Source organism: Acidobacteriota bacterium (genome assembly GCA_016196035.1).
GTDB lineage: Bacteria > Acidobacteriota > Blastocatellia > RBC074 > RBC074 > JACPYM01.
Window position 1 is genome coordinate 1 of sequence record JACPYM010000107.1, and the last position, 57,671, is coordinate 57,671.

Genomic DNA, 57,671 nt, shown 5'->3' on the forward strand with positions numbered 1-57,671 from the left:
GTGAACAGCAGCGGGAACACACTGACCAAGACCGAGTTCGATCCGTTGGGCGCGGCGGCGGAAGTGCAGGATTTGACGAATGACAACATCAATGACGCCGAACTGGTCTTCAATAAATTCGGCGCGAGCAATCAGGCCCTTGGCTCAGGCTGTTATCTGGACGGCTTTGAAACAACCTGTGATTCGGTGATGAGCCTAATTACGGCGGACGCGGTCGAACCACAAGCGGTGGCTGATGCCCGCGCCTTGGCGAAGCGGCGTCCGCAAGACCTCAAGCGGCTGCTGGCCAATCGGCAACCGGATCAACCGCTGTTCATACCGCTTGGGTCGGCAGGCTATCTGACAATCCGCGATGTCTATGGTGAAGGGATTCTGAATATTACCGGCGGCGAGTCGCGTGGAAGCGGGAATTGGGGGCCGGTGGTGGAGTGGGTGCCTGGTACCTTTGGGTTTGGGTTGCAAGGCGGTGGGCAAAAAGGTGGCGGGCAGCAAGGCGGCACACCACCTGCCTCCCTAAGGCGTCCCGATCCATGCATTACGGCAACCGCGATACTTCAAGATGAAGACATGCAAGCTGCCATGGTAAAGGCTTGGGAGAATACTAAGAAAGAAAATGCAGAATTTGGGGGGTGGCTGGTTTGGGATAGCAACAAAAAGCAAGCATACGCTTATCTTTCGCCATACAAAGGGATAACGTTGAAAGGTAACAACACAACATATGCACCTAACACCAAATATTGGGAGGAAGGGTATAACTGGAAATTATACGCGAGTAACATGCCCCATCTATCTCGAATTATCGATTTTCACACCCACCCTACGGGTGCTGAGGCTTCTGACCTCGATACCTTTTCTTTGAGAGCTAGCGGGCGGCAATTGGGAATTGTAGTCCAGGGTGTTAATAAATGGGGTCTTTACACCGGAAAGTCTGGAGAGGCCCCGAGTGACAAATTACTGAACACTTGCCTACCGCTCAGGTAACAAGCAGCGACGACTCTCACTTGCACCGCGCGCTGATCTAGTGGCGAGGGCTTCAGGCTATCACTTTGACCAGGGGAGCACCGTCTCTCCACCGAAATTATCTTGCTTGGGGTTTGGTGCCTTCACATACAATGACAGGGCGTTTGGTTAACCAAATAACACCAGGCTTTTCAGGGAATACTTATGACTGCAAAGGGTTCAATTCAAAATGGCTTCGTGGTGACATTCGTATTGTGTCTGGAGGTTACTGCGTTTTCGCTAGTTTTCCAATCTTGCTCACTTAACAAAAAGAGTCCTAACAAAAACACCTGGCCAATGGCTTCGGTCGCTCAAGCAGTAACTACAGGGCAAGAAAATTGGAACATTGGAAACATCTTCTTGCCATCAGTTAATAAGCATCTTAAGAAATTAGGGATTGAGACACTTAAAGATGTGAAAATGATTGAAGAATCAAAAGAAATTCGCTTTTGGGTTGGCTTTTCTTATAACGGTTTTACCGGGCTGATACTTAAAGGCCAAGCAAACGAATGGTCTGCAACGTACATTCCCGCTAGTAATTCGGCAACCTCTTCTCCTGCTCCTCGCCGATTGCCCTCACCACGAAATGGCTGGGATAAGTTGTTAAGCGAAATAGAGGCATTGGGTGCTTACACACTTCCAGGTGAACCTGACCCGCTTCCCGAGAGATTGGGAATTAAGGATGGCCTCGCTGCAGTAGTTGAGATAAAAACGCCAGCTTTGTATAGGGCGTATTTGTACGCGGGACTTCACTATTATGAAGAGCAAGACGTTAAGAAAATGGAGAAGATAATAAACTTGTTGTCAGAAGAGTTCAAAGTGAACTTGTATTAACAGTCTCATTCTGTTGATCGCGAGACGATTTGCGCCGCAATCTGACGTAACGCCTCACAGTGGTAGAAGAATAGCTTCGAACTCAAGCAACGGGAAGAAATAGCACTGAACTCCAGCGGTCAGGCGCTCGGTTCGGGCTGCTATCTGGACGGCTTTGAAACAACCTGTGATCTGGTGCTGGGGCTGCTGCACGCTGACGCAGCCGAACCGCAAGCGGTCGCCGACTTACGCCGCGCCCTGGCGAAGAAACGCCCGCAGGATGGCAAACCGAACCGGCCCAATCAACAACCGGATCAGCCCATCTTCCTGCCGCTGGGATTGCTGGGCTATGCGCAAGTAACGCTGGTCTATGGCAAAGGGGTGCTACAGCTGGCGGGTGGCGAGTCGCGTGGAAGCGGGAATTGGGGGCCGGTGGTGGAGTGGGTGCCTGGTGCATTTGGGTTTGGGTTGCAAGGTGGCGGGCGGCAAGAAGTGCCAACAATTCGCGGGACAACTGATAAAGGGAAAATAAAGGATTTCAACAATGCCATCGCCGAAGCAACATCTCGCCTAAACAGCGATGATTGCGCAAAATTATTTGGCGGAAAAGATGCTGCATTAGGGGCACTTTATGGCGCTAGATATAGCTATCAAGACCTTAGCCAAGCAACACAAGATCCAAACACTGGTGCTGTCAGCGCAGTAGGTGCTGCGACCTATCGGAATACGAACCCACCGGCTGTTTACATTAATAACTACGGTCCATTTCGTAACACTTCCGTACTTGTACGTGGATCAAGCGGTGTAAAGAGTCACACATTTGACTTTGGAACAGGTTTGCGCGGCGCGCAATTCGGAGCATTGCTCTTGCTGCATGAGCTAGGACACTTGGTTGGGATATTCGGCTCCGATGCTGGGGACTCGAAGTTAAACCGTGGTTACACACAACAAGTGCAGGATGCATGTTTTCCAAAGAAGCAATAGGAGGCGCGATGGTTTTATCACTTAATGCAATAACGATGCTGTTATCTGTGTTGGTCACATTCATTTCACTGACACCGCCCTATACCTATAATGAGATGTGGAAAACATCTGGTGATGAACAAAATGAGCATCCGCAGGCATTATTAGAGCTCACAACAGACATCGTCAATCAACGTTACTGTAAGAACAGGGAAGGTGGATATAACACCCTGAAAATGAGCCTACGGCTACGCTACAAAAATATTAGCCAGCAACCTGTTATTCTCTACAAAGGGAATAGCGAAGTGTATCGAGAGGTGGTTAGCCTCAGCGCCCAAGGCACGATGAAGCGGCCTTACATATTAGACTTATCCCTTATGGCAGGTACGGAGAAAACTCCTGAGATTGCCGATGGCACCGTTCCTGACAAACACTTTGTTATTTTGCCGCCTGGGGCTACTTTTGAGACAAGAGCTAGCACAGGTGGGGTTCTTTTCTTGAAAAAGCAGGATGGCGAAAATTCTGATGATGCGCTAGGCACAGGTGAATACATGCTACAGATTAGCGTCTCTACATTTCCATACACCCAAACTGTTGCTGAAAACTTGCGTAATCGTTGGAAGGAAAGCGGCATTTTGTGGTCAGGTAGCCTTACCTCTACACCGATGCCTTTCAAGGTTGAGAGAAGTCGTAAGCTTGCGGACTGCAAACTCTAAGTTTCAGGAGACTACCTGAATACGCAGCTTTGTAGGTAAGCACTGAAGTCAACAACAGCGGCAATACGCTAACCAAGACCGAGTTCGATCCGTTGGGCGCGGCGGTGGTAGCACCGACGCAAACGACGCGTTGGCAAAACGGTCGTTGGGAGTTTTTCAGGGCCTACGCTGATGGCTCTGGCTGGCTAGCTGGTGGAGCGAATCCACCAAATTGGGGGACTGGCGGAGCGTACACCAGTAATCATCCAGAGATGCGGATGGGAGGGCTGCCAAGTTTCACTGGGGCAAACTACGAACTTGCCTCTTTGGGGATGTCCAGTTGGCTGCGAGGGCAAGGAACGGGGCGACCAATTGGCGGGCAGCAAGGTGGTGAACAGCAGAAGCAGCCGTGTGATGCGCAGGCTCCAACCGATCCCAATATATACGCTGGTGTTGTTACGGCTATGCATGAGCACACAGCATTCCAATATGCGAATGGAGATCACAGAGAATTTACCAACGCAGCAAGAGTAAACTTAGGAACGGAAGGGGACCCAGCACGCGCTGCTTCAGCAGCCTATCGCACGGGAGATGTAATCAATTTCCAGACACTAATGATGGAGGCAGCAGCTTTTGCCACTGCAATCCATAACTCCTTTGCGGCAATGCAAAGCAATGAACGACAACACAGCCGTGAGTGGCCGACCTGGGAAGCCTATCTGAGAAATTCTGGCCGATTTGGTGGTGACCGTGACTGGGAGCGCGGGCGTAGAAACTTGGGCACCGCTCTTACATCATCGGCGGATAGCGTTGATTGCGCCTACTTAAAAGGGGTGACAGCTATCTTTTCAAGCGTGTATAGCGATGGGCAGCAATCGCTATTTTATCGCAGCAACACAGTCAGCGGCTGGCTAGGTGTCTTCCAACCGCCATTTAGTCGAGGCGGAAACTTCTTTTTGCGCGCGCCTTCCGGCACGCGTATTGGGGATCATGATTTCATCCCTTAACAATCCCAACCACCAAGGTGTCTGGTTATGAAAATAATTGAGTTCTCGCTGTCTAGCTTAGTGATTCTAGCTTTGACAGTTTCATGTAAAATTGTCTCTCTGACAAACTCAAAGGCATCAGACAAGATCAATGGCCACATTCAGGGCAGAGCTGGCAACAAATCCCTTGTTACTGAATTTCAGCAGATAGGCAGGGTGCCTGAAGGGCTGGAGCCAATCAGTAAAGTGAAACTATCTTTTGTGGAGGGGATGCATGGTTGGCTGGCAGATAATCGTAAATTATGGCTCACGCAAAACGGCGGGGTGAGTTGGACACTAATTTTCACCTCTGCCGCAAAGGATTCTTTGCTTGGATGTCAGTTGGTTAATCCTGATGAGGGCTGGCTGCATACGACAACTGGCTTTTATAAAACAGAGAACGCTGGTAATAACTGGGCGAAAGTTATTTTGCCGGACACAGACGCCACTGACAGTTTTTTCGATCTGAAGTTCTTTCCTGACGGAAAGCACGGCTTTATATCGGGGCACACAGTTGACAAAGAATTCCTTGATGAACCCTTAACAAACAACCTATCTTCACCTGACGGAAAACATGGCGTCAAACCTCTATTTTATGCTACTGAGAATGCTGGAAAATCTTGGCGCAGAATGGGGGTGGAAGATGCTGATTACGATTCGATAACAGAAATTTTTATTTTGGATAACTCCCGAGCCTGGGCCATAGCGATTAGAGGGCTCCTGTCTTATGACCTGTCTCTTTGGAAGTATGTAGAGTTTGACCTGCCAACTTGCGAACAGACAATTGACCCACTGACACTCCCTTATGGGAATCTAGCTGATCAATTAGGGCCAACGAGTCTTAGCTTCGCAGGAAAAACGCACGGTTGGATAGCTTTTAAGAACGGGCAACTTGCCAAAAGTGAAGACAGTGGCAAAAGTTGGTGCGTTATACCTCATTCAGTGACTGGCTGGCCGAAATTTTATCAAGCCACCTCAGGTCAAAGAGTTCATTTTGTGGATTCGCAAAGCGGCTGGTGGTGGGTTGAATACGCGCTCTATCACACCAAAGACGGCGGCAAAATCTGGTCATTGGTTAATGACAGTGTTGATGCCATATCCTTTGTTGGCGCTGATCAAATGCTCATACTTTCCGAGGGGCAACTATTTAAAGGCAACGCACGAAGACATTGAGTCACACTGCTGAACATTCCACGATATTTCAGTTCACAAACTAACACCCCACACATGAGTCCTAGAAAAGGGGAGAAACTGGGCCACAGAGCGAAAAGTCTTTCACGCTTCGTGTCTACTTTTCCATCTCTCCATTGCATTGCCCGCTTCTTGCCTTTTCAAACCTTGGCTTTTACACTCCCGCTTCGTTTCACACTCCTATTTCAACCGCAATCAAGAGGCACACATGAAGATTCACGAGTACCAAGGCAAAGCCTTGCTGAGCCGTTTCGATGTCAAAGTTCCGCGCAGCGCGGTCGCTAAAACGGTGGAAGAGGCCGAGGCCGCCGCGCAACAACTCGGTCTGCCGGTCGTCGTCAAAGCCCAGATTCACGCGGGCGGACGCGGCAAGGGCGGCGGCGTCAAGCTGGCGCGCACGATGGAAGACGTCAAAACCATCGCCGGGCAAATCCTGGGGATGAATCTGGTCACGCATCAGACCGGCCCCGAAGGCCGCATCGTGCATACGTTGTTGATTGAGGAAGGGCTGCGGATCAAGCAGGAATTTTATCTGGGCATGTTGCTGGATCGCGCGACGTCGAAGCTGGTGTTCATGGCTTCGTCGGCGGGCGGGATGGACATCGAAGAGGTCGCGGCGCACACGCCTGAAAAAATCCTGAAGGAATACATTGATCCGGCGGTCGGGATGCAGGCCTTTCAGGCGCGGCGGCTGGCGATTGGCCTCGGCCTCGCGCCCAAACTGATCGGCAAGGCGGCGCGGTTCATGCTGAATCTGTACAACGCCTATGTTGCGCTGGATGCTTCGTTGCTTGAAATCAATCCCTTCCTGTTGACCGAAGAAGGCGAGCTTTATGCGCTGGATGCCAAGGTCAATTTCGACGACAACGCGCTCTATCGCCACAAGGAATTCGAGGCGTTGCGCGATTTGAACGAAGAGGCACCGCTCGAAATCGAAGCGTCGAAACACGATCTCAACTACATCAAGCTGGACGGCAACATTGCCTGTATGGTCAATGGCGCGGGTTTGGCGATGGCGACGATGGACATCATCAAGCTGGCGGGCGGCGAACCGGCCAACTTCCTGGACGTGGGCGGCGGCGCTTCGCAGGAACGCGTCGAGAATGCATTTCGCATTCTGCTGGCCGATCCGGCGGTCAAGGCGGTGTTGGTCAACATCTTTGGCGGCATTGTGCGTTGCGACATGGTCGCGCGCGGTGTGGTCGAGGCGGCGCGCAACTTGGGCGTGCAAGTGCCCATCGTTGTCCGGCTAGAAGGCACCAATGTCGAAGAGGGCCAGCGCGTGTTGCAGGAATCCGGGATGAATTTTCTGGTCGCCAAAGGCATGCAGGATGCGGCACAGAAGGCTGTGGCCGCCGCAGGCAATTGAACTAGCAACACAGCAATCGTTTACGTTAAGAGGATGAACCGGAAGAACGCCGGTTCATCCTTTTTGCTTTCTGAAGCCCCTGCCTTGCGCTGCGCTCTTGTACATTTATAATCATCACCCAGAGCAAGAACAACGAACTTGCTTGCACCCGCTGGCAGCTTAGGCCGCGTATTTCAGGGCAAGATGATTACTTTAATTCAACATCCCAGTCGTAAACGCGCGCTCCTGGCTACGTTGTGCTTTTCCCTGTTCCTGCATTTCATCGGCACGCTGGCCGTCAAATATCTGCCGCTCTTCCGGCTGGTTTACAGCCTGCACGGCATCGAATTCGTCGAGCAGGATTTTGATAAGCGCATCCTGGTGACCTTTACCAAACGGCTCAGCTATCCGCCGGGGTACAGCGGCTTCCGTCCATCCAAAAAACAACTCACGCCTGAAGAGATCAAACGCCTGGAAGCGCGCCGCCAAGCGCTCGCCGCGCAACGCGAAGCCGCCGCCCGCCGGCGTCAGGAAGAAGAGGCCAAAGAGGCCGCCAAGGAAGCTGAGCTTGCGGCAAAACGCGAGGCCGAAGCCAAAGCGCAAACCATTGCCCAGGCCAGCGCCACGCCCACACCCTCGCCCACGCCGAAGTCGGAATATCCCGGCGGCTTTGGCAAGATCAACACTTCGCCGATCAAAGCCCAGGTGCAGCGCCTGTACGATGCCAAGCAGGAAGGCAAACTCGTGTTGCCGGAAGGCAAGCTGCGCGTGGGCGTCACGGGCACGATTCGCGCGGACGGCACGCTGGCCAATTACAAACTGATTATTCCTTCGGGGCTACCAGAAATTGACAAGGCGGCGTTGGCGATTCTGGATGCCGTCAGCGAAAGCCGCGCGCTGGGGCCGCTGCACGAGATTACTTCACTGAGCATGATCTTGAGCGTGGATGAGCGCGCCGAACTGAGCGTCGTGGGTTTTACCGCCAACGAACAGGCCGCCGCCAATATCGTCAACCTGGCCAATGCGGCGCTGCTTTACGCGCGCATCAAAAAAGCCGATGAACCGGCGGCGATGTTGATGATCAATCACCTGAAAGTTTCGCGCACCGGCCAGCGCGTGCAAGCGCTCATCAGCATGCCGCGCCAGAAAGCTTCGGATTCGCTGGCGCAGACGATGGCGAAGTAGGTGCCGACACTGTGCAGCAGGCTGCTAGCCTGTTGCGTCTCGATTAACTGCAACAACAGATAACGATGACTTTTTAATTGGAGGCTACCGCAGGCTGGCAGCCTGCGGCACATTTCTTATTGCCTTTGCCCTTGTAACCAGCAGCCCTTATCATTCGTCTCAGCAAGCGTCACACATTTCGTAACCACCACAACCGCATAACCATCGAAAGGATCACCCAATGCGCATCAACCGACGGGGTCTGTGTTTGCTGTCCTTCTTACTGGCCTTCAGTATCGGCGCCCTGGCGCAGACCAAGCTGACTTCGCCCAAAGAACATTTCGGCTTCAACATCGGCGACGATTACCAACTCGCCAACTACACGCAATACGAAGCCTATCTGAAAAAACTCGCGGCTGAATCCAACCGGCTGAAGCTCGTCGAGATGGGCAAATCCGCCGAGGGCCGCACGATGTATCTGGCGATCATCACCTCGCCTGAGAATCACAAAAACCTGAATAAGTACCGCGACATTTCCAAACGCCTCACGCTCGCCGAAGGGTTGAGCGACGCCGAAGCCAACCAACTCGCCAAAGAAGGCAAAGCCATCGTGTGGATTGACGGCGGCTTGCACGCGACCGAAGTTTTAGGCGCGCAGCAACTGATTGAAACCATCTGGATGCTGGTCAGCGGCAACGACGAAGAGACCTTGCGCTTCCTGAATGACGACATCGCGCTGGGTTGTCTGGTCAATCCTGATGGCATGGAGTTGGTCTCGGACTGGTACATGCGCGAGAGCGATCCGCTGAAACGCAGCACGGGCGGCATTCCGCGTCTTTATCAAAAATATATCGGCCACGATAACAACCGTGACTTTTATATGTCGGCGCAACCCGAATCGGAAAACATCAACCGCATCTTCTTCCACGAATGGTTTCCGCAGATCGTTTATAACCATCACCAAACCGGCCCCGTGGGGACCGTGATGTTTGCGCCGCCATTTCGCGACCCGTTCAACTTCAACTTCGATCCGCTCATCCCGATTGGCATTGATCTGGTCGGCGCCGCGATGCAATCGCGCTTCCTGGCCGAAAATAAACCCGGGGTGACGGTGCGTTCCGGCTCCAGCTATTCGACGTGGTGGAATGGCGGATTGCGCACGACGGTTTACTTTCACAACATGATCGGGCTACTGACCGAAACCATCGGCAATCCGACGCCGATGGAAATCCCCTTTGTCATCAGCAAGCAGTTGCCCAAAGCCGATCTGCCCTATCCCATCACGCCGCAAAAATGGCATTTCCGCCAATCCATCGAATACTCACTGACGGCCAACCGCGCCGTGCTCGACGTGGCCGCGCGTTACCGCGACACGCTGCTCTATCGCGCGTATCAGATGGGCAAAAATTCCATCGAACGCGGCAGCCAGGATCATTGGACAATCACGCCGACCGAAGTGGCCGAGGCCCAAGCCTCTCTTGCCAGAGACGCCGCCAAAGAGCGCGCCAACGATCAAGGTGGGCAAGCCGCTGACACGCCGCGCTTCGAGCGCGCCATCGGCTTTGAGCGCCCAGCCAACAAGAAGTATTTCGACGCTATGCGCACGCCGGACAAACGTGACCCACGCGGCTTCATCATCCCGGCGGATCAGGCTGACTTCCCGACCGCCCTCAAATTCGTCAACGCGCTGATCAAAACCGGCGTGACGATTCATCGCGCAACAGCCGGCTTCACGCTCGGCAGCAAGAGCTATCCGGCAGGTTCCATCGTCGTGAAAAGCGCGCAGGCTTTCCGTCCGCACGTGTTGGATATGTTCGAGCCGCAAGATCATCCGAACGATTTCGCCTACCCTGGCGGGCCGCCGCTGCCGCCGTATGATAGCGCGGGCTGGACGCTGGCCTATCAGATGGGCGTCAAATTTGACCGTGTACTCGAAGCCTTTGACGGCCCGTTTGAGAAAGTCACAGGCATGCTCAAACCCGCGCCGGGTAAAGTGACGGGCGTGGCAACGGCAGTCGGCTTTTACACCAGCCACGAGGTCAACGATTCGTTCATCGCCACCGCCAAACTGCTGGGCAGCGGCGAAGAGGTTTACTGGCTGAAACAGGCGCAAGGCAATCACCCCGCTGGCACGCTTTACATCCCGGCCAAAGCTGGCACACAGGCCAAGCTGCAAGCGCTGGCGACCGAACTCGGTTTGAACTTTGAGACCACAACTGCCAAGCCTGCGGGCGAGTTATTCAAACTGAAACAACCGCGCATCGGGTTGTTTGATCGTTACGGCGGATTGATGCCGTCGGGCTGGACGCGCTGGTTGTTGGAGCAGTTCCAGATTCCCTTCACCGTCGTCTATCCGCAAACGCTGGATGCGGGCGACCTCGCCAGCAAATTCGATGTGCTGATCTTCGTCACCGGCGCGATTCCCGGCCAAGGTGGCGGCGCCGGACGTGGTGGCGGCGGCGGTGGATTCGGTGGGGATGTCGAACCGGGCGGTGGCGGACCGAGTGGCCGAGCTGACAGCATTCCCGAAGAGTTTCGTGGCTGGCTCGGCAGCGTCACTGCCAACAAGACGATTCCGCAACTCAAAGCCTTCGTCGAAGCGGGCGGCGCGTTGCTCGCCATCGGCACTTCCACCTCAATGGGTTATCACGCAGGCCTGCCGCTGGCCAACGCGCTGATGGAAAAATCATCCGACGGCAGCGAACGCCCCTTGAGCCGCGAGAAGTTTTACGTGCCCGGCTCGCTCTTGCAAGCCAGCCTTGATACGTCGAATCCACTGGCCTATGGCATGCCGTCAAAAGTGGATGTCTATTTCGACAACAGCCCGGTCTTCCGCCTCAAACCCGAAGCCGCGTTGCAAGGCGTCAAACCGGTCGCTTGGTTCGCCAACGACAAACCGCTGCGCAGCGGCTGGGCCTGGGGCCAAAAGTATTTGCAAGACGGCGTCGCCGTCGTCGAGGCTCCGCTCGGCAAGGGCCACTTATTTCTTTTCGGCCCCGAAATCGCGTTCCGCGGCCAACCGCATGGAACGTTCAAATTCCTGTTCAATGGGATTTATTACGGGAAGGCCGAGACGGTGAAGTGGTAAAGCGTTGACAGCAAGGCCGTGCCAATTTGGAGTGCGACGCCTTGTGAGACTGCTGGCGAATTCAAAGCGGCAAGCTCCGGCAGAGGTAAGCTTGCCGGGGCAGGTGTTGAGAGTTCCGCCTTGAGGCGGTGAGGCGCGCAGCGCCAGAACTGACGCGCCGCTGGCGCGCTGACCGCCTCAAGGCGGAACTCTCAACACTGGCCTGCCGGAACAGCATTTGAATTCGCCAGCAGTCTCACAAGGCGTTGCACTCCAAAAGCTGTGTTTTCACTTCTGCCATTTCACTTCCAACACCGCGCGATCCCGCGTGCTGAAAAAACCGAAGATGTTCGTTTGTCTGCCGCCGAAAAAATCCGCGCCCAACCCCACGCTCCAATGATCGCCAAAGCTGCGCGTGAAGCGCGGACGAATCAGATATTGCCGCTGATTCAAGCCCGTCAGCACAAACAACTCCGGTTTGAACTTTTCGTGGAAGAAGTTGGTGCGCACGAAAAACGACGCCAGATGGTTGTAGCGCGGAAAGAGCAGTCGTTGCTGGGGCGCGGAAACGAACGAAAAAAAGTATTGCCCGCTCAACCACACCCATTCACGCGGCGAATAATCAACGCCGACCACGCTGGAAAATTGCCCGACCTTGCCGAAACCATCACGCAGCGGCTGGTCATTGACCGCGACCGCGCGGTTGCGATTCCAACCCGCTTCCAAGCGCAACACCACCGGGCCAAAGTTGTTTGCGCCCGTCAGGCCGAACACTTCTTTGCGGTCGTAACGCGGTTTGAAAATGACCGTTGGCAAAGGCTCGCCAGGTTTCTGCTCAAAACCGCCGACGTAATTGGTCGGCACATCTTCCCAGCCGTAAAAGTAATTGGCTGTCCAGTCCCAGCTTTTGATTGCCCGACTGAACCGCGCGCCGAATTGCGAGGAACGCAATTGATAGGCTGGCCGCGCACTCTTTTCCGCCCGTAGCGGCAATTGGGCGAGCGGCGAATCTTGCAAAGCCGCTTTGATCAAGCCCAGGCCGAAACTCTGGCCCGCGCCGAATTCGTCGCCTTCGACCGACAATCGGCCCGGCGCGAAGTAAGGCACCCAGAGCAATTGCAATGAGCCTTTTTCGACCGGCACATCCGCACGCGCCAACCACAACGGACGGCGCGAATCCAGAAAGTCTTCCAGAATGAACTCGCGATAATCGAGCGGGTTGATGACATCCAGCACACGCAAACCGTCAGCCTGTCCCCAGACGACTTGTTGCAAACCGAGCTTGAGATCAACCTTCCCGGCCTTGCCTTCGACAACGACTTGGCGCGGGTCGAGCCATAATTTGTTTGGATAGCCCAGCCGCTTGACCGGATCGTAATGCGCGTGCGTTTCCAACGTCAGCCGCCAGTCATCGCCGATTTTGTACACGCCTTTCGCGTCCAACTGCGTGCGCGACATTTGCAGTTGATGCGGCGCATTCAGCTTGAAGCCCGTGCGATTGCGGATGGTCAGTGACCAAATCCAGTTGGAAGGTTTGGGCGTTGGCTCAGGCGTCGGTGTGGGTTCTTGCGCAAAGGCTGGAAAAAGCAAAAAGCAAAAGGCAAAAGGCAAAAGGCAAAAGTGCGGAACTGTGTTGTTTAGAAAAGAAAGCGCCGCCCTTTTGATTTTTGCCTTTTGCCTTTTGCCTTTTGCCTTGAAAAGCATCCGCATCAAAACACGTCCGCCTTCTCCAGCGCCTGTTGCGTGAACATGTCTTCTTTCAACCCGCTGTTGAATTTGATCTCTTCCATCACCATCACGGAGCGCGTGCCGTCGGCGGGCGTGCTGACTTCGACCTGCTTGGCGACCCAGATGCCGCTGATCTTTTCCAGTTGACTGGCTTTCAGAATGCGCACGCGCTGCCCAGCCTTGTCGTACATTTCGACGAGTACAGTGTAGGGCACATCCACCGGCACCCACATATACACATAGCTGTATTGCGAGCGATCTTCGGCGACTGGGCGCGCCTCGATCTTGTAACACTTGCGGCCCTCAATCACTTCGCCCTGGCCGATGATTTTGTAGCTGTAATCGTCAAGCACACGCTCGGCCATGTCTTCGTTGGTGAAATCGGTACCGAGGAATTTGCGCGCACGCTCTTGCGGCGCAATGCGGCGCGTGCGCTGAATCGCTGGCGTGTAAAGCCATTGCCGGTCGCCAATGCCAGTTTGGTTGTAAGTCAGTAACCCAACGCCCCGCACTTCTGCCGGATCGGTGAAGCGGGCCAGCGTCTTGCTGTTGCCGAGCGTGCCGAGTTTGCGCAACGAGAACTTCTTGCTGCGCAGCGTGCCTTTCTTGTCGTAAACATCGAGGCGCGCACGCCAATAACTGTCGCGGCTGTTGTCCTGCCGGTAAACCGCGTCAATGATCTTGCGGGCGTCCTGGGCTTGCGCCGCCCCAAGGGCAACCGACAAAAGGCAAAGGGCAAGGGGCAAGGATGTATTCAGTCTCAACATTCAGCTTCTCCTATTCGCAACCAATCGCTTCGATCACTTTCAATTGCATCGTGCGCCGCGCCGGCCACCACGCCGCGAGCAAGGCAATCAAGACGATGATCGGCAATGACAGCAAGATCAACCGCAGCGGCACGATGAACGGAATGACATACCCGCCGATCATGGCCGACGCCGTGCGCACCAGAAAATAGGTATTGCACATTCCGGCCAGCACGCCCGTCACTAACCCAATCAGGGCGATGACCACGGCTTCCAGCAAAATCAGTTTGCGAATCTGACGGCGCTCACCGCCCAGCGCACGCAACACGCCGAGTTCGCGTTTGCGTTCGGCGGTCGAGATGACCAGCGCATTGACGATGCCGACCGCCGCCGTAAAGATCGCCACCAGCATTTGCATATAAGTCATCACAAAAAAGCCGTCGAGCAATTTCATGATGTTCGCGCGCCATTCTTCTTGCGTGTAAATAAAGGCGCGTTGCTCACCTTTGATGGCGCGCGTGAGTTGTTGCTTGAACGCGGCGCGGTCAACGCCGGGCAGCAGGTTGATGTCAATGATGTCAATCGCCGCGTCGTTCCAGTAGCGTTTATAAAGCGAGCGCTCCATAAACAGCGTGCCTTTTTCAGACGAGTAATCCTCAATGATGCCGACAATCGGGCGTTCAAACGGTTCGGTCGGCGTCGCCAATTTGATCGTGTCACCGACCTTCAAGCCGTAGCGATTGATGAAATTGCGCGCCGCGATCACGCCCTCACCGCTGGTGATTTGCCGTTGCACCGCGCGGGCATCCGCGCTTTCTATTTCCAGCGTGGCGCGCGCAAACCAGCCGTCAAATTCCAGCGCGACCAGCGCGACCGAATCGGCGGCATAGGGCAGGAAGGTGAAGCGCACATTCTCCAATCGTTTGACGCCCGGCAACACCGCGACCTTCTGAGCCAACTCTTCGTTGAAATGCCAGGTCTTCGAGCGCGCGCCTTCGGTCGTCGTCACAAACAAATCGGCATTGATGGATTGCCGCATCCAGCGATCTACGACCTGTTTGTAACTCTGCACATACGCGCCCGTCGCAAAGACGAACATCAGCCCGATCATCAGCGCGCCCACCGTCGTCGAAGTCCGCCGTGGCGCTTGGATCATTGCGTCCACCGCCAGCACACCTTCTGATCCGAACAGCCTGTCCATCACGGGCCGCAAGCCTCGCGCCGTCCATTCCGACAGTTTCGGCAGCAGCACCGTCATCCCCAGGATGATCAAGATCGCGTAACTGAAATGCACATAAAGGCCCGCGCGCACGGGCGAGAACCGCACCAGCAGCAAGCCTGTGACGACCAACACCAGACCGAAGATCACGCGCGCACGGCCCAACACCGCCTCGCGTTGCCGCGTCTCGATGTTGTGCAACGCCGCCGCCGGATTGAGTTGCGAAGCCGCACGCGCGGGCAACCATGCGGCGATGAGCGAAGCCACGACACCCAGCGCAAATGCCAGCGCCGCAAACTTCAAGTTAAACACTGGCGGTTGCTCGGTCGAAACCAGCCCGAAGATTTGATCGGCAATCGTGCTCATCACGCGCTCAACCACGATAGCCAGCCCGAAGCCAAGTCCAATCCCGCAAGCCGAACCGAGCAAACCCATCACGACTGCTTCACCTAAAAACATGCGCTGCACATTGGGCCGCTCGACGCCCAGCGCACGCAGGATGCCGATCTCTTTCCAGCGTTGATTCACCGCGATGCTAAAGGTGTTGAAAATGATAAACGTGCCAACCAGCAAGGCGATGAAGCTGGTCACCGTCATCCCAATGTTCAAACCGGAAATAGTATTTTCCAGCCCTTGCCCGCGCGAGGTTGGGCGGTCTACGTCCAAGCCAGCGGGCAAACGGCTGCGTAAGCGTTGCTGCAAATCCGCGACCGTCACGTTCGGCTCATTCATCAAATCAATGCGGTCGAAGTTCTGGCCGCGCCCGAAGACGAATTGCGCGTTAAAGACATCCATCACGGCGATCTGGCCGCCAAAGACTTCGCCCATCCCTTTCGGCTGAAAGATGCCGCGCACGATGAAATCTTTTTTGCCCTGCGAAGTGAATAGCGGCAATTTGTCGCCCTCTTTCAAGTTGTGCTTTTCAGCAAAAGGCCGCGCGATCAAGATTGAATCGGGCTGCGCCAGCGCCACCAGCGGGTCGCCGATTTCGCTGTGCTCTTGATCGAATTGGTATTCGCGCAACTCGCTGTCGCCGACCATATCCACGCCGATAATCAGCAGGTTGCCTTCGTCTTCAAACGCCGTGTGCGCGATGACTTCGATGGCTGGCTCGGCAATCTTCACACCCGGCGTATCGCGCGCGCTGTCCCAAATGGCTTCGGGGAACCCCGCTTCGCCGCCCGTGATTTGCAGCGTCGTCTTGCCCGCCACCTTTTCAATCGTCGTTGTCAGCGAAGACAGCAAGGTCAGATTGGCTGTGCGCACGGCAAAAAACACCGCCACGCCGAGCGCAATGCCGAGAATGGTCAGCGCTGTGCGCAACCGATGTTGCCGCCATTGCTGCCAAGTGATCTGCGCCAGGATTGAAAGCATAACTTGTTCTGTACAGCAGGCTGCCAGTCTGCTGGGACTTTCGGTTGTAGGGATTCTGAATTGCCTGTTGGCCATCGCCCCTATTTGTCCGAATTGCCAAACCACAGCAGGCTGGCAGCCTGCTGTACCGTTCAACGCCGCACTACCAATTCCTCTTTGACGATGCGGCCATCCCGCAGCCGCAAAATCTTGTCGCAATGCCAGGCCGCCTCTTCGTTGTGCGTCACCAGCAACATTGTCGTGTTGAACTCGTGGTGCAGGTCATCCAACAAGCTCAAAATCTCTTCGCCGGTTTTGGAATCGAGGTTCCCGGTCGGCTCATCGGCCAGCAAAATCGGTGGCTTGAAAATCAATGCGCGCGCGATGGCAATGCGCTGGCGTTCGCCACCCGACATCTGGTCGGGTTTATGCGTAGCGCGTTCGGCCAAACCTACGCGCTTGAGCATCTCGCTGGCTTTCTGCTCCGCCTCGCGTTTCGGAATGCTTTGCAAGCGCAACGGCAACGCGACATTTTCCAGCGCCGTCAGCGTCGGCAACAAATTGAAAGTCTGAAAGATCATGCCGATCTTTTCGCGCCGCAACCGCGTGCGCGCATCATCGCTGAGCGCGGCGATGTCCACGCCATCCACCATCACCTGCCCGCCCGACGGGTCGTCCAAACCGCAGACCATGTTCAACAGCGTAGACTTGCCCGACCCCGACGGCCCCATCACCGCGACACGTTCGCCACGCGGAATTTTCAGATTCACCTCAAGCAGCGCATTGACGACTTTGCCGTCACCATACGAACGCGACACCGCGCGTAATTCGATCATTGTGCCCTCACCTCTCTCTCATGATTGCGAGCCATCTTTCACAAGACTGCACGAATGAAACGGGCAAAAGGTGACACCTCATGCCCGCCTCATGCCCGAATGATGCGAAAACCATTTATCAGCTACAAAAGCGAAAACCTGGCGGAATTTGATCAGCGCGGGAAAAAATCGGCGCTTGTTTTATTTTGGGATCTGAAAGAGGGCTTAGCTTAGCTGCCGCCACTGGCAAAGGCAATTGAGCGCCTGTACCGCGCCACGCAATCCCGCTACAATCGCGCCGCGTCGTGATCCATAACACCAACAACAAACCATGCCCACGTTGACGTCCGCCCGCTGGCAACAAGTCAAAGCAATCTTTCAACAAGTGGCCGAGTTGCCGCCCGGCGAACGCACGTCGGTTCTCGCCCAGATCGCGGCGGGTGACGAGGTGTTGGGCGCGGAGGTCGCCAAGTTATTAGCTGCCGATGAACAGGCTGAAGAATTTTTGGAAGCTTCGCCTGTGCCGGAAATCAAGCAAGCCACCGATGACAGCGCCGCCGGACAAACCATCGGCAGCTATCGGTTATCGCGCGAACTAGGGCGCGGCGGCATGGGCACGGTGTATCTGGCCGAACGCGACGATGCGCAATTCCGCCAGCAGGTCGCCATCAAAATCATCCGGCGCGGCATGGATAGCGAAGACATCCTGCGCCGCTTTCGCACCGAGCGCCAAATCCTCGCCAGCCTCAACCATCCGAACATTGCGCGGCTGCTCGACGGCGGTTCGACAGCGGAGGGGCGGCCTTATTACGTGATGGAATACATCGAGGGGCGCTTTATTGATGACTATTGCAACGAGCAGCAACTTTCCTTGGCCGACCGTTTGAAGCTCTTTCGTCAGGCTTGTGCCGCAGTGCATTACGCACATCAGCATCTGGTCATCCACCGCGATCTCAAACCGTCGAACATCATGGTCACGGCGGCGGGCGAAGTGAAGCTACTCGATTTCGGCATCGCCAAACTGCTGACGCCGGATGACCCCCATGCCACGCTGACGAATTTGGGCCTGATGACGCCCGCCTACGCCAGCCCCGAACAGGTGCGCGGTGAAACCGTGACGACGGCGGCGGATGTTTATGCGCTGGGCGTGATCCTGTACGAACTGCTCAGCGGCCACAGTCCGTATCGAGTACCCAGCGACACTGTCAGCGAACTAACCCGCGCTATCTGTGAGCAGGAACCGCTCAAACCAAGCGTCAGAGCCGAAGGGATGAGGGATGAGGGCGGAGGGATGAAAGCTGGAAGCCGAAAGCTCTTTTCATCCCTCATCCCTCATCCCTCATCCCTCCTGCGTGGCGATCTCGACAACATCGCGCTGATGGCCTTGCGCAAAGACCCGGCGCGCCGCTACGCCTCGGTCGAACAGTTCAGCGAAGACCTGCGCCGCTACCTAGACGGTTTGCCGGTGCGTGCGCGGCCCGACACCTTCCGCTATCGCGCGGGTAAGTTCGTGCAACGCAACCGGTCGTTGACCGGCGCGGTCTTACTGGTGTTGTTGACGCTGCTGGGCGGTATTGCGGCGACGGTGCGGCAGGCGCGGATTGCCGAACACGAGCGCGCGTTGGCGCAACAACGCTTTGACGATGTGCGCCATTTGGCCAATGACTTCGTTTTCAAATATCACGACGCCATTGCCGAACTGCCCGGCTCGACGGCCGTGCGCGCGCTGCTGGTGCGTGACGCAACCGCCTATCTGGACAAGCTGTCGCAGGCGGCGAGCAACGATGCTGGTTTGCAATTTGAACTGGCGCAGGCTTACGCCAAGCTGGGCGCGGTGCAGGGACGCCGCTACGACGCCAATGTCGGCGACACGGCGGGCGCACTGGCAAGCTTTCGCAAGAGCCAGGCGTTGCTCGAAGGCTTACGCGGGCAACCCGCCTGGCAAGCGCGCACGCGCGACGAATTGCTGCGTCTCTATCACGACCTGGGCGATTTGCTTGCGCGCAGCAACCAGGCGGGCGAGGCGCTGGCCTTGCAGCAAAAGGCCCTGGCGCTCAGCCAGGAGGCGCTCGCGGCTGAACCGGCCAATCCCGGCTACCGGCTGCAACTGGTGAATGCGCAGATCAAGCTGGGTGATGCGACCAGTTCAATGCGCAGCGCGTCGCCCAACGGTCAAGACCGGCTGGATATTTACCTGAGCGCCCTGCCCCAGGCCGAAGAGTTGTACCGCGCCGAACCGCGCAATCCCGCCGTGCTCAACACGCTCATCCGTCTCAATCAACGCATCGGCAGTTGTCTAAGCTGGCAGGCGCTGGGCAAGATGATCCGGCAGGATGGGCTGGACGGCGCGCCCCAACAGTTTCGCGCGGCGCTGCCTTACCAACGCCGCGTGCTCGAATTGACCGACGCACTGACGGCTGAGCAAACAACCGCTGGCTCAACTGCCGGTGTGGAAGCCTATCTCGCCAAACGCAATCGTGTGGCGGCGCTGGTCAATTACGGCGCGGCGTTGCGCCATACCGGCGCGCTTGGTGAGGCGCTGCTTTGGCAGTTCCGCGCCTTGAAATTGATGGAGGAGTTGTGCGCCCACGACTCGGCCAACCGCGAGGCGCGCTCCGATCTGGGCGACGTCGAACACGAGATCGCGCTGAGTTACGCCGCCCAGGGCGATGCGCGCAACACCTACAAACACCACCGCCTCGCCTTGGCCCACAAAGAAGCTGTCGCCGCCCGCGACGGCAAGAATCAGGAAGTGCGGACGGCGCTCAAGGTGTTTGCGGATGAAGTTGCGCGTGCCTTGCGGAAGCAACGTTGAATGCAACCTGGGTAAGCACCGCTGCCAGGCTCATGGCAAGGCGGCGCGATACACGCCCGCGCCACCGCCCGTGTTCGCCCCCACGTTCAAATACAGATTCGCGCCATCCACGGCAAAGCCCAGCGCCACTGTTTGGTTGGGCAAGCCATTGCGATTGGCCGCCCAGCTTGCGCCATTATTCGAACTGCTCGAGACGCCGTTGAACAGGAAGCCGACATAGACGTTGTTGCCCACGGCAATCATGCATTCGACAAAGCCGCCCGTGCCCGTCGGCAAACCATTGTTGACCAGCGTCCAATTCGCGCCGTTGTCGGTGGAGCGGTAGACCGCAGCCTCGGCCAGGACGGCGGCGAACAAGGCATTGCCGGCCTGCTGCAAACTCACGATATACGCCGCCGCGGGCAAGCCGGTGTTGGCCGGACTCCAACTGGCGCCGTTATCGGTGGAGCGATAGACGCCGTTGGCAATGTAGCCCGCAAACAGCGTCGTGCCATTCGCCCAAATCGTGTTGAGAATCACATTGTTTCCGCTCGGCAAACCGGTGCTGATCGAAGTCCAGTTCGCGCCGTTGTCGGTCGAGCGATACAACGCGCCGTTGAATGCCCCGGCGTAAAGCGTCGCGCCGTTGGCAAACAACGACCAGATGCCGGGCGCGGCTGGGATGCCATTGCTCGAAGCCGTCCAACTCGTGCCATCCAGCGTCGTGCGATAGACGCTGCTCGCGCCTTGCACGGCGACAAAGACGTTGTTGCCGCTGCTGACCAGCCCATAACAATTATTCGAAGGCAGCCCCGTGGTGAATTGCGTCCAACTCGCGCCGCCATTGGTCGAACGGTAAACGCCGTTGGTGCTTTGATAGGTGACAAACAGCGTATTGCCACTGGCCGCGAGCGACTTGGTATCCTGACCGGTGGGCAAGCCGGTCGAGATTTTCGTCCACGTCAACGGGCCGTCGCCACCGCCGCCGCCAGTGGCGACGGTGATCGTCACGCTCTTGGTGTCGCTCAGTGGCGGGACGCCATTGTCGGTCGCCGTGAAATTCACCGTGAACGTGCCGGTCGCGCCGGGCGTCCAGGTGAATTGGCCGGTGTTCGCGTTAAAACTCGCGCCCTGCGGCAGATTCGCCGCCGCCAGCGTGACGGCTTGCCCGGCGTCAGGATCAGTCGCGCTGACGCTGAAATTCAGCGCCTGTCCCACCGTAGCCGCTTGCGCGCCCGGCACGGTGAGGACGGGCGGACGATTGCCATTCGTCCCCAGCGGGCGTGTGAAAACAGCATTCACGCCGCCCAGCAACAGCCGGTTGCCATCACGGATCAGCCCGATGAACGGCCCTGAGGTCAGACCTTCGGTGATCAAAGTCCAGGTTGCGGCGTTGTTGCTGGTGAAACCTACGCCGCCGCCAGAGCCTCCGGCGTAAACGCCTTCTTCAGCCGCGACGAAGTTATAGATTTGCCCCAAGCCTGATAACTGCGCCGCCGAGCGCGTCCAACTCGCCCCGCCATCGGTCGAGAAATAGAGCAACCCGCTGCCGCCCGCGATGATCGTGTTATTCACGCGTTGGAACGAAACCGGGAAATCCAAGCCGAAGCTACTCACATACGTCCAATTCGCGCTGCTGGTCAGCGAACGGTAAAGGCCCGCGCCCGACCCGCCATAACCGCCCGCCAGCACGTAATCGCCATCCACGAATAACTGCACGGCCTGTGAGGTTGCGCCGAACGCCTGGTTGCTAAACAACGCGAACGAGCCGCCGCCGTCGGTCGAGCGGTAAGTGCCCTGACCTTGCGTGCCGGCAAAGATGGTTTGGCCCGCGCCCGCGACCGAAAGGAATTGCGCCGCCGGCAATCCGTTGGTGACTTTCGTCCACGCGCCCGTGACCTCGTTCAAAATAAACAAGCCGCCGGTCGTCGCGGCGAAGAGTTTGTTGTTGAGGAACGCCAGCCGATACACCAGGCGGCTGTTTTCCAAACCCGTCGAAAACGCCGACCAATTGACGCCGCTATTCGTCGAACGCCAAATGCCTGTATCGCCGCCCGCATAAATCACCGCGCCGTTCACATAAAACGCCCAGATGCGATTGATGCCGTTCAAGCCCGTGCCCAGCGGCTGCCAGGCGATGACTTGCGGATTGACCGTAATCGTCGTCGTCGCGCTCGCGCTCGCCTTTCCATCCGACGCCGTAAAGGTGATTGGATAGGTGCCCGGCGCCGCCGGCGTCCAATTGAAAGCGCGCGTGTTTGCATTGAACGTCGCGCCGGACGGCAATGCCGAAGTCGTCACCGTCAACGCATCGCCATCCACATCGCTAACAGCCACGTTAAACGCGAGCGCTTGCCCCGCCGTGACGTTGTAACTTTGCTGCACCGCCACGACGGGCGGATCGTTGACCGCGTTGACGATGATAAAGACCTCGGCCACGGGGCTAGTGCCGCCGCGCCCATCGGTCACCACAAACGTGAACCGATCCGTGCCGTTGAAATTCAAGCGCGGTGCATACGTCACATTCGGCGCAATGCCGGTCAGCGAACCACTCTGCGGCGCGGTCTGGATGAAATAGCTCAGCGGATCGAGGTCTAGATCAAACCCGCTCAGCGTGATCGCGCGCGGTGTGTCTTCGTCGGTCGCCACACTTTGCACATACGCCACCGGGATGCGGTTGTTGCTGCTGGCGGCGAGCGGCGCACCAAAAACGCCGCCGCCGTTGCTGCCGACCAGCAGGCGCGAGGCAATCGCATAAATCGTGTACAGGTTCGGCGTGGTCAGCCCGTTAATCAACAACGTCCAACTCGCACCGCTGTCGTTGGAAACGTACAGCCCCAGATTCGTCGCCAGATAAATGCGCGCGCCATCAATCCAAATCCAATAGACCGAAATGTTCGCGGGCAAGCCACCCGCCACCAGCGTCCAGAGCGCACCATTGTTGCGCGAGACGCACAAACCGCCGCCCAGCAAACCCGCATAAACCGCCGCGCCCCCGTTGGCGAATGACAAGACCTGCGCGCCCGTGGGCAAGCCATTGTTGATTGCGCCCCATTGCGTACCGTTCAGCAAAAAGATGCCACCGCCGCGCGTGCCCACACACAGCCGCCCGCCATACACCAGCAAGGTCGCGCTATCGAGCGTGCCCAGTCCGGTGTTGAGCGTCTGCCAGACATTGTTCGTATAAACGCACACGCCGCCACTCGTCGCGGCATAAAGCGTCGGGCCGAAAAACAGCAAGTTGTTGATCGTCAGCGTCAAGCCCGACAACCCCGCATTGATCGCCGTCCACAGCAAGCCGCCGTTGGTAGAGCAATAGACGCCGCCGCCCTGCAAACCGGCGTACAGCACCGGCCCATTCGCAATCAGCGACAGGATCGAAGCGTTCCCCGGCAAGCCGATGTTGACGGCAATCCAATTCACGCCATTGTCCGAAGAGCAAAAGACGCCCTGATTCGTCGCGGCGTAAAGCAGGCCGCCAATCGTGGCGAACTGGCGCACGATGCGGTTGGCCAAGCCCAGCGGACGCCAATTCAGATTCGTAATCGGCGGCGCAACCAGTTCGACGCGCGTCGAATTCGAGACGCCAAAACCATTCACGACCACCGTCACATCCATCGCGGCGCTGCCCAGCAAACTGCGCGGCACTTCGACGTTGATCTGATCCAGCCCGACCAGCCCGCCCTGTTTGCCCGCGAAATCAGGCACGATTTCCAACCCGTTGATGATCACCCGCACGAACTCGCGCAGATTCTTGTCGCCGTTCGGATCGGGCGCGCGGCGGATGCCGGACAGAAACAGCACCAGATAAACGCGCTCGCCATCCGGCCCCAAATCCAAGGCATTCGCCAAAAAACGATTGGTCGTCTGGTTGAAGGTCGCCACGTTTTCAAACACCTGCTGCCCATTCGCCCGCACGCGCAAGGCCACCGCCGCCGGGACGCCTTCGCCATTGGCATTGGCGCTGAAGATCGCGGGCGCGACCAACTTCACATCCATTGTGCCGGTGGAAGTCGCGCCGCCGCCGGAGGTGATCGTAACCGTCGCCGTGCCAATCGCCGTGCTCGCCGGGACTTCAAAGTTGACCTGTCCCGCCGAAACGAAAAACAGCCCCGCCAGTTGCCCGTTCACGCGCACCGACGTGCCCGCCAGCGTCGTGGGCAATTGCACGCCCGCCGTATTCGGATCGGTATCGCCGCCCGTGGCGTTTTGCGTCGCCAGGCCGCTGCCAAACGCCGCCACAATCGTTTCGGGCGCAATACTGTCGGCGCGAAAACTGGCGGCGGAAACCAGCGCCACGCTGTTGCCTTGCGCCGCAACAGCACGCTCAAACGCAGCAGGCTTCAGCCCCAGCAACAATCCACCAGCGATAACCAGACCGGCAGCGATAACCAGACCGGCCAGGCGGCACAGCGAGAACGTGCGAAACTTCATTTTCAATCCTCCTGAATGTGTGGTGGCGCGCGGAAGCTGCGCCAAGGGGAAAATACGGGATGCACTCAGTAACGCAGGAAAAGCGGGCAAACGGGAGCAGGCTGACGAGTATTTTTTTTGCAACGTTGCGCGCTGCACTGTGGGCTTTTGCAAAGTCAGTGAAACGCTGAGTGTGCGACTTGAGACTGATTCCCGATTCCTGACTCCTGATTCCTGATCGGCAAAAATGCTGATGATTTTCAAACATCAGGAACCAGGAATCAGGAGTCAGGAATCAGTTTCGCCCCGAAGCTGGCCTGGTTTCCGATTTTGCAACAGCACTGCGGGCGCACCGACGTAGGCGTTCCGCATTTTGGCAAACGCGCGCCGACCGCATAAAATCCAGCCTTCCCCAATCCGATCAATCCCCACACTGTTTCCAGCATGTCTGACTTACGTTCACCAACACTGTTGCTGAAAGAGGCGCAGGCCGGCAATAAAGCCGCGCTCGACGCATTGCTGCCGCTCGTCTATGACGAATTGCGGCGGCTGGCCGCGTACCATCTGCAACGCGAACGCAGCGACCACACCTTGCAACCGACCGCGCTGGTACACGAGGCCTATTTACGTTTGGTAGATCAACACGCGGTGGACTGGCAAAACCGCGCGCACTTTTTCGGACTGGCGGCAGAGATGATGCGGCGCATCCTGGTCAATCACGCGCTGGCCCGGCAGGCGGCCAAACGCGGCGGCCACGAGACGCGCGTTTCGCTGGATGAGGTGTTGGATTGGGCCGAGCAGCGCGCAGTGGATTTTGTCGCGCTGGATGTCGCGCTCGCCAAACTGGCGGTGCTTGACCCGCAGCAGGCGCGCATCGTCGAACTGAAATTTTTCGGTGGTCTTTCGGTCGAAGAGATTGCCACTGTGCTGGAGATTTCCACGGCCACGGTGAAACGCGAATGGCGGATGGCGAAGGCTTGGCTTTTTCAGCAGCTTGCCTAGCGCGGTTTGCAATACTCATCTGGGCGAATAAATTCGCCACTACGACGGGCTGGTTAAACGTGCATGCCGCGCGGCTTCAGGCGATACAGCATCTCGCCCGCTTTCGGCACAAACAAAACACCTTCATCCTCGCGGCCCTGCCATTCGTCCAGCTTGATCGAAGCCGGGTCGAGATAGCCCAGCTTGATGCGGCGGCAACGCTCTTCACTGATGCCGGTGGCCAGGGTGACTTTGATGCGCGGAGATTCAACGCCGGTCGCCGCGTCGTAACTGCCCAGGCCGCGCACGTGCGTGCTGTGCGCCACGACGCCGAGCGGATAATGTTTGAACCGTTCCCACTGCCGCACAAAATAATCACGCACGTGATAGCCGATTTCGTCCAGCACCTGGCCGTGGGTGTAACTGACTTCGTCAATGTGGGGCGCATAGATTACGACTTCGCCGCCATCCGCCACGACGGGTTCGAGTTTGTACATCCCCTTCCCAGCCGTCCACAAATCGTCATAAAGCTTCGGCATCACCGAGAGCACGCGTTTGTAAGGACGTTTGGCCAGAATGATGTGCAGTTGCGCGGATAAGTCGGCCGCAGCTTCCCACGCCTCTTCCGGCGTGCCGGTGTAAAGGCCCGCCAAGCCGTCGCCCTTGACCACCATGCTGAAACAGAGTTTGGGTTTGTTGATGAACGAGGCGGCGCGATCAATCACGCGGCGCACGGCGGTTTCTTTAATGCCGATGGTGTCGAAGTTAGTCACGACCGCGCCCAGCCAATGCGAAAAGTTGATGACTTCGGCGCCGCTGATTCCGGGGAAGAAGTACTTATTGCCGCCGGAAAAGCCCGCGACTTCGTGCGGAAAGACGGGGCCGCAAATGATGATCTGATCGTAATCAAGCACCAGCCGATTCACGCGCACCGGCACAGCCTCATTCAAAATGCCGCCGGAGATTTGGGCGATCTCGTCACCAGAGATTTCGCCCAGCGTCGTCAACACATCGGGCGCGGCCCAATCGTGATTGAAGACGCTGACGTCCGCGTAACGGCCCGCGCGTTCTTCAACCGTCACGCCCAAATGACGATTGATTGCGTCTTCGCTCATCGGCATGTGCGTGCCGAGCGCAATTAGGAAATCCAGCTTGGCGACTTGGTTGGCGAGCGCTTCGTGAAAGAGCCGGAACATCAGCGGAATCGGCGCGGTGCGCGTACTGTCAGGGATGATGATGATGACGCGCTGGCCCGCGAGCGTGTGCTGCAGTAGCGTCTTCATCACCAGTTCGCGGATTTGCTCTTCAGTCAAAAATTGATCGGTGTGGCCGTAGCCGATAAGCATTGAACGCTCCTGTCTAGCCGCAAGAAAACGCAAAAGATGATTTGCTATACACCGCTGTATGCCGAGAAACCGCCATCCACGGGCACAACGATGCCCGTGACAAAGGCGGACGCGGGCGACAGCAACCACAACACTGCGCCCAGCAAATCTTCGGGATTGCCAAAACGGCCCATCGGCGTGTGCGAAATGATGCTCTGCCCGCGCGGCGTCAATTCGCCTGTCGCTTGATTGATGAGCATGGCGCGGTTCTGTTCGCCCAGAAAGAAGCCCGGCGCGACGGCATTGACGCGCAGCTTAGGCGAGTATTGCTGGGCCAGATGCACGGCCAGCCATTGCGTGAAGTTGTTGATGCCAGCCTTGGCCGCCGAATAGCCGATCACGCGCGTCATCGGGCGCATCGAACTCATCGAAGAGAGATTCAAAATTACGCCTTCGCCCTGCTCTGCCATCTGCCGTCCGAAAACCTGGCAGGGCAGAATCGTGCCGAGCATGTTCAGGTCGAACACATACCGCAGTGCCTCTTCGGGCAAATTGAAAAAGGTCAGATCGGGCCGCGTGGTGGCTTCAGGCGAGTTGCCGCCCGCGCCGTTGATCAGGCCATCAATGCGCCCGAATTTATCGAGCACTACGCGCGTCGCGGCTTCGAGCGTGTCAGTGTGCAAGACATCGCCGCTGATCACAGCGGTCTGTCCCGGCCCTGCCATTTGGGCGATGGCAGCCTCGCCTTTGGCTTTGTCGCGGGCCAGCACGGCGACATTCGCGCCACAACCGACTAAGGCCTGTCCCATCGCGCCGCACAGCACACCTGTGCCGCCGGTGATGATGAAAGTGCGGCCTGTGAAATCATAGAGTTTGGTTAGTTCACTTAAGGTCATCGTGTTGTTTTTCAATCAAGACACACGACGCTCACGAAGAGATTCCCCTTCTGCGTGCGTCTTCGTGTGGCTTCCTAGATTAGTCCCCTGTGGCTTTCGCAGCCTCGCCGAAGGGCGCGAAGTGTTTGCCGAAATGCGTTTCGAGCACGTCGTAATAGGTCTCTTCGTACTCGCGCAAGGTCGCAAAAAACGGCGCGCGAAAATCGGCGTGATGCAGCACCGACCCAAACGTCACGTGCAAAATCTCGCGGGCGTGGAAATCGTCGAGCAGGCTCGTCAATTGTTCATCCACCAACGCCGCCACGTCCGGCATCTTTTCGACTGCGGCGGAGACGTGATAGCTGGCGCGGTCAGTGGGATAGCGGCCTGCGGCAAAGGCGGCGATGGCGCGGAAGAGTTTGGGGTTGGTTTTGCCGATAGCGCGCAAGGCTTCGAGATAGCTGGTGCCGGCGGTTTTCAAATGCACCAACTCGCCCGCCACACGCGAGGCAATCGGGTAGATGCTGAATTTGTCCGAACCGGAATGCAGGCTCAGCTTGTATGGCCCATAGGTTTGCGACACGGCCAGATGCTGGGCAAAGGATTTTTCAAACTCATGCAAATCGCCGATGTAATCCACGCCCTTCTCAAAATCGCCGACGTAACGCGGCGCGAGGCTGACCCATTGCACGCCCAGCCGCTTCAGTTCATTGGCGATGTAAATGTGTTCGGCCACCGTGGTCACGGTTTCCGATTCGTCCACGCTCATTTCCAACTCGAAGGGCTTGCCGCCCATCACGGTTTCGAGATGGCGGTACATCTTGGCCGTATGCACGACAACGCGGCCATACTTGGCGGTCGCCCGCAACAAATCTTCTTCTTTCAGTTCGAATTTGAATGTGCCCAAATCAATTGTGCGTTGCAGGCGCGTTTGCGTGTCGGCCCAAGTGGTTTCGAGTTCCGCCCACGGCAAGGCTTCGGCTTTGGCGCGCAGGACATCAACGGGCGCGGTGTTGGCCTCGTTATCTACGTGCTCGCTGGGATCAATCGTGTAAAAGGTGAACCCGGCGGCGGCACAGGAATCAATGTCCGCCGTGTTTTTCAAATGATCGGCATCCGCGCCAAACCCCGCGCGCCAACCTTCCTGCAAGACGCCCCAGAGCGCGTCATCCATCACTTCCTGCGGGGTGCGCCCTGTGCGGGCGTTTTCGCGGATGGATTGTTGCGCCAGGATCGGCGCCATCGTCGAGTGGCGAATCGCGCGCAGGTGTCCCGGTGTCGCCAGACCCAAGCGGTCGCCACAACCCGCCGATTTCGCCAAACCTAACGGACGTGGCACAAGAAATGGCAAGGCGGTGCGCAAAGCCGTCGCATTGGCCGCGCTGGTCGCACCGACGAGAATGTTCAGCGGTTCGCCATTCAACGTGGCCGCACTTCGTTCGCCTTCAAATCCGTTGAGCGATGCTTCGTTACGGGCCACTAGGCCCAAACACTTTTCCGTCCCTTTGCGGCCCAGAAAATAGAGCCGTTGCTGCGCGGCGGTGAGCGAAAGCGGATAAACCGCCAAGCCGGTGAGTTGCCCTAACGCCTGTGCGGCGGCCTGTCCTTCGGCAACGGACAAGGGGGCAGCCAGAGCTTCGGATTGCAAACAAATCAGCCAATCAGAACCCATTTCATTTGTCTCCCAACAAAACTTGATTACCCGGAATTTGGGCGCGCACAGCTTACGACATGCCAAATGGTAAAACCAGTGTCTAAGGCCAAAGAAACCGCCAAAACGAGCAAGTAATTCCGCCCTGCACAAGGCTTTGCACAAAGCGAGCCTAAAATAGCGGGCGGTTTGTGCAAGTAGGATTTTTGCACAAACCGCCCTTTCCTATCTTTACGCGATTTCAATCTCGCCGCAGAACGTCGGGACAACCCCAAACTCAAACATAGACTGAATCAGCACGCAGATATTGTGGCAGAGAATTTTGCATAACGCCTCATTGATCTGCGCCGTATCGCCTTTGCTGCGCAATCGCGTTGAGAACTTTGCCTTTATCATGTGAAAGACCGTTTCACCGTTTGACCGTTTGTGATAGTGCGCCAAGAACTCATCACGATTGAAGCTGTAGAAGTGAAACATCTTTTCAAACAACCCGCCAACTCCGCCCGTCGCGTTGGCCTTGAACGCGATGTAAGGCGTTGCCCCAACCTTCGCAATCGCATCGTGATTATCAAGGCTTGAATAGCCCTTGTCCGCGCTCACTTTACTCAGGGTGAAGTTTTCAGCCGTCTTGCTCACAAGCCCCGGCAGCATCGGCGAATCGCTGGCGTCTTTGCCTGTGATTTCGGCAGACGTAACGATGTGAGTTTTTACGCCGGTCATCAGATGCGCCTTTATTCAAGCATTTGTCGTGCTTGCCGTATTTCTCATCAAACCAACGGACATAATTGCAGGTTGAAAAGCCGCTCGAATCAACCGCAAAATCTTTTTCCAGCGCCTTCAGCGGCAAGCTGCTGTGTCGGATCATCTCTTGCAGAACCGAAGTCAGATTCGACATTTCGAGATAGTCAGACACCCCCGGCGATGCCGGGGGCTTGATAGGCAGTGCCGCCTCAAAGGCGGCGGACAAAACCACGGCGTCATGGTGCCCTCAGCGTTCGACTAGAAACGCCCGCTTTCATCCGAGCCCTCTTGTTCCCGGATGTAGCGTTTGAGCTGCTCTTCGTTGAGTCCGACAGTGGACGCATCGTAACCACGCGCCCAAAAGCTCTCGCCCGCGCAGTTGCGTTCTTTGCCACGCAAGCGCGCAAGGCGAAGCGCGCGCTTGCGTTTGATACAGCCGCGCACCGACGCCACCGCATGTTTCGGTGGAATCGCAAGGCACCTATGCACATGCTCGGCTGACGTATGACCCTCGCTGATCTCGCCTTCCTTCTGCCGCGCGCGATCGCGGAAGAGCGGTCCGAGTTTCTGGCGTAGGTGCCCAAACAACTCCTTGCGTCGTCGTTTGGGCACGAAAACCACATGGTATTTGCAATCCCACCTCGAGTGGGACAGGCTCTGCGTGTTCCCTATCATGAAGTTCTCTCCTGGTGATGCTATCAAACCCCCAGGGGAGAACTTTACTCCAGGAACGCTCAAAGCTGTTCTGGTCTCACTGGTAGAACCAGTGGCTTACCCTTTGTTGTTCAGTTATCCACGAAAGGGATACCGTTCAGCTCGCGCAACCATGACGAACGGCGCGGATGCAGCTACACTGTGGACGCTTTCTGAACTACAAAACATGAAATCCAATCTGAATATGACAACTCGTCTCCGCTGTTTGATCGCAATGGCATTTTTGCCTGTTGCCTGTTGCCTGTTGCCTGTTGCCTTTTCACAGGCCCAGAGTGACGTCACTGCGCAACAAGTCGAAGCCGGCCGCCAGCTTTACGCCGGTTCCTGCGGCAACAGCTATTGCCACGGCAGCGAAGGCAAGGGTGGCGGCGCGCCCATCCTGCGTGACCGCGTCTTTCGCGCCGGCTATCTGCGCGCGGTGATTACTGACGGCAGCGACGGCACGCCCATGCCTGGTTTCAAAAGCCGGATGACGGCACAGGAAATCAATCAACTTGTGGCGTATTTGCTCTCGCTCTCGCCCGGCAAAGGCGACAAGCCGGAGCAGGCCTTTGCCACGAAGGCCGCGCCACCAGCGGGCAATACAGCCAACGCGGCAACGAATGAGCATTTCAACCAAACGCCGGGCAAGCCCCAGACGGAACCCGCGAACCAGCCGCCCAAGGTCAGCCTGAGCGTCAGCGGCAACGGCGCGGCGATTCGCGGTGAAGCGCAGGCGGGCCACTCCTTGTTCTTCGATCAGAGCAGCGCGAACAATTGCAGCGCCTGTCACAGCGTCAACGGCGTGGGCGGCAAGGTGGCGTCGGACTTGAGCCGTTTGCGCGACCAAACACCGCGCCAGCTTGCGTTGCGCATTCTGGCGCCGCAAAACAGTGAGCCGGCCAGCGATTTGGAAAGATATGGCCTGCTGCAAATCACCACGCGCGGCGGCGAAAAAGTCGTGGGCATCAAACGCGATGAAGATGCCGAGAGCTTGCGGCTGTACGACACCGCGACGCGCCCGCCCATTTCGCGCAGCTTCCTGAAAGCGGACATTGCCAGTATCGAAAAACTGCTCACCGCGCCCTGTCCTGGTGCCGGTGGAAGCTACGCTGAGAAATTCGCCGTTAAACAATTGCTCGATCTGATCGCTTTTTTGAAATCGGCGGATTTGAAAAACCCGGCGAGCATTTCATTGAACGACCTTTTCTAACCGCTCGTGCTTAACTTTGGAGGTACGTATGCCTACGCTCCCACTGACAGCCGCAGTCGGCCTCAATGCAGTGAACAACCCCAACGACGTGCGCACGGTCAAACGGCGGCTGGTCGAACTCGGCTTCAATTGGTTGCAAGCCGATAGCGCGCTGGGGCCGGAAACGATCAAGACGATCCAGCTTTTTCAGGCGATCAAAAATGGCCTGAACGTTGTGGGCGACCCGCGCAACGACGGGCGCATCAATCCGGGCGGCGACACGCATCTGTGGTTGCAGGCGAACAACGCGCCGCGCTGGCTGGTTATGCCGCCCGGCTCCAAAGCCGAAGGCTTCATCAATGACGAACTGGCTGACACTAGCGACCAACACGATTTCGGCGCGAGTTGGCTGGCCGAGGTCTTGCGCGCCATCGCCCTGGATTTCAAAAACACTTACCTGCGCGTGCATCCGAACGCCTCAGTCATTCGCCTCAACGACATCAGCCTGCCGCGCGGCGGCCCGACGCCCAGCCATGCCTCGCATCAGGCCGGCATGTGCTGCGATTTGAAATTGCCCAAGCTGAATGGGCAGGCGGGTGGCATCACCTACAATGATTTGTCGTATGACCAACTGACAGCACGCGCGATGCTCGAAACCATCAAGCGCCACCCCCAAGCCAGCCGCACCTTTTTCAACGATCCGGTGCTGATCGCCGAAGGCTTGTGTCAGGCCGTCACGGGTCATGACAACCACATCCATTTCGAGATCAAACCACCCGTGCGGCGCTAAGATCCCCTGCTTGTCTCCACCAGGCAAAAACGAAGAGAGACGTTGCCGCCGATGAACGCTGAATTACGCTGATCAAATCCCTGACCGAATTGAATTGATCCGCGTGCTCTGCGGCAACGTCTCTCCGCTTGACCCGCTACCCGTGGTGAAACTTCAGGCTTTCGCTGCCTGCGCCACCTCTGCTTCATCCAGCTTGCCAATCATCCCGCACCAGGGCGGAATCACGAGCGTCACATTGCCTTGCGCTTTCATCTGACAGGCCAGCCGAATCGGCGATTCCGGCTCGCCGGTGAAACCTTCGTAGCCGAAATAACGCCACTTGTTTTTCTCACGGTCATTGGGCGGCGAAATCTTTTCGGTCGGCGAGAGCACGCCCACCCAGCAGGTGCCGCACGCCGCCGTCCGGCATTCAATCGGGATCGGCCCTTCGCCCGCCATGCAACGCGCGTCTTCCAGATGATGCGGACGTTGATCCAGCTTGGCCGCCATCGTCACATCCTGCTCGTGCATAATCTTGAAGGTATTGCCCGGCGCGCTCTCACGAAAGTTGACCGTGTACCGTTTATCCACCGATTTCAGGAAACCCAGCAATCCCTGGCCGTCATCCTTGGCGCGCTCAGCCACAACCTGATCCGCCGACTTGTTCCAACGCTTGCCGTAATCACCCGCCGCCGCCGGTTGTTTGAAGCGTTCGGCACCGACCTGTTGCAAAGCGCCAAACGCGACGGCAGTAATGCCCAACACCAACGCTTCGCTAGCCTTGACCTGTTGGGCCGCCTGCCTGGCCGCGGCTCTGATGTGGTCAACCAGGCTAACGCCCGCCGCCGCTTGCGCCGCATACTCGCTCACGACCGCTTTGACCTGCGGCCAGTAACGATGGCCGTACAGGAATTCCGCTGACGTATCCACCTGCTCACGCAAGAGTGCGTTGCCTTTGATGATGAGCTGTTTGGCCGTCGCCGCCGGATCGCTGGATTGTTCAAACGCGCGCCAAAGTTTGACGGGAAAGAACGCGAACCAGATGCGCGTCGCGTTGCGGTCGACGGGGCGCATCGAAGCTTGCAATTCGCTGACGGTGCGTGCCCACGCCGCGTCGTCTTGTTGCGCCAGCAAGGCAGAAAAATCGTTTACCATTGGGGCAAAATCCTCCTTCCAGGAATTTAGAAACTTTTTGGTTGGTAAATGAAGGTGCGGAGGATAACCGCTAGGCAGCGGGTTGGGCAAGTCGGATGACCGGTCCTGACGGAACGCGAACTGCCGGCACGGGTTGAGAAGCAGCGCCCAAGTCGCCGGGTTCAGCGAAAATCAACCGGCCTGTGGCGCGGCCTTTTTGCCAAGCAATTGCACGACCGCGCTCTGGCCAGTGTGTAAACGTCCTTCGTAAATCTCGCGCTCCACCTCGTGGGCAATTTCCCATTCCAGCCCTACCAATTCGCTGCGCACCGCCGCCAGCGGGACGAGTAATTCAATGGAGCTAGGCCCGCCTGTACCGAATTCAAGCTGCCTGGGCGCGTAGGCTTCGAGCAAGAAAACGCCGCCAGCGCGCAAGCCCGCAGCGATCTGTCCATAAAGTCGTTGGCGCGCCAGCACGGGCAGGTGGCAGAAGATGGAAACGATGCCATCCCAAGCGCCCGCCTCAATGATGTATTCGGCCAGATCGGCCTGAATCGTCGTGATGCTGACGCCTCGCTCCGCCGCCAATTGCCGGGCTTTGGCCAAACCGACGGCAGATAGATCAACCGCAGTTACTTCATAACCCTGCTGGGCCAGCCAAACGGCGTTGCGCCCCGGCCCTTCGGCCAAACACAGCACGCGGCCCGCCGGAATCCGGGCGGCATGTGCCACCAGAAAATCGTTTGGTTCGGTACCGTAGGCGTAGCCTAATTCAGCGTATCGTTCATCCCACATCACATGCCTCCTGCTCGTTCGTTTGATCCGTCAACGCGCGAGCGGTTTGCCGCCGCCCGCAGCAACGAACACTCAATTGCGCCGCGCGCGTGACAAAGGCGCTGCGGCAAACGCACTCGCGTGCGCGGCGAACCGCTCTTGCAACGACGAACAAACGACTTCGCAAAGATCAAAAACGGTCGGATCGGCGATGGAATAATAGACCGTGTTCCCTTCCTGCCGCCGCGCCAGCAGACCCGCATCCTGCATCAGCTTGAGATGCTTGCTGACGTTGGGTTGCGTGGATTCCACCGCTTCGGTCAAGGCCGAAACGCTCGTCTCACCCGCTTCCAGGCATTGCAAAATTCGCAGCCGCATCGGGTCAGACAGGACCTTGAACCGCGCCGCCACCAATTGCAGCGCCTCCGGCGTCATCAGTTGTCGCGCATTTCGCTTCATCCTTGAACTCCTTGGAAATCTTCTTGACAATATAACTAAGTAATTATACAGTTCGAACAGTGACAGTATACAGATTGCCCTAAAGGCTGGCAATGGAAATTTCAAAAGTGCTTTTTGGCGGAAGAGAGGCTCAAATGTCAGAGAAAAAAAAGACCGGACAACTTGGTTATGGTTTCAGCCGCACGCTAGATTTACCAGTGCCGCAGGCGATTGGGCGCATCAAGGAAACGCTCAAAGCCGAAGGGTTCGGCGTGCTTTCTGAGATCAATCTCAAAGAGAAGCTTCACGAAAAACTCGGTATCGAGTTTCGTGAATACGTGATTCTGGGTGCGTGTAATCCCCCAATTGCCTATCAAGCGCTGCAAGCAGAGTTGGCATTGGGCTTGCTGTTGCCATGCAATGTGGTGGTTTACGAAGAAAGCGGCCAGGCGGTCATCGCGGCGATTGATGCCGCCAAAATGTTGTCCATCGTCGGCAATCCGCAATTGGAAGCCGCCGCCGCACAGGTCAACGAGAAATTGCAACGCGCCATCGCAAATTTATAAACGGAGGGAATTATGCCGGAGTGGATTGGGGGAGCTTTGTTATTCGCCGGCTACATCGTACTGATGCGTTGGGTGTTGCCACGTGCGGGTGTGCCGACTTGAATGGCCGATACGTGCAGCGTCGAGGATCGTCGCAAATCACAGCAAACGGAACCACAAGCAGGCGTGCAGCAAACGAAGGATTGAGATGAACGCCACGAAATTACCCAGCATCAAAGTAGAGCGGAGCGAAACGGCGTTTCTGATCACAGGCGCGGCGCTGGCATGTTGGCTTTTGTTCTATTTCAACTTGCAAACGCTCGGTGGACTACTGGCCGGTCTTTTACTGGGCGGGGCCAGCGAAACACACTTATACAATGCCGTTGCCTTCTTTCTCTACGAGGTACCCAAAGTACTGTTATTGCTAAGCCTGATCGTCTTGGTGATGACGGTCGCCCGCTCGTTCTTTTCAGCAGAACGCACGCGCGCATTACTGGCCGAGCGCGCCAATTCCAAAACGGGCCACGTGCTGGCAGCACTGCTAGGCACGGTAACGCCGTTTTGCTCGTGCTCGGCGGTGTCGCTGTTTATCGGATTTCTGACCGCCGGGATTCCGCTGGGTGTGACCTTTTCTTTCTTGATTGCTGCGCCAATGGTGAATGAAGTCGCGCTGGGAATGTTGTTGATTTCTTTTGGGTGGAAGGTGGCGCTGGTTTACCTCGTGACCGGTTTGTTGATCGCGATTGTCGCTGGTTACGTCATCGGCAGGTTGCACATGGAGCAGTACGTCGAGGAGTGGGTTTACGCCACGGACGCGCTGGACGGCGGCGCGGAAATGGAATTGCAATGGGTTGACCGGCTGAAGTTGGGTTGGAACGCCGTCAAAGAGATTGTCGGCAAGGTGTGGCTGTTCATCGTGCTGGGCATCGCTGTGGGTGCGGGCATTCACGGCTTTGTGCCGCAAGCTTTCATGGCTGCGATTTTGGGTAAGGAATGGTGGGCCGTGCCGCTGGCGGTATTGATCGGCATTCCAATGTATTCCAACGCCGCCGGAACGATTCCGATCATGCAGGTGTTGATCGAGAAGGGCGCGGCGCTGGGAACAGTGCTTGCGTTTGTGATGTCCGTGATCGCGCTATCGCTGCCGGAGTTGGTGATTTTGCGCAGGGTGTTGAAATTGCGCTTAATCCTGCTGTTCGTCAGCGTCGTCGGCACCGGCATTTTATTGGTCGGCTATCTCTTCAATTTGATCTTTGATTGAAGGCAGTCTGACCGCAAGAGGAATTATGAAAGTCACCATTTATGGCCCTGGTTGTTACAACTGCAAGAAGACGGAAGAGGTGGTCAAACATGTGCTGACCGATCTGCAACAGGATTTCCAAGTCGAAAAAGTGGCGGATTACCAGCAGATCGCGCAAGCCGGTGTACTGACGACGCCTGCCGTCAAAATTAATGGAGTGCTGATGCCCAAGCAGGCCAAGATTCCGACCGAACAGGAAGTGCGCGCCTGGGTACAGCCGCTCTAACGTCATTCAATCAACAATCTTTTCAACCAAGAGGAGCACGTTATGACCGTCGAAAGATTATTGCGTTTGATTGCCGGCACGTTTGTGCTGGCCAGCGTTTTGCTGGGGATTTATCACAGCCCGAACTGGTTTTACTTCACCGGCTTCATCGCCCTGAACCTGATTCAATCGGCGTTTACCAACTGGTGTCCGATGATGACGTTCTTGCGGATGTTGGGCGCGAAGGATAGCGATCAAGCGGCGCGGCCTGCGTAAAGCTGACAGCCCGCAAACAGAGGTAAGGCGATGTGCAGGAATGATAGCGGTAAAAAGAACGGCTGGCCGAGGCGTGCGGCAACTGGAGCGCTGATCGGCGTGCTCACTCTTACGCCCGGCTGGCCCGCATTTGCGCAAACACAACAAGCCAATCGCCCAGCGGACGGTTTGACCTTGCCGCTAGCGGTCGAGATTGCCTTGCAAAGCAATCCGCTGGTGCGCGCCACTTCGGCAGGCCGTGAAATCGCCAGCGCCCAAACCGCAGAAGCGCGCGCTGGGCGTTGGCCGTCAGTACAAATCAGCGAAACGCTGACCGCCGGTAACAATCCGGTCTTTGTCTTCGGCTCGCTGCTCGAACAAGGCCGCTTCCGCCAATCCAACTTTGATCTGAATGCACTGAATAACCCGTCAACACTGGCGAATTCGCGCTTCAGCATCAGCGCCAAGCTGCCGCTGTTCGATCAATGGCAAACGGCCACGCACGTCAAACAGTCGCAACTGCGCGAACAGCAGGCCGACGCGCAAGGCGCGCAAGTGCAACAGCAGATTCGCTTTGAAGTGTTGCGCGCCTATTACAGCATCTTACTCGCGCAAGCGAAAAAAGAAGTCGCCGATGAAGCCGTCAAACTCGCCGAAGCCGATGTCAAACGCAGCCGCGACCGCGTTGAAGTCGGCACTTCCGTTGTTTCCGATCTGCTCGCCGCCGAAGTGCAACTCGCTGATTTCCAACAACAACAGATTCAGGCTGAAGGCGAAATCATCACGGCGCAAGCCACACTCAACACCGCCCTGGGCTTGCCGCTGAGCACGCCGCAAACCATCGCCGGACAGTTGGTCGAGCGCAATTTCGACTTGGCTCCAACCGAAGAGTTGACGCAAACGGCGCTGCAACAGCGGCCCGATTTGCAACGTGCGCTGCTCGCCAAACGCACGAGCGAGGTGCAGCTCAAAGGCGCGCGCAACGAATTCCTGCCGCGCGCGGATGTCTTCACGTCCGTCGGGGCCAGTCGCAACAACTTCGTCAGCGGCAGCGGCGATTACCTCGTCGGGGCGAGCGTGACCTTCAACCTGTTTGACGCCGGACGCAACGCCCGCATCAAGCAGGCGCAAGCCGCCGACCGGCTGGCGACGAGCGAACAAGAGCACTTGGCGAATCAGATTCGGCTGGAGGTTGTGCGCAGCTATCAGCAATACATCGCGGCGCGCGCGCGTTTGCAAGTCGCCGAGCGCGTCATTAGCCACGCTACCGAAGCGTTGCGCATCGTGCAGGATCGTTACAACGAAGGACTGACGACGATTACCGAAGTGCTGCGCGCCGAAACCGCGCTCGTGCGGGCGCAAACAAACGTGCTGGCGACGCGCTACGAAACCTATGTCGGTTACGCCAGCGTGCTGCTGGCGAGCGGGCGGCTGACGGATGTGCATGCGTTTGTTTAGATCGGTTGCTGGAACGGTACCGCGCGCGTCAGCAAGCGGCGGCACCGCAACTACGCCCGCATCGCACAACGGCGAAGTCACCGCTTGCTGACGCGCGCGGTACCGTTCCGCTAGCTGAAGGGTGAACCAATGAGAAATCAAATAATTTTAGCGGGCTTGGTCTTGCTCGCGGGACTAGCGACCGCGTGTGAAAAGAGGCAGCAGGCCGCGACGGAAAAGCCTGTCGTGGTTACCGGCGTCAAACTGGAAACCGCCGCGCTCGCGCCAATCGAAGATTTTTACGAAGCAACCGGCACCGTCAAATCGCGCACGACGACGACGCTTTCGGCGCGCACGCTGGGCACGGTGGTAGCCTTGCGCGTGCGCGAAGGCGACCGCGTCAGCGCCGGGCAAACTTTGGTCGAGATTGACAACCGCGACGCCGCCGCACAATTGCAAAAGGCCCAGGCCGGCCTGCTGGAAGCCCAAGCCGCGCAAACCGAAGCCGAGCAATCCAGCAATGGCGCACAAGCCACCAAGGCCGCTGCCGAGGCGAACCAGCGGCTGGCGCAGGCGACCTTCAACCGCTACCAAACGCTGCTCGAACGCAAATCGGTTAGCCCGCAGGAATTCGATGAGGTCAAAGCACGGCTGCAAATCGCCGAGGCCGAAGTCGAACGCGCTGGCAAGATGTTGCAAATGATCGCCGCCAAAAAAGCCCAGGTGCGCGCGCGCATTGAGCAGGCCAAAGCCGACATCACCAACGCGCAGGTGTATGCCGGTTACGCTCGCATCACTTCGCCGCTCACCGGCATCGTCATCGCCAAGACAGTAGAAGTAGGTTCCACCGCAACGCCGGGCGCACCGCTGCTGACGATCGAGGACAGCACACGCTATCGCCTGGAAGCCGCCATCGCCGAGTCGCAGTTGCGCCGCATCCGGTTGCGTGACGCCGCGCGCGTGCAAATTGACGCGCTGGGCGGTACGGAACTGAGCGCCACCGTCAGCGAGATCATGCCTGCGGCGGATGCAGGGAGCCGCAGCTACACGGTGAAACTCGACCTGCCGCCGCAAAGCCTGCTGCGTTCAGGGATGTACGGCACGGCGCGTTTCGCCAGCGGCCAGCGGCAGGCGTTGTTGATCCCGCAAAAGGCGCTCGTCCAACGCGGCCAACTGACGGGCATGTTCGTGGTGGATAAAGAAAGCGTCGCGCGCCTGCGGCTAGTCAAGCCGGGCAAGACGGTGGGCGAACAGATCGAGATTTTGAGCGGCTTGCAAGCGGGCGAACGTTTCGCGACCGAGGGCGCGGCGAAACTGAATGACGGCAATCGTGTGCAGTAGTTTTCTTCCCACGAAGATACACGAAGGAACACAAAGAAAACGCCGTGCTTCTTCGTGTGACTTCGTGGGAGACCTATTTTGAGGGTTGTGATGAAAACGGGAATTGGGATCGCCGGAAAGCTGGCGCGGGTCTTCATTGATTCAAAGTTGACGCCGCTGATTGTCGTGGCTGCGATGCTGTTGGGCCTGGGTGCCGTGATCATGTTGCCGCGTGAAGAGGAGCCGCAGATCATCGTGCCAATGGTGGATGTCTTCGTGCGGATGCCGGGCGCATCGGCCAAAGAAGTCGAAGAGCGCGTCACCAAGCCGATGGAAAAGCTGCTCTGGGAAGTGCCCGGCGTTGAGTACATCTATTCGACTTCGTCGCCGGGGATGACGATGGCGGTGGTGCGCTTCCTGGTTGGGCAAAACGAAGAGAACGCCATCGTGCGGTTGAATCAAAAGCTGCTGGCGAATTTCGATCTGATCCCGCCGGGGGCGAGCCAGTCGTTGGTCAAGCCGCGTTCGATTGACGATGTGCCGATTCTGGCGTTGACGCTGTCGAGCAATACCTACGACGCTTTCACGCTGCGCCGCATCGCCGCGCAAGTCCATGATCAAATCAAAGAGGTCACCGACGTCTCCGAAGTCACGCTCATCGGCGGCCAGCGCCGCCAGATGCGCGTGACGCTTGATGAAGCGCGGCTGGCCGGGTTCAACGTCGCGCCGGCTCAGATCATTCCGTTGCTCGAACAGGCGAATCGGCAAATGCAGGCTGGCAGCTTCGCCGCCGGCAATCGCGAGTTTCAAGTGGAAACGGGCGGCTTCCTGTATACGGCGGAAGACGTCGGCAATGTAGTCGTCGGCGTGTCCAACAACCGCCCCGTGTATTTGCGCGATGTGGCGAAGGTGGAAGATGGCGCGGAAGAGCCAAGCGATTACGTTATGTTCGGGCAGGGCTCAGCCGTGGACACGCGCCCCGCAGCTCATCCGCAATCCGCAATCCGCAATCCGTCACACCGGCGGTCACCATTTCCGTCGCCAAGCGCAAAGGCAAAAACGCCATTGAGATTGCCGACCAGGTCGTTGAGAAAGTCGAGCACCTGAAAGGCTCGTTGATTCCCGGTGACGTGACCGTCACGACGACGCGCAATTACGGCGAGACGGCCAGCGAGAAATCGAACGAATTGCTGTTGCACATGCTGATTGCGATTCTCTCGGTCGCCGTGCTGATCTGGCTGACGCTAGGCTTGCGCGAAGCGGGCATCGTGGCGATTGCGATTCCGGTGACGTTGGCGCTGACGCTGGCGGTGTTTTACTTCTACGGCTACACGCTCAATCGCATCACCCTGTTTGCGCTGATCTTTTCCATCGGCATTTTGGTGGATGACGCCATCGTTGTCGTCGAGAACATCACGCGCCATTCCCACCTACCTGAAAACCAGGGCCGCCCGTTGGCTGACATCGCGGTCGAGGCGGTTGACGAAGTGGGCAATCCGACGATACTGGCGACGTTTGCGGTGATTGCGGCGATCTTGCCGATGGCCTTTGTCGGCGGGCTGATGGGGCCGTACATGAAACCGATCCCGATCGGCGCAACGGCGGCGATGGTCTTTTCGTTGTTGGTGGCCTTCATCGTCACACCGTGGGCGAGCTTGCGCCTCTTGAAACGCGCGGCTGGGCATCACGAAGAAACCGAAGGCCGGCTGACGCTGCTGTACCGGCGCGTGATGGGCAATCTGATTCGTGTGCCGAAATGGCGCTACGGCTTTTTGCTGATGGTCACGGTGCTGTTGCTGGCGTCGGTGTCGCTGTTCGCCTTCAAGGCGGTGCGCGTGAAGATGCTGCCGTTTGATAACAAGAGCGAATTCCAGGTCATTATTGATACGCCCGAAGGCACGCCGCTCGAACAGACTGCCGCCGTCACGCGCGAGATTGCCGAGACGCTGCGCACCGTGCCCGAAGTCGTCAACTATCAAATGTACGTCGGCACGGCCTCGCCCTATAACTTCAACGGTCTGGTGCGGCATTACTTCATGCGGCGCGGGCCGAACGTGGCGGACATCCAAGTCAATCTGGTCGGCAAGGGCGAACGCAAAGCGCAAAGCCACGACATCGCCAAACGCGTGCGTCCGGCGATTCAGCAGATCGCAGCCAAATACAACGCGCGCGTCAAAGTCGCCGAAGTCCCGCCCGGCCCGCCTGTTTTGCAAACGCTGGTCGCTGAGATTTACGGCCCCGATTACCAGCGCCAGATGGAGATCGCCAAAAACATCCGCGACATCTTCGATCAAACGCCTGGCGTAGTGGATGTGGATTGGTACGTCGAAGACGATCAACCCAAGTATCGTTTCGTCGTGGATAAGGAAAAGGCCGCGCTCAACGGCGTTTCGACCGAACAGATTGCCGCGACCTTGCGCATCGCGGTGGATGGGATGCAAGCCGGGCTGGCGCATCAGCCGAATGAGAAAGAAGACGTCGGCATCTTCCTGCGACTGCCGCGCGCCGAACGTTCGAGCGTGGACGATCTGAAACAACTCAAGGTGATAGGCACGCACGGCAATCTGGTCGCGCTGGGCGAACTGGTCAAAGTCGAAGAAACCACCGCCGACAAGAGCATCTATCACAAGAACCTGATGCCGGTGACGTATGTGACCGGCGATGTCGCGGGCAGTGTCGAAAGCCCTGTTTACGCGATCCTACAGCTGAATGAAGCGATTGCGAAATTAAAGCTGCCGGAAGGTTACGAACTTGAACGTTATGTGGCGCGGCAGCCGTTCATCGCGGACAAGTTTGCGCTGAAGTGGGATGGCGAATGGCACATCACCTACGAAGTCTTCCGCGATTTAGGCTTGGCCTTCGCGGTGGTGCTGGTGTTGATTTACATCCTCGTCGTCGGCTGGTTCCAATCGTTCAAAACGCCGCTGGCGATCATGATGGCAATTCCCTTTTCGTTGGTCGGCATTCTGCCCGCGCACGGAATGCTCAATGCGTTCTTCACGGCGACCTCGATGATCGGGTTTATTGCGGGTGCGGGCATTGTCGTGCGCAATTCGATCATCCTGGTGGACTTTGTCGAGTTGCGGTTGAAACAGGGCATGCCGCTGGCTGAAGCAGTGATTGACGCGGGCGCGGTGCGGTTTCGCCCCATGATGCTCACGGCGGCGGCGGTCGTGGTGGGCGCGTTCGTGATTTTGTTTGATCCGATCTTTCAAGGGCTGGCGATTTCCTTGATGGCGGGAGAAATCGCTTCGTTGTTGTTGTCGCGGATGACGGTGCCGGTGCTGTATTACTTGAGCGAGCGTAAACAGCATCAGGGACTCAAACCCGTTCCCGTCGAGTTAAACGTGAGCAGCATGAAATCGGCGGCGGATTGATGTGCGACGCGCCGCCGATTTGTCAGACCTGCTTCAAGGAGACTTTATGAAACGACTTCAGTATTCAATTACAGCAGTATTCGTCTTATTGATCGCCTTTGCTGTCGTGGTGCCGGCGCAAGATCATAGCCAGCACCAAGGTCAGAACAAAGGACAAATGGGTGGCATGGACATGGGCAACATGCAGGACATGCAAACCATCCACGCCTTGTTTGGCGGTCACCAACAAATCACGCGCACCGTCAAAGAAATCGCCAACGGCGTCGAGACTTACACCGAATCCGCTGATCCCAAGCTGCAAGCATTGATCAAAGAGCATGTCTGGGCGATGCAGCAACGCTTGGCGAAACATCAACCCATCCGCCAGTGGGACCCGCTGTTTGCCGAACTGTTCAAGCAAGCCGACAAGATCAAGCTGGAAGTCAGCGCCACTGCCAAGGGCATGAAAGTGAGCGAGACTTCGGCGGATGCCTACGTGGTTAAGTTGATTCAGGCGCACGCCAAAGGCGTCTCGGAATTCGTCAAAGAAGGCCTGCCGGTGATGCACAAAGAGCATCCGTTGCCAGGCGCGGAAAACGTGAGCACTCCGATTGGCTTTATCGGCAAAGGCGATGGCGTCACCACATGTCCTGTGACGGGCGAGCCAGTGAACAAAGAGGTCAAGTTTGGGTTTTACGGACGCACGGTCTATTTCTGCTGCGAGAATTGCCGCGATGAAGTGAAGAAAAACCCGGAGCGGTATCTCAAGCCTTAAATCCGTTTGCCAATGAGCGACCGGGGCAGTACCGCGCGCAGGACGGTACCGCGCGCGTGAGCAAGCGGTGTTTCCGCTTTAACCCAGTGCGGGTATAGGGCGAGCGCCGCTTGCTGACACGCGCGGTACCGTCCTGCTGTCCCACTCCGTACACGCATTTGCAAATCAGCGTTGCAGCGCAGAGGTATGCAGCTTGCTCAAACCCTGTGCTGAGGACTTTTCCTCATTCTCATTTGGCCCACGAGGAAGAAGGCGCACATGAAAAGCGAAGAGAAACCAGACTGCGGACGGGTGGAAGTGGCCGAGGAAGAATGCAAGGGCTGCGGCTTGTGTGTAGAGGCCTGCCCTCCCCACGTCATGAAATTGGGCGAGCGTCTCAATACGCGCGGGTATCATCCGGCGACGTACCTGGGACACGGCTGCACCGGCTGCGGAATTTGTTTTTTTGCCTGCCCGGAGCCGGGGGCCATCACAGTTTTCGTCCTACAATCCAGGCCCGGCGCAGCGGCGGCTTCGCCGTCAACAGCCGCAGGTCATTAGCCCGTGCCCACTGACCAATGACCAATGACAAAGGATGGGCGACACAATGACCAAAGAGTTAATCAAGGGGAATGAAGCCGTCGTGAAAGCCGCAATCCTGGCCGGTTGCCGTTCGTTTTACGGCTACCCGATTACGCCCGCCAGCGAGATCACCGAAGCGGCGGCGAAATACTTTCCGCAAGTGGGCGGGACGTTTCTGCAAGCCGAAAGCGAGGTCGCGGCCATCAATATGGTTTACGGGGCCGCCGCGATTGGCGAACGCACGATGACCGCTTCATCGGGGCCGGGGCTGAGCTTGATGCAAGAGGGCATCTCTTACCTGGCAGGCGCGGAGTTGCCTTGCGTGATCGTAGATGTGATGCGCGGCGGGCCGGGGCTGGGCAACATTGCGCCCGAACAGAGCGACTACAACCAAATGGTCAAAGGCGGCGGCCACGGCAATTATCACAACCTGGTGCTCGCGCCGAACTCCGCGCAGGAGATGTGCGACTTGACCTTCCTGGCGTTTGAATTGGCCGACCGCTTTCGCAACCCGGCCATCGTGTTGACCGATGGCTTCATCGGCCAGATGATGGAGCCGGTCGAATTCCCCTGCGCGCTGGTCACGCCACCGCCCAAAGCCTGGGCCGTGCGCGCGACGCCGGAAACGCGGCAGAACCTCATCACCTCGATTTACATGTCGCCCGAAGAATTGGAAAAGCACGTGCAGCACCTCGAAGAAAAATACACCGGAGCCAGCCAGGAGGGCGCATTGTTCGAGGCCTACAAAACAGATGATGCGGAAATCGTCACGATTGGTTACGGCATCGTCTCGCGCATTCTCAAGACCGCCGTAGATCAAGCCCGCGCGCGCGGCATCAAAGCCGGCCTCTTCCGTCCCATCTCGCTGTGGCCGTTTCCAACGCAGGCGCTGGCGAATTTGGCGGAAGCGGCTGAATGTTTCTTGACCGTCGAGTTGAGCAATGGACAGCTTGTCGAAGACGTGCGCCTGGCGGTGAATGGGCGGCGACCGGTGCGGCTTTATGCGCGCTACGGCGGCATGGTGCCGACGACGGATGAACTTTTACAGCAGATCGTGCTGGCGCGGGAGGAGAAAGCATGTACGTCAGAGCATACGAAAGACCCAGGAGTTTCTATCAGGAGTTTCAGCGCAAGCCCGGCGATCATCTGACGACGCATTACTGCCCCGGCTGCGGGCACGGGAACCTGCACAAATACATCGCCGAAGCGCTTGATGACCTCGGCCTGCAAGACCGCACCATCCTCGTCAATCCCGTCGGCTGCTCGGTCTTCGCCTATTACTACTTCGATGTCGGCAACATTCAGGCTGCACACGGACGCGCGCCCGCCGTGGCGACAGCCGTCAAACGCGCGCTGCCCGACAGCCTGGTCATCAGCTATCAAGGCGACGGCGACTTGGCTGCTATCGGTGGCAACGAGATTTTGCACGCGGCCAATCGCGGCGAAAACATCACGGTCTTTTTCGTCAACAACGCCATCTACGGCATGACCGGCGGCCAGATGGCGCCAACTTCACTCATCGGCATGAAAACCACGACCTCGCCGTCCGGGCGCACCTTACAGCGCGAAGGCTTCCCCCTGCGCGTAAGCGAATTGCTCGCCAGCCTGGAAGGCCCGACCTACATCGAGCGCGTCGCGTTGTATGACAACAAATCCCGCATAAAAGCGCGCAAGGCCGTGCGCAAGGCCATTCAAAACCAAGTCGAAGGCCGGGGCTTTTCGTTGATTGAAGTGCTTGCGCCCTGCCCCACGGGCTGGGGCGTAACGCCGACCGAGGCGTGCAATTGGATCGAACGGCATCTGCTGAAACAGTTCCCGCTCGGCGTGCTGAAGGATGAGTCGGCCAAGCGGGAAGGCTGGACGCGCCATCGCGAGAACGTCCCGGCGGAGCAAATCCCCGCCATCCTGGGGCTGAGGCGCGCCAGCGATGAAGAAGCCGTTGAGAGCCTCGCGCCGCCTGTGGTTGCAGAACGCTACCGCAACCCGCGCATCAAGATCGCAGGCTTCGGCGGCCAGGGGCTGTTGTTCTTAGGTCGCGTACTGGCCGAAGCAGGCATGCGCCAGGGCTATCACGTTTCGTGGTTGCCCTCTTACGGCCCTGAAATGCGTGGCGGCACAGCGCATTGTCACGTCAATCTTTCAGCCGAACCCATCGGCTCACCGCTCATTTCACAGCCGACGGTGTTGATTGCCATGAACCAGCCTTCGCTGGTCAAGTTCGAGCCTGAAATGGCGCGCGGCGGGCTGCTCATTTACGACTCTTCGCTGATTGAAAACGGGCCGTCACGCGCTGACGTCGAAGTCCTCGCCTTGCCAGCCACGGCGCTGGCCGATGAACTCGGCAGTGCGAAGGCCGCGAATATGGTGGCGCTCGGCGCGTTGCTCGGCAGAACTGGATTGTTGGATACGACCGGGCTGGTCAATGTGGTCGAGGCTGTCACAAAAAATCAGGCGCTGCTGGACTTGAACCTCAAAGCGATTGAGGCCGGTTTGAAGTTCACGCGCGCAGCCAAAGCAGAAAAGCCTTGTTAAGGAGTTGTTCAGGCCGCCCTGTGATGACCTGAAAGGGCGAAAAGCATGTGCCGGCTTCAGGCGCTTGTCCTTCCCCAAACTTTTGCGCGGTTGCCGCCCGCAAACGCGGGCGGCAGCATAAAGCCTGGGGTGGAGGCGCAAGCCGGAGCCCCAGGGAAACGCCAAGTTAAACCCCCAAGCCCACGGAGTGGGCGGCAGACCAGTAAGCAAACCAGCAAGTTATCCCTCACGATCTGCCGCCCGCTTGCGCGGGCTGGGGTGACTTTTCGCCAGTCCTCCCAGGGTTCCGCGCTGCCGCGCTCCACCCTGGGCTTTATGCTGCCGCCCGCCTTCGCGGGCTAAAAGCGGACGCGCACGATTCGTGCAAAAGTTTGGGGAAGGACAAGCTTCAGCCGGAAGGACAAGCTTGCCAAGCTCTTCCGCCTGAAGGCGGGACTACGAACTATTTTGCAATTACACCGGCACACGTTTTTGCAGCTTGAGCACCCATCTCATACACCGGTGACCAAAATCCACCGGTTCGCAATACATCATCGGACAGCCGCCCACCAGGCAATTGATCCCCAGCCGCTCGCACTCGCGTACCGCTTCTGCTGAAACGCTCCCATCGCCGAATGAGCGATGGAGCCACACCTGGCCGATGCCCAGCGCCGCACATTCCTGCACCACCTGGGCGGCGGCGTTGGCTGGCGTCACAATCACGACGGCCTCGAGGGGCTGGGGAACTGCGTGTAAGTCAGGATAACAAGGATCGCCTTCGACCTCCGTCGCTTGCGGATTGACGGCGAAGACTTGATACCCTGCACCGCGCAGTTTGCGGTAAATCGCATTGGCCGGTTGCCGGGCGTCGCGCGAAACGCCCGCCACAGCAATTCGTTTGCAACTCAGAAATTCAGTGACTTGTTTGGGGAGCTTGGACATAAAACTCCTTTTGGGGACTCAAGCGACCTGGCGTTGATACTGCACGTATTGCGGCTGCCACATCCGCACCGCAATCCGCCGTTCGAGTTCTGCCAGCGTAGTTTCCGCCGCCAGTCCCGCGCGTTGCGCCTCGCGTCCAACGGCCAGCGCCACGCGGCGCGAGACTTCGCGCACGTTCTCCAACGGCGGATAGAGCGGCGCGGTCGGGTCGTGCAACGCGGGCGAGAACGTGCTCAACACACGCGCGGCGGCGACGAACATTGCATCGGTCACGCGGCGTGCGCCTGAAGCGATCACGCCCAATCCGACGCCAGGGAAAATAAACGCGTTATTGCACTGGCCGAACCGGAACGACTGGCCTTGATAAACCACCTCTTTGAACGGGCTGCCCGTGGCGATGAGTGCGCGCCCGTTCGTCCATGCCAGCAAGTCGCTCGGCACGGCTTCTGACTTCGAGGTCGGATTGGAAAGCGGGAAGATGATCGGGCGCGCGACGTGTTCCGCCAGCTCGCGCACGACCGCTTCGGTAAAGGCGCCGGGCTGCGCGGAAGTCCCGATGAGGACGCTGGGATGAACGTGCTTGACCACATCCTCAAGCGTGATGTGTTCGGGCGTCACCAGTTTCCATTCGCTGAGTTGTTCGCTCGCCTGCGCGTATTTCTGCTTTTGCGGTTCGCGTTCCAAGTCGGTGCGCCCGGTGTGCACCAAGCCCTGACTATCCAGCAACCAGATTCTTGCGCGCGCCTGCGCCAGTGAGAGTCCTTCGCTCAGCATCGCCGCCACGATTTGGTCGCTGATGCCGATGGCGGATGATCCGGCGCCCAGAATAACGATTCGCTGTTCGCCGAGTTTTGTGTTGAGCATCTTTGTTGCGGCTAACAACCCTGCCAAGGTCACCGCGCCCGTTCCCTGAATGTCATCATTGAAGGTGCACAAGCGGTCGCGATAGCGTTCCAACAAACGCGGCGCGTTGTGTTTGGAAAAATCCTCCCACTGCAAGAGCACGTTCGGGAATTTGCGCAGCACGCCTTGCACAAAGGCTTCGACGAAGTCGTCGTATTGCGGCCCGCGCAAGCGTTCGTGCCGCCAGCCGAGATAGAGCGGGTCGTTGAGCAGTTCCTGATTGTTCGTGCCCACGTCGAGCAGGATGGGCAGCGTCCGGGCCGGATGAATCCCCGCGCACAGCGTGTAAAGCGAGAGTTTGCCCACCGGAATGCCCATCCCGCCGACGCCCAAATCGCCCAGACCGAGAATGCGTTCGCCGTCAGTCACCACGATCACGGCGAGGTCATCTGCCGGCGCGTTCTCCAGGATCAGGTCAATCTCGCCTTGCTGGAGATAAGAGATGTAAAGCCCACGCGGACGGCGGAAAACATGGCTGTACCGTTGGCAGCCCAGCCCGACCGTCGGCGTATAGATGATCGGCATCATCTCGGTGATGTGTTCCTGCAACAAACGGTAGAAGAGCGTTTCGTTGCGATCCTGCAAAGAGACGAGAAAGATGTAACGCTCCAGGTCTGTTTCCTTGCGCCGATAGTTCTCATAAGTGCGGGCCAGTTGCTCTTCGATGGTAGAAGGGTGAAATGGCAGCAAGCCGAGCAACCCGAATGCGCGGCGCTCGACCTCAGAGAAAGCGCTGCCTTTATTGAGCACCGGATTCTCAAGCAGTTCATGCCCGGCGATGAACACGCCGAGTGTTTCCGTGGCGTTTGTTTCAACTGTCCCGTCAGTGGTCAAAGACATCGTCATACCTCTTTTCAAATTGGAAGCAGCAGCCCTGGCCCGCCACTTATTCGGGCCTTTCCGGCTGCGGCGCGGTGGCCGTGAAATCGTGTTGAAAGCGCAATTCGTAACGCGCCAAAAATTCCTGCACGCGCGCAGATTGCGGCGCTTGCACGATCAATCCGGCGTGCCAGGGTTTGGCGACGCGATAAACGATTTCGGGATCATCATAGGCGCTGGTGTCCGGCCATTCCTGCCGCGCCAGTGTGACCAGCAAACCGCTGTAATTCTGTTGTAGCGGCGGCAATTGATAAGGCTGCGCATCCGTAGCCGTTGCGCAACGCGCCCATTCACGCCACAGGTTAAAACCGGTGGCGGCCTCGTGTGTTTCGGTGGTATAAGCGCCGCCGACGCGCGCGGCCACTTCCAAAAAATAGAATTGACCATCCGCCGTGCTCTGGATGAACTCGGCGTGCGAAGCGCCGTTGCGCAAGCCGAATTGCAAGAGCAGCGTTTCATTCAAACGCAACAACGCCGCGCGTTCCGCAGCGTCATAGGGCACGGTGAACGAAGTCGCCACACCGCCGTGTTGCACGATTTCCAACGGCGGGCGTCCGTAACGATTCACGCCCGCGAAAACAACTTTCCCGGCGACCGTCAGCGCATCAACGTGATAGACCGCGCCCGCAATGCTGCTTTCCAGCAGGTAATACGCCGAACGTTCGCGCAGTTCCGCCCGCGCGTCGAGCGCCGCTTTGACATGCCAGACTTCCTCCGCACTGTGCAGCCGCGTGATGCCGATGGCCGAAGCATCGGCGCGTGGCTTGACAACCCAGGGCGGCGGCACGCGCTCCATAAATTCGCCGACCTCCCGGTCATTGAGCAGATGGACAAACGCCGGTTGCGTCAGACCGCTTTCCCTGCCGCGCACACGCATCGCCAGTTTGTCGCGGAAGTTCAGTGCCGTCGTGGCGTCCATGCCCGGCAAGCACAGAAATTCACGGATGCGTGCTGCCGTGATGACATCCGCTTCTTCCAACGCGACAAGGCGTTGAATTTGGTGGGTACGGGCGAAATCGCTGGCGGCGTGCAAATACGCTTCCATCTCGGCGTGGTCGGGCAGGGTCAGCAATTCGTCAAGGCTGTCAAAAGGCCAAGCCGCAGCATGCAACTTCTCGCGCGTCAGCAACACCACGCGCCAACCTTGCCGCCGGCATTCGCGCAGGAAATCCGCGCCTTTGAAATAGCTGGCGACGCAAACGATCGTGGGTTGTTGCTGGAGAATTGTCACGGAGCGCCAACCAGTCGAACCTTTTAGGAAGCTTTGCCACAGAGGCACGGAGACACAGAGAAAAGACTTGCGAGACCAGAGAACTATCTCTTTTGCTCTGTGTCTCTGTGCCTCTGTGGCAAAGCTTCAGTTTGCTGGGCAGGTCTTACTTCTTCAGCTTACACCTGTGATGTGGCCCGCTTCATCCACATCCATCCGTGCAGCTTGCGGCACGCGCGGCAAGCCCGGCATCAACATCATCGAACCGGCCACCACCACCACGAAACCCGCGCCCGCCGCCAGATTGGCGTCGCTCACCGTTAACGGCCAGCCGGTGGGCGCGCCCAACAATTTAGGATTGTCTGTGATCGAGGATTGTGTTTTCGCCATACACACCGGCAGTTGACCGTAACCCAGGTCAGTAAACTTCTTGAGCTTCTTGCGCGCTTCGGCTTCGAAGTAAACCGTCCCCGCGCCGTAGATTTCTTTGGCGACACGCTCGACTTTCTCTTCGAGACTGAGTGTAGCCTTGTAGAGCGAACAAACTTCCTCGGGATGACTGTGCTCAGCAATGGCAATGACCTTTTCGGCCAATTCCATTGTGCCCGCGCCGCCTTCAGCAAAGACATTCACGATGGCGCTTTCGACCTGCTGCGCGCGGCAGAACGCTTGCACGACGGCCAATTGCTCAGGCGTATCGGTGGTGAAGCGGTTGATGGCGATGACCACTGGCACATTATATTTACGCAGGTTTTCAAGGTGTTTCGCCAGATTGGGCAAACCGCGTTCGATGGCTTCACAACTGAAATCATCTTTGACGCCGGGCGCGGAACCGTGCGCCGCCAATGCCCTGACCGTCGCGATCAAGACGGCCACCGAAGGTTTCAAACCCGAATTCGGCATGGCGATGTCGAAGTACTTCTCCGCGCCCAGGTCAGCGCCAAAGCCGGATTCGTTGACGACGTACTCAGCCAGCTTCATGCCCATCCGTTGCGAGATGGCGCTGCTGGTGCCGTGCGCGATGTTGGCAAACGGGCCTGTGTGCACCAGCGCGGGCACGTGTTCGGTCGTTTGCGCCAGGTTCGGCAGAATCGCGTCGTTGAGCAAGACAAGCAGCGCGCCCGTGACTTTCAAATCGCCCGCGCGAATCGGCTGACCATCCAGACTCAAACCGACGACGATGTTGTCTAAACGCTGCCGCAAATCAGCGCGCGACTTCGCCAGACCCATAATCGCCATGATTTCTGACGCCGCCGTGATGACGAAGCCCGTCTCGCGCGGCACGCCGTTCAGCTTGCCGCCCAGGCCGACGATGATATGGCGCAACGCGCGGTCATTCATATCCATCGCGCGCGGCCAGAAGATGTTGTCCACATCAAAACGCAATTCATTGCCGAAATGCAGATGCGTATCAATCGCGGCGGCCAGTAAATTGTGCGCCGAGGTGATCGCGTGAAAGTCGCCGGTGAAATGCAGATTGATGCGTTCGGCAGGCAAAACCTGCGATTGGCCGCCGCCGGTCGCGCCGCCTTTCAAACCGAAGACCGGGCCAAGCGAAGGTTCGCGCAGCGTCGCAATCGCTTGTTTGCCGTGGCGGGCGAGGGCTTGCGAAAGGCCGATGGAAACGACGGTCTTGCCTTCGCCATGACTGGTCGGCGTCATCGCCGTGACCATCACCAGCTTGCCACGGCTGGGCCGCGTTTCATCAGTCAACAAAGCGAGTTTGAGCTTGGCGGTGTGTTCGCCGTAATAAACGAGATGCTCATCGGATAATTGCAGTTTTTCCACGATCTCGCGGATGGGTAACATTGGTGCAGCCATAAAAGGACTCCTATGAAAATGTACAGCAGGCTGCCAGCCTGCTGCGTTTCCCGCGCTTCGTACAAAGTGAAGGTCAGTGGCCAGCCAATTGTGTTTCCTTCGCTTCGCACAACTTGACGGCCTCAGCAGGCTGGCAGCCTGCTGTACAACGCCGCCGATTGAAACGCACTCTCGTTGTCTTCCAAACACGTCAGACAAACGCGGTTGAACGCTTCGTAATATGACAACTCAATGTCGGGCGCGAGATAGCCATCTCTGACCGGCTCAGCGCGCAACAAATCAGTGCTCAGATACTTTTTGTTGCTGTCGGCAAACACCGTGGCGACGACGGCATCCGCGCCCAGCCGCTCCTGCGCCAGCAACGCGGCGATGAAATTCGCGCCGGAGGAAATGCCTACGCCCAGGCCCAGTTGCGCGGCCAGCTTTTGCGCCATCAGAATCGCATCGCCATCCGGCACGGCCAGCACGTCATCAAGCTGATCGAGTTCGACAATGGCCGGAATGAATTCGTCAGAGATGCCTTGAATGCGATGGTGGCCGACTTTGTGACCGGTCGTCAGCGTCGGCGATTCCGCCGGTTCGACCGGATGCAACTTGAGCGTGGGACATTGGCTGCGCAAATAACGGCCCGCGCCCATGATCGTGCCGCCCGTGCCCACGCCCGCGACAAAGGCAGCGGGCGTGAGACCGTGCTGGCGCAATTGCTGCCAGATTTCAGGGCCGGTCATTTGCCGGTGCGCTTCGACATTGGCTTCGTTGGAAAACTGGCAGGGCAGGAAAACGTTGTCGCGTTGTTCGGCCAACTCTTCGGTCTTGTTGATGCTGCCGAGGAAGCCGCCTTGTTCGCGGCTGACCGGCACGATTTGCGCGCCAAAGGCGCGGATGAGTTTGACGCGCTCTTCGCTCATCCAATCGGGCATGAAAATTACGACCTGATGACCGAGCGCGCGCCCGATGGCGGCAAACGAAATGCCCGTGTTCCCGCTGGTCGCTTCGGCAATCGTATCGCCGGGGTGAATGCGCGCTTCCAGATAAGCGCGGCGCAAAATGTGAAAGGCCATGCGGTCTTTGATGCTGCCGGTCAGATTCAGATTTTCGGCTTTGGCATAAAGCACGCGCGGCTGCCCGCGCAAGCGAAAGTGCACGGCCAGCAGCGGCGTGTTGCCAATCAATGGTTTCAAGTTGCGAAAGCGGGTTGCAATTGCCGCTGGTATTAGTGAAGCATTGGTGAGCGTAGTTGGCGTCATAAAAGTCTGGCGTAAGTTTGCGCAAGCACAGTTGTGAATTTGCGCAATCCCTGGAAATCTTCCCCACAGAAAACTACTTCCGGTGAGGAACCATTCGGAGAATTCCACAATGCAAAAGCTGCACCGGGCCGCTACAACTCGCATGACAGAAAGAGCAATGCTATGACAACTATCAAAAAACCGGGCAAAAAGACCACGCCGTTTGGCGCGCTCGAAACACTGGACGCGCATGCGCATTTCTTTTCGCAACGCTTTCTCGAAACGTTAATCAGCCAATCCCCTGCTTTGCGCAGCGAACCTGACCCGCTGGCGCGCGCCGCCGCGTTGACCGGTTGGGCGCTGCCGCCCGCTGATCCCGCCGCATTGGCGACGATCTGGAAAGACGAACTCGACCGGCACGAAATCGCCGCCGCGCTGTTGATGGCAAGTGTGCCCGGCGATGAGGAATCCATCGCCGCCGCCGTGGCCGCTTATCCCGACCGCATCTTTGGCGGCTTCTTTCTCAATCCAACCCAACCCGATGTTGAAGCGCGCGTGCGCCGGGCGCTGGATGAATTGAAGCTGCGCGTCGTGTGCCTGTTCCCGGCGATGTTCCATTTCTCGATGGCTGAGAACGAAGGCGCGCGGGCGGCGGTCGCGTTGGTCAGCGAACGTCCGGGCACGGCGGTGTTTGTGCATTGCGGCGCGCTGTCTGTCGGCGCACGCAAGAAACTGGGACTGCCCAGCCGTTTTGATCTGCGGTACTCGAATCCGCTGGATGTGTACAAACTGGCGGCGGAATTCCCGGCGGCCAAATTCATCATTCCGCATTTCGGCGGCGGGATGTTGCGCGAGGCGCTGCTGCTGGCCGATCTGTGCCCGAACGTGTATCTGGACACCTCAAGCAGCAACAAGTGGATGCCATACGAAGGGCTGGATTTGGTGACAGTCTTCAGACGCGCGCTGGCTGTGGTGGGGCACGAACGTTTGCTGTTCGGTTCAGACTCATCGTTCTTCCCGCGCGGCTGGGTGAGCGCGGTGTTTTACGGGCAGGTCAATGCCCTGTTGGAACTGGGCGTGAGCGAAGAACAGGCGCAGGCGATTTTCGGCGGTAATTTGCGGCGCTTGTTACAAGCGTAGGAAAGATAAGCCGCGAAGCGATTCAGCAAATGCGCGGCAATTGTTCGCCGCTGAACATGTCTACGATGCGCGTGGCGCCGATGCGGCTTTTGAGCGTGACCAACGGTTGCGCCGATTCACTAACTTGCCCGATCAATCGCGCACCAGCCGGCAACACATCTAACGCCTGTTCAGCCTGTTCAAACGGCACAAAGGCGATGAAGCGGCCCTCGTTCGCCAGATAGAGCGGATCAAGCCCTAGAATCTCACACGCGCCGCGCACGTCTTCGCGCACAGTCAAAGCGCGCTCTTCGAGATTGATTTGACGCTGTGCCGTTTCGGCGATTTCGACCAGCGCGCTCGCCAATCCGCCGCGCGTCAGATCGCGCAGGCAGTGCACTTCGATGCCCGCGTTCAACAACGCCTGCACCTCGCCATGAAGCGGCGCGCAATCGCTGGCGATCTCGCTTTCAAATTCCAAGCCTTCGCGTTGCGCCATGATCGCAATGCCGTGGCGGCCCAGATCGCCGTTGAGCAGGATGGCATCGCCCGCTTGCACGCGGCGCGGTTCGATTTGCAGGGCGTGTTCAACGACGCCCACACCCGCCGTGTTGATGAAGATGCCGTCGCCTTTGCCTTTGTCTACGACCTTGGTGTCGCCAGTCACCAGTTGCACGCCCGCCGCGTTCGCCGCTTGCCGCATGGATTGCACGACGCGCCAGAGCGTCTCCATCGGCAAGCCTTCTTCCAGGATGAAGCCACAACTCAGATACAACGGACGCGCGCCGCACATCGCCAGATCGTTGACCGTGCCGTTTATCGCCAGCGTGCCGATGTCTCCGCCAGGAAAAAACAAAGGGCGCACGACATACGAATCAGTCGTGAACGCCAGCCGCGCGCCACCGATGTCGAGCGTCGCGCCATCGTGCCGCGCGCCGAGCAAAGGATTGGCGAATGCCGGCACAATGACATTCTCAAGCAGTTGATGCATGAGCTTGCCGCCGCCGCCGTGTGCCAACAACACTTGTGGGTATTGCTGAATCGGCAGTGGGCAGGTGAGCGCGAAATCTTCTGCAAAACTCATTTGAATCCCTCGCTGACTATGTGCGGTGTTGTTCCAGCGCCACGCCGAGGCCCGTCGTGATGGCGGGAATCATCAGATAGGTCAAGCCGATGTCCATCATGTATTGCGCCAACGGCATCTTCATCGGCCCTTGCATGAACATCAGCAAATCAATGCCGAGATTGATGACGAACCAGACAATGCCAATCGTTAGCCCTTCGGCGATAAACCGCAGCTTGATCTGTTTGAAATAGAGCACTGCCAACCAGGTGGTCGAACTGGCGACCGTGACGGCCATAATCGTTTCAAAAAACGCGCGATTCGACTCGCGCAATTTGAAGATCAGGATGGCGACCACGAACGGGATCAACCAACTCAAAAAGCCTAAAAGTAAAAGCCTCGTCTTTTTCTGCATCGCGATTCTCCTTTCACTCACTGGCTATCTTGCTTGTGCGCCCACGGCGGCCTGCAACCGGCGATAGCGGTAATAGGCCGCGCACGCGCCTTCGTTGGAAACCATCGGCGCGCCCAACGGCCTTTCGGGCGTGCAGCGCGCACCGAAGGCTGGACATTCGTGGGGTTTCTGAATGCCTTGCAGCACCAGCCCGCTGATGCATTCGGAATCCTCTGCCGCCGTGTAATCAGCGACGCCAAAGCGCACGCCCGCGTCAAAGGCCGCGTAACGCTCCGTCAAGCCCAACCCGCTTTGCGGAATCTCGCCGATGCCGCGCCACTTGCGCGGGACGATGCGGAAGACTTCCTGAATGATTTGTTGCGCGGGCACATTGCCGTCGCGCCGCACCGAACGCGCGTATTGGTTCTCGACCGCGGCACGGCCTTCTTCCAATTGCCGCACGCACATCAGCACGCCTTGCAAAATGTCCAGCGGCTCAAAGCCCGTCACGACAATCGGCACGTTGTAGTGCACCGCTAGCGGTTCGTATTCGCTGTAACCCATCACCGTGCACACGTGTCCGGCGGCGAGGAAGCCTTGCACGCGGCACGCCGGCGATGACAGCAACGCCTCCATCGCAGGCGGCACCAGCACGTGCGAGACGAGCACCGAAAAGTTTTCGATGCCTTGCTGCGCGGCTTGATACACGGCCATCGCATTGGCGGGCGCGGTCGTTTCAAAGCCCACGGCAAAAAAGACGACTTGCTTGTCAGGGTTGGCTTGGGCGAGTTTCAAACAATCAAGTGGCGAATAAACGATGCGCACGTCGCCGCCGCTGGCTTTGACCATAAACAAATCGCGCGCGGTGCCCGGCACGCGCAGCATGTCGCCGAACGAACAGAAGATGACTTCGGGGCGCGCGGCAATCGCCAGTGCTTGATCA

The 57,671-nt window shown here is 57.9% G+C and carries 46 protein-coding genes and 1 pseudogene (1 of these 47 running past the window's edge); 26 read left to right on the forward strand and 21 right to left on the reverse strand.

Annotated elements, in window-relative coordinates:
* The 9 genes from HY011_29795 to HY011_29835 form a co-directional block, all read left to right on the forward strand.
* On the forward strand, nt 1–981 hold a 981-nt coding region (locus HY011_29795; protein ID MBI3427143.1), incomplete at its 5' end, for a hypothetical protein.
* 183 nt (nt 982–1,164) lie between these two features.
* Entirely contained in the window at nt 1,165–1,833 is a 669-nt protein-coding gene (locus HY011_29800; protein MBI3427144.1) for a hypothetical protein, read from the forward strand.
* 174 nt (nt 1,834–2,007) lie between these two features.
* A complete protein-coding gene (locus tag HY011_29805; protein ID MBI3427145.1) occupies nt 2,008–2,796 on the forward strand; it encodes a hypothetical protein in 789 nt (262 codons plus the stop codon).
* Entirely contained in the window at nt 2,775–3,491 is a 717-nt protein-coding gene (locus HY011_29810) for a hypothetical protein (GenBank protein ID MBI3427146.1), read from the forward strand. Before HY011_29805 ends, HY011_29810 begins: the two co-directional genes overlap by 22 nt.
* Before the next feature lie 257 nt (nt 3,492–3,748).
* Nucleotides 3,749–4,477, forward strand: coding sequence for a hypothetical protein (locus HY011_29815; protein ID MBI3427147.1), 729 nt, complete (start codon nt 3,749–3,751; stop codon nt 4,475–4,477).
* Nucleotides 4,478–4,504: 27 nt separating this feature from the next.
* Nucleotides 4,505–5,668 carry a hypothetical protein gene (locus HY011_29820; GenBank protein ID MBI3427148.1) on the forward strand — a complete coding sequence of 388 codons (1,164 nt, stop codon included), beginning with the start codon at nt 4,505–4,507 and terminating at the stop codon, nt 5,666–5,668.
* A gap of 226 nt (nt 5,669–5,894) precedes the next feature.
* A complete protein-coding gene (gene sucC, locus HY011_29825; GenBank protein ID MBI3427149.1) occupies nt 5,895–7,055 on the forward strand; it encodes an ADP-forming succinate--CoA ligase subunit beta in 1,161 nt (386 codons plus the stop codon).
* Between the two features lie 183 nt (nt 7,056–7,238).
* A complete protein-coding gene (locus HY011_29830; protein ID MBI3427150.1) occupies nt 7,239–8,219 on the forward strand; it encodes a hypothetical protein in 981 nt (326 codons plus the stop codon).
* Nucleotides 8,220–8,439: 220 nt separating this feature from the next.
* A complete protein-coding gene (locus tag HY011_29835; GenBank protein MBI3427151.1) occupies nt 8,440–11,286 on the forward strand; it encodes a peptidase in 2,847 nt (948 codons plus the stop codon).
* Nucleotides 11,287–11,553: 267 nt separating this feature from the next.
* On the opposite strand, the gene HY011_29840 is transcribed toward HY011_29835, so the two are convergent.
* The 4 genes from HY011_29840 to HY011_29855 form a co-directional block, all read right to left on the reverse strand.
* The gene (locus tag HY011_29840; GenBank protein ID MBI3427152.1) at nt 11,554–12,855 is read right to left on the reverse strand and encodes a hypothetical protein; all 1,302 of its coding nucleotides are present in this window, start codon (nt 12,853–12,855) and stop codon (nt 11,554–11,556) included.
* Between the two features lie 119 nt (nt 12,856–12,974).
* Nucleotides 12,975–13,760 (reverse strand): outer membrane lipoprotein-sorting protein, encoded by a 786-nt coding sequence (locus tag HY011_29845; protein ID MBI3427153.1) that lies wholly within the window; start codon nt 13,758–13,760, stop codon nt 12,975–12,977.
* 10 nt (nt 13,761–13,770) lie between these two features.
* A complete protein-coding gene (locus HY011_29850; protein ID MBI3427154.1) occupies nt 13,771–16,332 on the reverse strand; it encodes an ABC transporter permease in 2,562 nt (853 codons plus the stop codon).
* Nucleotides 16,333–16,463: 131 nt separating this feature from the next.
* Nucleotides 16,464–17,147 (reverse strand): ABC transporter ATP-binding protein, encoded by a 684-nt coding sequence (locus tag HY011_29855; protein ID MBI3427155.1) that lies wholly within the window; start codon nt 17,145–17,147, stop codon nt 16,464–16,466.
* Nucleotides 17,148–17,201: 54 nt separating this feature from the next.
* Here HY011_29855 and HY011_29860 point away from each other — a divergent pair, with 54 nt between their 5' ends.
* A complete protein-coding gene (locus HY011_29860) occupies nt 17,202–17,360 on the forward strand; it encodes a hypothetical protein (GenBank protein MBI3427156.1) in 159 nt (52 codons plus the stop codon).
* Nucleotides 17,361–17,457: 97 nt separating this feature from the next.
* Nucleotides 17,458–19,941 (forward strand): serine/threonine protein kinase, encoded by a 2,484-nt coding sequence (locus tag HY011_29865; protein ID MBI3427157.1) that lies wholly within the window; start codon nt 17,458–17,460, stop codon nt 19,939–19,941.
* 30 nt (nt 19,942–19,971) lie between these two features.
* On the opposite strand, the gene HY011_29870 is transcribed toward HY011_29865, so the two are convergent.
* Nucleotides 19,972–24,354, reverse strand: coding sequence for a cadherin-like domain-containing protein (locus tag HY011_29870; protein MBI3427158.1), 4,383 nt, complete (start codon nt 24,352–24,354; stop codon nt 19,972–19,974).
* 423 nt (nt 24,355–24,777) lie between these two features.
* On the opposite strand from HY011_29870, the gene HY011_29875 reads away from it, so the two are divergent.
* The gene (locus tag HY011_29875; protein ID MBI3427159.1) at nt 24,778–25,335 is read left to right on the forward strand and encodes a sigma-70 family RNA polymerase sigma factor; all 558 of its coding nucleotides are present in this window, start codon (nt 24,778–24,780) and stop codon (nt 25,333–25,335) included.
* A 53-nt stretch (nt 25,336–25,388) separates the two neighbouring features.
* Here HY011_29875 and HY011_29880 read toward each other — a convergent pair whose 3' ends face one another.
* From HY011_29880 to tnpA, 5 genes are all read right to left on the reverse strand, one after another.
* Nucleotides 25,389–26,660 (reverse strand): DUF2088 domain-containing protein, encoded by a 1,272-nt coding sequence (locus HY011_29880; protein ID MBI3427160.1) that lies wholly within the window; start codon nt 26,658–26,660, stop codon nt 25,389–25,391.
* Between the two features lie 44 nt (nt 26,661–26,704).
* The gene (locus HY011_29885; protein ID MBI3427161.1) at nt 26,705–27,535 is read right to left on the reverse strand and encodes an SDR family oxidoreductase; all 831 of its coding nucleotides are present in this window, start codon (nt 27,533–27,535) and stop codon (nt 26,705–26,707) included.
* 79 nt (nt 27,536–27,614) lie between these two features.
* Entirely contained in the window at nt 27,615–29,186 is a 1,572-nt protein-coding gene (locus tag HY011_29890) for a hypothetical protein (GenBank protein MBI3427162.1), read from the reverse strand.
* A gap of 210 nt (nt 29,187–29,396) precedes the next feature.
* Nucleotides 29,397–29,885, reverse strand: coding sequence for a transposase (locus tag HY011_29895; protein ID MBI3427163.1), 489 nt, complete (start codon nt 29,883–29,885; stop codon nt 29,397–29,399).
* A gap of 279 nt (nt 29,886–30,164) precedes the next feature.
* The gene (tnpA, locus tag HY011_29900; GenBank protein MBI3427164.1) at nt 30,165–30,578 is read right to left on the reverse strand and encodes an IS200/IS605 family transposase; all 414 of its coding nucleotides are present in this window, start codon (nt 30,576–30,578) and stop codon (nt 30,165–30,167) included.
* A 226-nt stretch (nt 30,579–30,804) separates the two neighbouring features.
* Here tnpA and HY011_29905 point away from each other — a divergent pair, with 226 nt between their 5' ends.
* Nucleotides 30,805–31,812, forward strand: coding sequence for a c-type cytochrome (locus HY011_29905; protein MBI3427165.1), 1,008 nt, complete (start codon nt 30,805–30,807; stop codon nt 31,810–31,812).
* A 28-nt stretch (nt 31,813–31,840) separates the two neighbouring features.
* Nucleotides 31,841–32,581, forward strand: a complete 741-nt coding sequence (locus HY011_29910; GenBank protein MBI3427166.1) for a penicillin-insensitive murein endopeptidase — start codon at nt 31,841–31,843, stop codon at nt 32,579–32,581.
* A gap of 153 nt (nt 32,582–32,734) precedes the next feature.
* On the opposite strand, the gene HY011_29915 is transcribed toward HY011_29910, so the two are convergent.
* The 3 genes from HY011_29915 to HY011_29925 all read right to left on the reverse strand — a co-directional run bounded on the left by HY011_29915 (nt 32,735) and on the right by HY011_29925 (nt 34,927).
* Complete coding sequence (locus HY011_29915; protein MBI3427167.1) at nt 32,735–33,715, reverse strand: (2Fe-2S)-binding protein; 981 nt, start codon at nt 33,713–33,715, stop codon at nt 32,735–32,737.
* A 171-nt stretch (nt 33,716–33,886) separates the two neighbouring features.
* A complete protein-coding gene (locus HY011_29920) occupies nt 33,887–34,489 on the reverse strand; it encodes a class I SAM-dependent methyltransferase (GenBank protein ID MBI3427168.1) in 603 nt (200 codons plus the stop codon).
* Nucleotides 34,490–34,561: 72 nt separating this feature from the next.
* Nucleotides 34,562–34,927 (reverse strand): winged helix-turn-helix transcriptional regulator, encoded by a 366-nt coding sequence (locus HY011_29925; GenBank protein ID MBI3427169.1) that lies wholly within the window; start codon nt 34,925–34,927, stop codon nt 34,562–34,564.
* 134 nt (nt 34,928–35,061) lie between these two features.
* On the opposite strand from HY011_29925, the gene HY011_29930 reads away from it, so the two are divergent.
* From HY011_29930 to HY011_29980, 11 genes and pseudogenes are all read left to right on the forward strand, one after another.
* The gene (locus HY011_29930) at nt 35,062–35,472 is read left to right on the forward strand and encodes a DUF302 domain-containing protein (protein MBI3427170.1); all 411 of its coding nucleotides are present in this window, start codon (nt 35,062–35,064) and stop codon (nt 35,470–35,472) included.
* A gap of 187 nt (nt 35,473–35,659) precedes the next feature.
* On the forward strand, nt 35,660–36,712 hold the full coding sequence (locus tag HY011_29935) for a permease (protein ID MBI3427171.1): 1,053 nt from the start codon (nt 35,660–35,662) through the stop codon (nt 36,710–36,712).
* Between the two features lie 22 nt (nt 36,713–36,734).
* Nucleotides 36,735–36,977, forward strand: coding sequence for a thioredoxin family protein (locus HY011_29940; GenBank protein ID MBI3427172.1), 243 nt, complete (start codon nt 36,735–36,737; stop codon nt 36,975–36,977).
* A gap of 42 nt (nt 36,978–37,019) precedes the next feature.
* Nucleotides 37,020–37,232 carry a DUF2892 domain-containing protein gene (locus HY011_29945; GenBank protein ID MBI3427173.1) on the forward strand — a complete coding sequence of 71 codons (213 nt, stop codon included), beginning with the start codon at nt 37,020–37,022 and terminating at the stop codon, nt 37,230–37,232.
* Between the two features lie 30 nt (nt 37,233–37,262).
* Nucleotides 37,263–38,669 (forward strand): TolC family protein, encoded by a 1,407-nt coding sequence (locus tag HY011_29950; protein ID MBI3427174.1) that lies wholly within the window; start codon nt 37,263–37,265, stop codon nt 38,667–38,669.
* Nucleotides 38,670–38,798: 129 nt separating this feature from the next.
* Entirely contained in the window at nt 38,799–39,989 is a 1,191-nt protein-coding gene (locus HY011_29955; GenBank protein ID MBI3427175.1) for an efflux RND transporter periplasmic adaptor subunit, read from the forward strand.
* 90 nt (nt 39,990–40,079) lie between these two features.
* A pseudogene (locus HY011_29960) lies at nt 40,080–43,345 on the forward strand (efflux RND transporter permease subunit).
* Between the two features lie 46 nt (nt 43,346–43,391).
* Nucleotides 43,392–44,099 carry a hypothetical protein gene (locus HY011_29965; GenBank protein ID MBI3427176.1) on the forward strand — a complete coding sequence of 236 codons (708 nt, stop codon included), beginning with the start codon at nt 43,392–43,394 and terminating at the stop codon, nt 44,097–44,099.
* Between the two features lie 258 nt (nt 44,100–44,357).
* Nucleotides 44,358–44,639: a 4Fe-4S dicluster domain-containing protein gene (locus HY011_29970; GenBank protein MBI3427177.1), complete on the forward strand. Its 282-nt coding sequence runs from the start codon at nt 44,358–44,360 to the stop codon at nt 44,637–44,639.
* Between the two features lie 46 nt (nt 44,640–44,685).
* Nucleotides 44,686–45,810: a 3-methyl-2-oxobutanoate dehydrogenase subunit VorB gene (locus HY011_29975; GenBank protein MBI3427178.1), complete on the forward strand. Its 1,125-nt coding sequence runs from the start codon at nt 44,686–44,688 to the stop codon at nt 45,808–45,810.
* Nucleotides 45,738–47,192 (forward strand): 2-oxoacid:acceptor oxidoreductase family protein, encoded by a 1,455-nt coding sequence (locus HY011_29980; GenBank protein ID MBI3427179.1) that lies wholly within the window; start codon nt 45,738–45,740, stop codon nt 47,190–47,192. The genes HY011_29975 and HY011_29980 overlap by 73 nt, the downstream gene beginning before the upstream one ends.
* Before the next feature lie 453 nt (nt 47,193–47,645).
* On the opposite strand, the gene HY011_29985 is transcribed toward HY011_29980, so the two are convergent.
* The 5 genes from HY011_29985 to HY011_30005 form a co-directional block, all read right to left on the reverse strand.
* Nucleotides 47,646–48,113 (reverse strand): CoA-binding protein, encoded by a 468-nt coding sequence (locus tag HY011_29985; protein ID MBI3427180.1) that lies wholly within the window; start codon nt 48,111–48,113, stop codon nt 47,646–47,648.
* 18 nt (nt 48,114–48,131) lie between these two features.
* A complete protein-coding gene (locus HY011_29990; GenBank protein ID MBI3427181.1) occupies nt 48,132–49,856 on the reverse strand; it encodes an NAD-dependent malic enzyme in 1,725 nt (574 codons plus the stop codon).
* Between the two features lie 46 nt (nt 49,857–49,902).
* Nucleotides 49,903–51,120, reverse strand: coding sequence for an ATP-grasp domain-containing protein (locus tag HY011_29995; protein ID MBI3427182.1), 1,218 nt, complete (start codon nt 51,118–51,120; stop codon nt 49,903–49,905).
* Between the two features lie 159 nt (nt 51,121–51,279).
* Complete coding sequence (locus tag HY011_30000; GenBank protein ID MBI3427183.1) at nt 51,280–52,926, reverse strand: formate--tetrahydrofolate ligase; 1,647 nt, start codon at nt 52,924–52,926, stop codon at nt 51,280–51,282.
* 122 nt (nt 52,927–53,048) lie between these two features.
* Nucleotides 53,049–54,173: a cysteine synthase family protein gene (locus HY011_30005; protein MBI3427184.1), complete on the reverse strand. Its 1,125-nt coding sequence runs from the start codon at nt 54,171–54,173 to the stop codon at nt 53,049–53,051.
* A 162-nt stretch (nt 54,174–54,335) separates the two neighbouring features.
* On the opposite strand from HY011_30005, the gene HY011_30010 reads away from it, so the two are divergent.
* A complete protein-coding gene (locus HY011_30010; protein MBI3427185.1) occupies nt 54,336–55,292 on the forward strand; it encodes an amidohydrolase in 957 nt (318 codons plus the stop codon).
* Nucleotides 55,293–55,314: 22 nt separating this feature from the next.
* Here HY011_30010 and hypE read toward each other — a convergent pair whose 3' ends face one another.
* The 3 genes in view from hypE to hypD are tightly spaced (at most 24 nt apart) and all read right to left on the reverse strand, a layout consistent with a single transcriptional unit that may run on beyond the window.
* On the reverse strand, nt 55,315–56,355 hold the full coding sequence (hypE, locus tag HY011_30015; GenBank protein MBI3427186.1) for a hydrogenase expression/formation protein HypE: 1,041 nt from the start codon (nt 56,353–56,355) through the stop codon (nt 55,315–55,317).
* A gap of 16 nt (nt 56,356–56,371) precedes the next feature.
* Complete coding sequence (locus HY011_30020; protein MBI3427187.1) at nt 56,372–56,749, reverse strand: hypothetical protein; 378 nt, start codon at nt 56,747–56,749, stop codon at nt 56,372–56,374.
* A 24-nt stretch (nt 56,750–56,773) separates the two neighbouring features.
* Nucleotides 56,774–57,671: the 3' portion of a hydrogenase formation protein HypD gene (hypD, locus tag HY011_30025; GenBank protein ID MBI3427188.1), read on the reverse strand. The gene runs 215 nt beyond the window's last position; 898 of the gene's 1,113 nt are visible here — the last part of the coding sequence; the start codon falls outside the window, past its right edge — the gene reads right to left on this strand; it ends in the stop codon at nt 56,774–56,776.

Excerpts from the sequence above, each read along its gene's own strand:
- HY011_29800 (MBI3427144.1), top strand. The coding sequence starts at position 1,165 with ATGACTGCAAAGGGTTCAATTCAAAATGGCTTCGTGGTGACATTCGTA.
- HY011_29810 (MBI3427146.1), top strand. The coding sequence starts at position 2,775 with ATGTTTTCCAAAGAAGCAATAGGAGGCGCGATGGTTTTATCACTTAAT.
- HY011_29815 (MBI3427147.1), top strand. The coding sequence starts at position 3,749 with ATGGGAGGGCTGCCAAGTTTCACTGGGGCAAACTACGAACTTGCCTCT.
- HY011_29820 (MBI3427148.1), top strand. The coding sequence starts at position 4,505 with ATGAAAATAATTGAGTTCTCGCTGTCTAGCTTAGTGATTCTAGCTTTG.
- sucC (MBI3427149.1), top strand. The coding sequence starts at position 5,895 with ATGAAGATTCACGAGTACCAAGGCAAAGCCTTGCTGAGCCGTTTCGAT.
- HY011_29830 (MBI3427150.1), top strand. The coding sequence starts at position 7,239 with ATGATTACTTTAATTCAACATCCCAGTCGTAAACGCGCGCTCCTGGCT.
- HY011_29835 (MBI3427151.1), top strand. The coding sequence starts at position 8,440 with ATGCGCATCAACCGACGGGGTCTGTGTTTGCTGTCCTTCTTACTGGCC.
- HY011_29845 (MBI3427153.1), bottom strand. The coding sequence starts at position 13,760 with ATGTTGAGACTGAATACATCCTTGCCCCTTGCCCTTTGCCTTTTGTCG.
- HY011_29850 (MBI3427154.1), bottom strand. The coding sequence starts at position 16,332 with ATGCTTTCAATCCTGGCGCAGATCACTTGGCAGCAATGGCGGCAACAT.
- HY011_29855 (MBI3427155.1), bottom strand. The coding sequence starts at position 17,147 with ATGATCGAATTACGCGCGGTGTCGCGTTCGTATGGTGACGGCAAAGTC.
- HY011_29860 (MBI3427156.1), top strand. The coding sequence starts at position 17,202 with ATGAAACGGGCAAAAGGTGACACCTCATGCCCGCCTCATGCCCGAATG.
- HY011_29865 (MBI3427157.1), top strand. The coding sequence starts at position 17,458 with ATGCCCACGTTGACGTCCGCCCGCTGGCAACAAGTCAAAGCAATCTTT.
- HY011_29870 (MBI3427158.1), bottom strand. The coding sequence starts at position 24,354 with ATGAAGTTTCGCACGTTCTCGCTGTGCCGCCTGGCCGGTCTGGTTATC.
- HY011_29875 (MBI3427159.1), top strand. The coding sequence starts at position 24,778 with ATGTCTGACTTACGTTCACCAACACTGTTGCTGAAAGAGGCGCAGGCC.
- HY011_29880 (MBI3427160.1), bottom strand. The coding sequence starts at position 26,660 with ATGCTTATCGGCTACGGCCACACCGATCAATTTTTGACTGAAGAGCAA.
- HY011_29885 (MBI3427161.1), bottom strand. The coding sequence starts at position 27,535 with ATGACCTTAAGTGAACTAACCAAACTCTATGATTTCACAGGCCGCACT.
- HY011_29890 (MBI3427162.1), bottom strand. The coding sequence starts at position 29,186 with ATGGGTTCTGATTGGCTGATTTGTTTGCAATCCGAAGCTCTGGCTGCC.
- HY011_29895 (MBI3427163.1), bottom strand. The coding sequence starts at position 29,885 with ATGACCGGCGTAAAAACTCACATCGTTACGTCTGCCGAAATCACAGGC.
- HY011_29905 (MBI3427165.1), top strand. The coding sequence starts at position 30,805 with ATGACAACTCGTCTCCGCTGTTTGATCGCAATGGCATTTTTGCCTGTT.
- HY011_29910 (MBI3427166.1), top strand. The coding sequence starts at position 31,841 with ATGCCTACGCTCCCACTGACAGCCGCAGTCGGCCTCAATGCAGTGAAC.
- HY011_29915 (MBI3427167.1), bottom strand. The coding sequence starts at position 33,715 with ATGGTAAACGATTTTTCTGCCTTGCTGGCGCAACAAGACGACGCGGCG.
- HY011_29920 (MBI3427168.1), bottom strand. The coding sequence starts at position 34,489 with ATGTGGGATGAACGATACGCTGAATTAGGCTACGCCTACGGTACCGAA.
- HY011_29925 (MBI3427169.1), bottom strand. The coding sequence starts at position 34,927 with ATGAAGCGAAATGCGCGACAACTGATGACGCCGGAGGCGCTGCAATTG.
- HY011_29930 (MBI3427170.1), top strand. The coding sequence starts at position 35,062 with ATGTCAGAGAAAAAAAAGACCGGACAACTTGGTTATGGTTTCAGCCGC.
- HY011_29935 (MBI3427171.1), top strand. The coding sequence starts at position 35,660 with ATGAACGCCACGAAATTACCCAGCATCAAAGTAGAGCGGAGCGAAACG.
- HY011_29945 (MBI3427173.1), top strand. The coding sequence starts at position 37,020 with ATGACCGTCGAAAGATTATTGCGTTTGATTGCCGGCACGTTTGTGCTG.
- HY011_29950 (MBI3427174.1), top strand. The coding sequence starts at position 37,263 with ATGTGCAGGAATGATAGCGGTAAAAAGAACGGCTGGCCGAGGCGTGCG.
- HY011_29955 (MBI3427175.1), top strand. The coding sequence starts at position 38,799 with ATGAGAAATCAAATAATTTTAGCGGGCTTGGTCTTGCTCGCGGGACTA.
- HY011_29965 (MBI3427176.1), top strand. The coding sequence starts at position 43,392 with ATGAAACGACTTCAGTATTCAATTACAGCAGTATTCGTCTTATTGATC.
- HY011_29970 (MBI3427177.1), top strand. The coding sequence starts at position 44,358 with ATGAAAAGCGAAGAGAAACCAGACTGCGGACGGGTGGAAGTGGCCGAG.
- HY011_29975 (MBI3427178.1), top strand. The coding sequence starts at position 44,686 with ATGACCAAAGAGTTAATCAAGGGGAATGAAGCCGTCGTGAAAGCCGCA.
- HY011_29980 (MBI3427179.1), top strand. The coding sequence starts at position 45,738 with ATGTACGTCAGAGCATACGAAAGACCCAGGAGTTTCTATCAGGAGTTT.
- HY011_29985 (MBI3427180.1), bottom strand. The coding sequence starts at position 48,113 with ATGTCCAAGCTCCCCAAACAAGTCACTGAATTTCTGAGTTGCAAACGA.
- HY011_29990 (MBI3427181.1), bottom strand. The coding sequence starts at position 49,856 with ATGTCTTTGACCACTGACGGGACAGTTGAAACAAACGCCACGGAAACA.
- HY011_30000 (MBI3427183.1), bottom strand. The coding sequence starts at position 52,926 with ATGGCTGCACCAATGTTACCCATCCGCGAGATCGTGGAAAAACTGCAA.
- HY011_30005 (MBI3427184.1), bottom strand. The coding sequence starts at position 54,173 with ATGACGCCAACTACGCTCACCAATGCTTCACTAATACCAGCGGCAATT.
- HY011_30010 (MBI3427185.1), top strand. The coding sequence starts at position 54,336 with ATGACAACTATCAAAAAACCGGGCAAAAAGACCACGCCGTTTGGCGCG.
- hypE (MBI3427186.1), bottom strand. The coding sequence starts at position 56,355 with ATGAGTTTTGCAGAAGATTTCGCGCTCACCTGCCCACTGCCGATTCAG.
- HY011_30020 (MBI3427187.1), bottom strand. The coding sequence starts at position 56,749 with ATGCAGAAAAAGACGAGGCTTTTACTTTTAGGCTTTTTGAGTTGGTTG.